This window comes from Saccharopolyspora gloriosae (genome assembly GCF_014203325.1).
In the GTDB taxonomy this organism is placed as follows: Bacteria; Actinomycetota; Actinomycetes; order Mycobacteriales; family Pseudonocardiaceae; genus Saccharopolyspora_C; species Saccharopolyspora_C gloriosae.
Genome location: NZ_JACHIV010000001.1, coordinates 3,033,793 through 3,089,882 on the forward strand (window position 1 = coordinate 3,033,793; position 56,090 = coordinate 3,089,882).

Consider the following 56,090-nt stretch of genomic DNA (forward strand, 5'->3'; position numbering starts at 1 on the left):
TCAGCAGCGAGATCGCTTCGGCTCGCGGGTCGAGGGTGTCGACTTCGGCGCCCAGCAGCACTTCGCGGCGGAACCGCTCCAGGTCGTTCTCGCAGCGTGTCGCCAGCGGCGTGAGCAGTTCCAGCGCGTGGTGCACGTCGGGTTGGACGTCGTCGGGGACGGTGAACACGACGCTCGTCGCGGCGGCGCGCAGCTTGTCGAGGACGCTGCCGGAACGGTCGGCGACGTGGCCGAGTTCGGTGATCAGCAGGTCCACCCCGGGCCGCGCCGACAGCGGGTCGTGGGAGCGTTTCTGCACCGGCAAGCCCGCGCGGGCGAATTCGTCGAGCAGCAGCCGGGATTGCGCGTCGGTGCGGTAGAGCACGGCGATGTCGTTGAAGCCGATGCCGCCGGGTCCGTCGCCGTCGACGCGTCCGCTGTCGAGGGAGTGGAACGACGAGCCGCCGAGCAGCCGGTCGATCTCGCGGGCGACGAAGGCGGCTTCGGCTCGTTCGTCGGCGGCTTCGTGGCGGATCACGCGGTGCGGGTCGCGGTCGGAGGCGGCGTGCAGGGCGCGGCCGGGCACGAGGGTGCTGGGGGCGACGGCGCGCACGGCGGTGTCGATGATGTGGCGTCCGCTGCGGTAGTTGCGGGTCAGCGCGTGCACGGGCGCGCTCGGGTAGTCCTGTTCGAAGCGCAGGAAGAATCCGACGTCGGCGCCGCGGAACGAGTAGATCGCCTGGTCGGGGTCGCCGATGGCTGTCAGGTTCGCCTCCGGTGGTGCTAGGGCGCGCAGCAGCCGGTACTGGGTGGCGTCGACGTCCTGGTACTCGTCGACGGTGATCCACCGGTAGCGATCCCGGTAGTTCTCGGCGAGGGCGGGGTCGTTCTCCAGCAGCCGCACCGGTTCGGTGAGCAGGTCGTCGAAGTCGACGAGGTCCAATTCCCGCAGCCGCCGCCGGTACCGGTCGGCCGCCTCGGGGTCGGCGTCGGCGAGTTTCGGCAGCAGCCGGCGGGCGGCCTTGTCGTCACCGGTGATCTCGGTGAGCACGGCGAGCCTGCGCGCGGTGTCGGCGACGGTGAACTCGGCGCTGAGCCCGAGGGCGTCGTGGTGTTCGCGCAGCAGTTGCAGCCCGAAGGAGTGGAAGGTGCCGACGGTGATGCCGGCGGCGGCCGGGCCGATGAGCGCGTGGAGGCGTTCGGTGAGTTCTTCGGCGGCGCGGCGGGTGAAGGTGATCGCGAGGCAGTCGGCGGCGGGCACGTCGCGTTCGAGCACCAGGTGCGCGAGCCGGTGGGTGACGGTGCGGGTCTTGCCGGTGCCGGGCCCGGCGACGATGAGCAGCGGCCCACCGGGCACTTCGGCGGCGGCGCGCTGATCGGGATCGAGTCCGGCGAGCACGCCGTGCGCCGGTGTTTCCGGTGCTGCGGCGGGGGTTTCGGCCGGTTCCGCGAGGGGTTCCGGTTCGGAGACCGCCAGCCGGGGTGCTTCGGCGGCCGGGGCGAACAGGGCGTCGTCGAACAGGCTGTAGGAGTCGCCGTTGCGCAGCCGCGCGAGTTCGGCGGGCTGGAACACGCGGATGGTGCCGTACTCCCCGTCGAAGCCCGCGTCGCGCACGACCTCACCGGCGCGCAACCGCCCGATGGCTTCGGCGACGCGCGGGTCGCTGCGCCCCAGCTCGTCGAGCGGCACGTCCTCGAGGATGCCCAGTTCCGGCCCGTGGGCGGCCACGAGATCGGACACGGCGCCGAAGACCTTCTTGCTCTTGGGCCCGACGCCGTGGATCTCCCCGACGATCTCCGGCAGCGGGATGAGGTTGCGGAACCCGGCGGCCCCCTCCGGCCGGACGCCGCCGGTCCGGTCGGCGAGGTCGTCGACGCGGTGCTGCACGCCGACGGTCAGCGGTTTCGCGCATTCAGGGCAGCGCCCGCCGCGTGCTTTGGTGTCGGCGGGTTCCAGCCGCACGCCGCACTTGCGGTGCCCGTCGAGGTGGTACTTGCCCTCTTCGGGGAAGAACTCGACGGTGCCGGCGAATCCGTCGCGGGTTTCCAGCGCGCGCTTCATCGCGTGGTAGTCGAGGTCGGTGTCGAACACCGTCGCCTCGCGCCCGAGCATCGGCGGGGAGTGCGCGTCGGAGTGGCTGACCAGGGTGTAGCGGTCGAGCCCGGACACGCGCCAGTTCATCTCCGGGTCGCTGGACAGGCCCGTTTCCAGCGCGAAGACGTGGTCGGCGAGGTCCCGGTAGGCGTCGTCGATGGAGTTGAACCCGGCTTTCGAGCCGAGCACCGCGAACCACGGCGTCCACACGTGCGCGGGCACCAGGTACCCGCCGCACTCCAAGGTGATCTCCAGCAGGTCGCGGGAGTCCAGGCCGAGGATGGGCCGCCCGTCGGAGGCGAGGTTGCCGATCTTTCCTAGGCGCCGGGAGAACTCTTCGGCGGAGGCGAAGTCCGGCATGTAGCACAGGTGGTGGATCTTGCGCGTGTAGTCGCCGCGCTTGTAGATGGTCGAGATCTCCGAGGACAGCATGAACCGCACGTCGCCGCCGCAGTTGGCGGGCATCGCCGCGGTGATCTCCCGGTCCCGCTCGGGCCGCAGCCGCAGCAGCCCCGGCTCGGCCGGTTCCAGCACTTCTGCGAGGTGCGCGAACCACGCGGGGTGGGTGAGGTCCCCGGTGCCCACCACGGAGATGCCCTTGCGCCGAGCCCACCAGGTGAGGTGCTCGATGTCGCAGTCCTTGCTGCACGCGCGGGAGTACTTCGAGTGGATGTGCAGATCGGCGTAAAAGCGCACCGGGTGATCTTGCCAGTCCGGTGGCGCCGCGCGGAGATGGGGCGCGGATTTCCGGAGTGCGCGGCGGGTTCCGGCGATGCGCCCCGCGCCACCGCCCGCGCCGAGTAGCCTCGGCGGCGCTCGCCGGATCACTGGGGCGGCGAGCGCTCGAACCCCGACGCGCCGCCGCAGGGAGTCCTGCACGGCTCCGGCGCACCCACCCCGAATCGGTGCTCGCGGCGGGCGTCGGCGCACCCGATCACTGGGAGGCCCTTCCGTGCTGCTGCTGACCGCCGAGACCGTCCTGACCGGACCTGACGGCGACCGTATCCCCGGCGGCGCCGTGCTCGTCGACGGGACCACGATCGTCGCCACCGGCCCGCGCGCCGAAATCGACCGGCACCCGGGCGCCGCCGGGGCCGAGCACCGCGACTTCCCCGGCGCGACGATCCTGCCCGGCCTGATCAACGGTCACGCGCACCTGGTGTGGGACGCGAGCTTCGCGATGCTGCAGCACTACTTCGACGCCGACGACACCGAACTGCTGCTCGGCGTCGTCGGCCGCTCCCAGCAGGCGTTGCGCGCCGGTGTCACGACGCTGCGCGACCTGGGAGATCGCCGCGGCCTGGTGCTGCGGGTGCGGGACGCGATCAACCGAGGCGAGCTCACCGGCCCCCGCCTGCTCGGTTCCGCCGCGCCCCTGACCCCGCCGAAGGGGCACTGCTGGTTCTTCGGCGGCGAAGTCGACGGCATCGACGCGATCCGCGCGCAGGTGCGGCACAACGCCGACCTCGGCGCCGACGTCATCAAGGTCATGGCCTCCGGCGGGGAGACGACCCCGGACTCCCCTCCGACGTGGGCGCAGCAGTTCAGCGCCGAGGAACTGTGCGTCGTGGTCGCCGAAGCCACCGCCGCCGGCCTGCCCGTCGCCGCGCACGCCCACGGCGCCCAGTCCATCGCCGACGCCGTCGCGGCCGGGGTCTCCACCATCGAGCACTGCTCGTGGCTGGGCGCCGAGAACTCCGGCCCGGACCTGCGCGAGGACGTCGCGCGCGAGATCGGAGCCCGCGGCATCGCCGTCTGCCACGCCTACCCGCCGGACTGGCGCGGCTTCGCCGAATTCGTCGGCGAGCAGCGGTTCCAGGCCGCGCTGGACCGGGTCCGCTGGATGGACCAGCACGGCGTGACGTTCCTGCCCGGCACCGACGGCGGCCTGCCCACGTCCGTGTTCGACAACTACGCCGGAGCCCTGTCGTACTACGTGGAGGCCGTGGGCTGGACGCCCGGCCGGGTCGTGGAGATGGCCACCACCGGCGCGGCGGCAGCCCTCGGACTCGACCACGTCGGCCGCGTCGCGGAGGGCTTCGACGCTGACCTCCTCGTCGTCGACGGCGACCCGAGCGCGGACATCCACGCCCTGCACCGGCAGCGGTTGGTGGTCGCCCGGGGTGAGCCGGTCACTCCCGAAACGAACTGACGCGCCCAGGTCACGAGCAGGGGCGGTCCCTGCTCGCTCCGCGAGGCAGCAGCTCCGCTTCCTGCTCGGTGAACTCACGATCGGAAATTCGGCACAGTTCGCGGAACCACGCATTCGGGTCGAGCGGGATCGCCTGACGACGGCCAGGTTCCCGCACGACCAGCTCACCATCGACGAGCCTGGGTTCGGCCGAGGTGATGAGGGGAATTGAGCCGATCTGGCGGCGGGTGCGCCAATCCCACATCTCGATACCCCTGCCTCCGCCATCGCCTTCAGCGAACAGGTACTGCTCGGAGAGCGCGACGAGCTTGGTGAAGTTCCCGGTGACCCGCGGCTGGATCGAACCCGAGCGCAGGTCGATCAGCACGGCGGCTGAGTCCTGGTCGGCGACCGCAACTAGCGAACCGTCCGGGGACACCACTGGCAGCGCCGGGCTGAGATCGGCGGACTCCACCGGGAAGTGCTGCACGCGCGTACCGCTGCGCAGGTCCCACAGCGCCACCGCGTCGCGGGTGCGCACCAGGATTTGATCGGGATGTTCAGGCCGCACCGCGATGGCGGGCCCGGAGGGTATCGGCTGGGTCGGGTGCCCAGGATCGTCGATCAGCAACGGTGGTCCCGTCTGCCGCGCGGCATCCATGTCCCATGTCGAGACCATCCCGAATTCGCCGGCCAGCACGTGCCCGTTTGGTGCGGTGATCAGGTGCGGGGCCCTGCTCGCCGTGGCGTCTGCTTCAACGCGTCCTGCGGGTAGCGGCAGCGGGAGACCGGGTTCGGGCACGAGTCCCTCGGTCCGCCACGCACGCAGGGTCGCCCCGACGATCGCGACGACGCGATCTCCTGAACCGGTGAACACTAGCTCGGTGGTGCCCGGCGTCAACGGAGCTCGGGCCAGCGGTGCCCCGTGCTCGTCGGACAGGACGAGTTCGCCGCCCGCGGTGTTCCCATCCTGCGACGGGGCGAAGGTGATCCAGCGCCGACCGTCGGGGCTTCGCGCGTGCAGCTGCGTCGACTCCGTCCATTGCGCGGGTGCGGGACCGGTCGCCGCGGTCGCGGTGAGCACGGATTCGTTCTTCAGGCGCACGACTCGTCCCGTGCCGTCAGGGGCAGTGGTGATCACCGATCCGGGGCCGTCCCAACGATCACCGTCGAGCTCGGGCCAGTGCAGGATCCGGCCGGTTCGCCAGTGCACGGCAGTGGGTTCGCCCAGCGAGACGACGTGCTCGCCGGTCTGGTCGACCCCGAGCGTGCACCTCGGCAGCGGAACCCGTCGTTGCGGGGTACCGGTGGCGAAATCCAGCACGGTCAGTTCACCCGCAGTGCAGGTTCCGAGGTGCGTGCCGTTGCCGAGCAGCGCGCTCTCGTTGCCGGATACGGGTGGGAACGTGGTGACATCGGCGCCGGTCTGGCGGTTCCGCACGACCGGGGTGACGCGGAAGTCGCCGTCTGCTCCCCGGTGCTCGAAGGTCACCAGCTCCTTCCCGTCGGACGACGGGTATGCCTCCGTGATCGAGTGCAGGCCGTCGGTACCGCCGGTGAACACGACACCGCTGCGCAGCTCGCGCGAGGCGATGAGGTCCCAGACCGGCACCGGCGTGTTGACCGGAACCCCGCGGAAGAGGGGCAGCGCGGTCAGGAAGCGACCGTTCGCGCTGAACGCGGGCGGCCGGTACTCGGTTCCGGGGTCGAGCAGGACCGGCCGGAAATCAGGGGGTGGCGAGGTCCCATACCCGCAAGCCCGCTTCCTCGCCCACCGCCGCGAGCCATTTGCCGTCCGGGCTGATCGTGATCGCTCCCGCCACGTCCTCGTCGATCGTTCGGCTCGTCGGGTGGGGTGTGAGCAGTCCCCACCACACCACGACGCCCTTGCCCGGTTTGATGAGTGCGAGGACGTTCCCGTCGGCGCTGGCCACGATGCCGTCGACTTCATCGACCAGTTGCGGTGGCAGCACGCGCTCGGCGCCGCGCCAGGTGGCCAGCTGGGTCAGCAGCGCTCCGCGCGCGTCCGAACTGCCGGGGTCCTCCCGCCACGAGGCGAGCGCCAATTGGAGCGCGGTACCCGCGTCGGCGTCGGTGGCGAGGTTCGCTTGCTGCGCGATCAGAGCGGAGTTCGTGGCCCGCAGCGTTCGGTCGAGTTCGGCGGAGTTGCTGATCGCCACGGCCGTCAGCGCCGCCGACACCAGCGCGAGCGTGGTCGAGATCGCGGTGATGGTGATCCACCGGCGTCGACTCCGGCTCTCTGCGGTGAGGCTGCGCCGGATGAAGGACGCCGATCGCTGCGAGAGGTCCTGTTCGCGCCGGCCGAGCCATCGGGTCGCTTCGTCGAGAGCCGCGCCGCGCAGCAGCACACCGGAACGTTCCAGATCGTCGACTTTCGCCTGCCACACCAGGAAATCGGCATCTTCGGCCAGCCAGGCGCGCAGTTGCGGCCAATGGTCGATGAGAGCTTGGTGGGCGAGGTTGACGCGTGTGTCCTCGATGACCAGCAGCCGCTCCGCCGCCAGCTCACGCGCGATCTCCTGCAGGTCCTCGCCCAGTTCCGCGAGCTGCCCGCTGCGGCGGGCGTGGCCGCCTTCGCCGTCGGGGCGGGTGAGGCCGACGAGCAGGTGCCGGATCTTGGTGCGGCGTTGCCGCTTGTGCTCGGCTTGGCGTGGGGTGTCGTGCTCGTCGGGTTCGGGCAGGGCGCTGTCGGCGTGGCGGCTGAGTGCACCGGGGACGCGGCCGAGGTGTTCGTAGGCGTCGTGGGTGAGCCAGGCTCCGTGGCGGTGCTCCCACAGCTGTTCCAGCACGAGCGACACCAGCGGCAGGGTGCCGTCACCGGCGTCGTCGAGGATGCGCTGCACGAGTCCGGCTTCGAAGGCGAGTCCGCCGATGGCGGCGGCGGGTTCTTCGACGGCGGCGGCCAGCTGGTCCCGCGACATCGGTTCGAGGAACCACACCGCGCGGTTGAGGTCGTCGGCGGTGTCGTTGCTGATCAGCTCGTCGAGCGATCGGGAGCGCAGGGTCAGCACGGCTCGCAGCGACGGGCGACGTCGCAGTGCCGCCGCGAGGTCGGCGAGGCGCTGCCGGGCGGCGGCCGGGTCGGCGACGACGGCTTCTTCGAACTGGTCGAGGACCAGCAGCCCGTCGGTGCCGGGGAGGTCGTCGTGCGGGCCGAGTTCGACGACGGGCGTTCCCGCTTGCTTGAACTTCGGTACCAGCCCGGCTCGCACGAGGGAGGATTTGCCGCTGCCGGAGGGCCCGGCGACCGCGACGAGCCGCCGTTCGGCCACCAGCCCTGCCAACCGCTCGATGTCGTCGTCGCGCCCGCGGAACAGCTCGGCGTCTTCCTGCCGGAACGACCGCAGCCCCCGGTACGGGTTGCGGCTCGGCGTGGTCCACGCGTCGCCGAGCGCCGTGGTGGGCACGAGGTGCGCGGTGGCGGCGTTGCGGGCGGTGGTCGTCACGACCATGCCGACGACTCCGGCGAGCTCGTCGTCCCACACCGGCGCTCCGCTGAAGCCGGGTTCGATGTGCCAATGTCCGGTGTCCTGCGCCATCTGGATGCGTCCGGCGCCTTGAGCGCCGACGAGCCGTCCGGTGACCCACATGCCGTCGTCGTGCCCGGTGGGGAAGCCGATGGTGCGGAACCGGTGGTCGCGGACCTCGCCGCTGACCCGCGCCGGCACGGGCAGCGCCCCGGCCGGTGGGGCTGTGACTCGCAGGATCGCCACGTCGCGTTCGTCGTCGCGTTCCAGCACTTCGACGCCGTGCCCGTCGCTCCCCAGCAACGGGAAGTCCGCGGTCGGCGCCGCGTCACCGATCACGTGCGCGCAGGTCGCGGCGATGCCGGGGGCGATGAGGAACCCCGCGCCGAGCACGCGCCGCCCGTCGCGCAGCCGTACGAGCGCGGAGTCCAGCGGATCGACCGCCAACCCGTTCATCTCGCGAACCCCCGAACTCGCGCCTGCCGGTGTGATCAAAGCTAGCCCGAACTCCGCGGCACCGGGGTGAGTTCCGGACTTTTCGCCGGGGCAACGCCGGTCAGGACCGCGCTCGGAGCCATCGGGAGTGAACGGACCGTTCGTCCAAACCCATTGGGCAGACGGTCCGTTCACTCCCGTCGCGTCCTCCGCCAACGACGAGTCAGCGGCGCGGGAGGCGCACGCGGGTGGAGTGAACGGACCGTTCGTCCAAGGAGATTGGGTGAACGGTCCGTTCACCTCTTCACGTCGTCGAGAACGATCGTCAGCTGCGATCTCCGCGTTGCGCGGCGTACGCGGGCACCGGGCCGTTGTTGCGCAGGGGGCACGGTGTCGGTCTTTGGTGTGGTTGAGCCGGAAACGCCGTCGCTGATGCTGGATCGCGGCGAGTGCGGACGTCGATCATGGCCGCTTCCCCAACGAGGAGGTGCGCCCGTGTCGGCGAACGCTCTCACCGTCCGAGGCCAGGAGCTCGGTGAGCAACTGCGCGTGCTGCGCGCGGAATCCGGGTTCAACCTGCAATCCGCGGCCCGCCGCATCGACATGTCCCCGAGCCAGCTCAGCCGCTTGGAGAACGGCCAGCGCAGAGCACCGGCGGAAGTCGTCACGGCCCTGCTGGCGACCTACGGCGTCACCGGGCAGCGGCGCAGGACCGCGCTCGCGCTCGCTCGCGAGTCCGACGAACACGGCTGGTGGCAACGTGATCGACCGGATTTCCCCGAACGCCAGCGGACGTTGATGTCCTTGGAGTCGAAAGCTGAGCGCATCATCAACTACGCGGGCTTACTCGTTCCTGGGCTGTTGCAGACGAGCGAATACATGCGCGCGACGTTGGAAGAGACATCGATGTTCTCGGCGGACGCCGTCGAGCAGCGGATGGCGACCAGGATGCGGCGTCACGCTGCCGTGTTCGGGAGTCGTGACTGCTCACTGATCGCGCTCATCGACGAGCTGGTTCTGCACCGCAGGGTCGCCACGCCGGGTGTACTGGTTCGGCAGCTGGAGCAGCTGGTCTACTGGTCGACGCGTGATCACATCTCGATCCGGGTTCTCCGCAACGATCGACTCCACTCCGGCACGACAGGCCCGTTCCAGCTGATTCGGCAGCGCTGCGGCCACACCGTCGTCTTCCTCGAACACCTGGGGTCGAGCTTGTTCGTCGAAGACAAGCAGGACGTCGCGACCTATGGCGAAGCGGTGCGCAAGATGCTGGACCTTGCATTGCCTCAGCAGGATTCGGTTCACTTGATCGAGGACATCGCCCGGAACATCCACTCGGAGGCGGGAAATGATGACAGCCGACGATCTCGGACCGCTCACCTGGCGCAAGAGCCGTCATAGCTCGGTAGAGGAATGCGTCGAAGTCGCGGGTTTGCCCGCGCACGTCGCGATGCGGGACTCGAAAGATCCGCACGGCCCGGCGCTCGTCGTTTCCCGCGCCGCGTTCCGGCGTTTCGTCTCCGGCCTCGGCTGAGCCCCAGTGCCCCACCGGAGTCCGGCGGGGCACTGGGAATGAGCGGGCGTCAGCCGAGCAGCGCGGGTTCCGCGAGGTCGCGCAACGCCTTCTTGTCGACCTTCCCGATCCGGGTCGTCGGCAGGGAGTGCAGCAGCACCGTGTCCTTCGGCGCGTAGTTCGGCCCGAGTTCCGCGGTGACCACGTCGGCGACCGCGTCGGTGTTGATGCCCTCTCCGACGAGAAAGATCCGCACTCGTTCGCCCACGGCTTCGTCCGGGATGCCGACGGCCGCCGCGTGCCGCACTCCGGGCAGCGTGTGCAGCAGGTCTTCCAGCACCTTGCTGTAGACGTTGCCGCTGGCTTCGCCGGTGACGATGACGTCCTTGGCGCGGTCGACGAGGTACAGGTAGCCGTCGGCGTCGAGGTAGCCGATGTCGCCGGTGCGCAGCCATCCGTCGGGGTCGACCGCTTCGGCGGTGCGCTCCGGGTCCTGCCAGTAGCCCAGCATCCGCGCGGGGCTGTGCACGCAGACCTCGCCGGTCTCCCCTTGCGGTACCGGTTCGCCGTCCTGGTCCCGGATCTCCAGCCGGGTGCCGGGGAACGGGCGTCCGCAGCTGCGCCACAGCGGGGAGTCGAGGTCACCGGCTTCGGGCAGTTCTTGCGCGGGCAGGAAGGTGATGCCCGCGCACTCGGTCTGCCCGTAGCCCTGGGAGACGATCGGCCCGAACGTGGCGACGGCTTGGCGCAGCCGGTCCGGTGCGATCGGCGCCGCGCCGAGGCTGATCTGCCGCAGCGCGGGCAGCGCGCCCGGCTCGCAGTCCGGGTGGTCGAGCAGCTGGTAGAGCATCGGCGGCACCGTGAACGTGGTGGTGATCTCCTCGTCGCGCAGCGCGGTGAACGCGGCGTCGGCGTCCCACTCGGGCAGCACCACCAGCAACGAGCCCGTCATGAGGGCGGCGAGCATGGCGAGGTGGCCGCTGGTGTGGGTCAGCAGGGTCACCACGAGGGCCCGGTCGCCGCCTGCCGGTTGCAGCGCGCTGCCCGCGTCGGTCACGGCGGCGACCACGTCGTAGGGCAGTCGACCGTGGGCGGCGAGCTTCGGCCGGCCCAGGGTGCCCCCGGTGTAGAAGACGGTGACCACGTCGTCCGGGCCGGGTTCCGGGGCGGGTTCGGGGCGCTTCGTCGAGCAGTGCTCCGCGAGCGCGAGCACGTCCGCGTCGGCGAACGCGGTCTCGGCTGCGCCTAGGCTCAGCAGCCGCGGGGCGCGGGTGCAGCGCTCGGCGGCGCGCAGGGTCTGCTGGGCATGGGTGGGGTCGGCGACGACGAGGCGCGCACCGGACTGGTCGATGAGCGCGGCGAGCTCACCCGGCCCGGGTTCCGGCGGCAGCATGACCGCCCGGCAGCCGATCATGTGCACGGCCAGCACCAGCAGCGCCGATTCGACGCGGTTGGTCAGCAGCAGCCCGACGCCCTCGCCCGGTTCGAGTCCTTGCTCGCGCAGCGCGTGCCCGAGCTGGAACAGCCGCCGCCGGGCCTGCTCGCGCGTGAGCCGCACCGGCCCGCACACCAGCGCGTCCCGCTCCTCGTCCTGCTCCCACCGGGACAGGATCCGCTCGATATACATACCTGGGGCCGTCGTGGCATCAGAAATCACCGGAGCATGCAATCACGAGCCCCGGCCGCCCGTTCTCCAGCCCAGCTCAGGGACCGTTTTGTCATGTCTCGTCCCGATTTCGCCGCTCGGGGCGGGCGGCTCACCGGTGTTGCGGGCCGAGGTTTCGGTGCGGTTGAGCGGTAATGCGTTGGCGATGTGCTCCGGCGGCTCCGCGTCGCGACGTCGTTCACGGGCGTGCCGGTCTCGTGGCGGATCGCGGTGCGCAACGGCGGCGGTGGCCGAACGCGGCGATCCCTGAGGCCCGCGTGCCGCGCAGCCGGTGCGAACCCGATGCGCGGCACGTTCCCGATGCTCTACCGGATGCCGAAGTCGTGGCCGAGGTCCACGCCGCCGTTGCCCAGCGAGCCCCCGATGGCCCACGGCGTGGTGTGGACGTGGCCGGCGCCGTCGAGCTGCAGCGAGTACTTGCCCTTCGCGGTGATGCCGGTGATCCGGTAGTGCCCGTCGTCGTCGGTGACGACCGTCGCGGCGTCGTCGGGGAAGCTGACCGGCGAGAAGCTCACCTCGAACCCGGCGGCACCGGCCTCGTCCGCCTGGCGCACGCCGTCCCCGTTGACGTCGAAGAAGACGGACCCGGACAGGGTGCTGGTCGGCTCCGCAGCGTGGGCGGGAACTCCGGTGACGGCGAGCAGCAGCGGCGCCGCGATGGCAGCGGCCAGAACACTTCGCACAACATCCTCCTGAACACGCGACGGCGATACCCGCCGTCATTCCAGCGGCCGCCGCGCTGCGGCCGGTTACGTCTCCAAGACGCTCCTGACGCGCAGCGGTTGCCCGGATTCGCCGCGGCACACCGGGGAAGTGCCGGATTCCCGCCGGAGTTGAGCTGTTCAGCGGCGACCGGATTCGTCGAAATGCTCGCCTCCCCCTGCGCCTGGCCGTGGTTTTGCGGCGTTGGCACGGCGTCCGGCTTTGGTGTGGTTGAGCGGAAAACGCCGCAGGATGTGCGGACCTGACGGCCCCGGCCCGTTGATCATGGCCGCTTTCCGGACTTGAGGAGGCGGCGGCAATGGCATCGCAGGAGATCACCGTGCGGGGACAGGAACTGGGCACCTGGTTGCGGGAGTTCCGCGTCGAAGCGGGCCTGGCACTCGCCGATGCGGCCACTCGCATCGACCTGTCGGCCGGTCAGCTCAGCAGGGTCGAGCACGGGCGCCGTCGCCCCCGGCTGGAGCTGGTCACCGCACTTTTGGCGATCTACGGGATCACCGGTGCGCGCCGCAGGAGCACGGTGGCGTTGGCTCGGGAAGAGAGCGGGGACGGGTGGTGGCACCGGGATCGGCCGGATTTCCCGGAACGCCAGCGCACGCTGATCTCCTTGGAGTCGCGGGCCACGAGCATCGTGGGTTTCGAGGGCGTGCTCGTTCCGGGCCTGTTGCAGACCGGCGAGTACACCCGCGCGTTGATGTCGGAATCGAGCTTGGTCGCGCCCGACGAGGTGGAGCGGCGGATGGTGACGCGGCTGCACCGGCACCGGGTGCTGCGCCGCGACGATGCGCCCGCGCTGACCGCGATCATCGACGAGTTGGCGCTGCGGCGGGTGATCGGCGGGGTCGAGGTGCAGCGCCGCCAGCTCGAACACCTGCTGGAGTTGGCGCAGTGGCCGCGCATCCGGATCCACGTCGTCGCGAACTCGGGCGCGCACGCGGGGGTGAACGGTTCGTTCTCGTTGCTGCGGCAGCCGGAAGGGCCGGACGTGGTGTTCCTGGAGAACTTGACGTGCAGCTTGTTCATCGAGGATGCGGTGGAGATCGCGACGTACGAGACGGCCGTCCGGGAACTGTTGACCCAGGCCCTCACTCAGACACAATCGAGTGAGGTGATTGCCAGCCTGGCAACAGCGATGGACGCGGAGGCCGACAGCACGTGGAGCCCACCGATTTAACGCACCTGACCTGGCACAAGAGCAGCCACAGCGGGACGCAGGAGAACTGCGTCGAAGTGGCCCGCACACCGAGCTTTGCGGCGGTGCGCGACTCGAAGGACCCCACCGGAACGGTGTTGCGGTTCGCCCCGCACGCGTTCGCGGTGTTCCTCCAAGACCTCCGGATCCGCGACGAGGACACCCGCACCTGATCACCGGGAGCGGCGTGCACGCCGCTCCCGATCACGGGCATCGGATGAAGTGAACGGACCGTTCGTCCAGTCTCGTTGGGCGAACGGTCCGTTGACTCGCTCCGGCGGCGCTCGGGTGGTGCTGTCGTGTCCGGTTCGGTCGAGCAGCGCTGCGATCAACGCAGGCAGGGCGTGTCGCGGGGAATCCTCACGTCGTTCGGCCGCCGTCGGCTCACTTGGCTGGATCAGTGCTCGGCTTGTGCTGGAGGCGCAGGGCGAGCAGGCCGCCGATGGCGGGGAGGAAGGCGGCGAGCTTCGCTCGGGTGGGGGCTCCGGCGGCGAAGGTGGCGGCGATGGTGATCAGGTAGGCGCAGCCGTGGAGGGGGCCGGTCGCCGAGGTCACGGCGGGCCAGTGCGCGGTGGCGAGGTTGGCCAGCAGCACCAGCAGGGACGCGGCTTCGACGTAGGCGGCGGTGCGCAGCAGGCGGAGGTCTCCGCGCATGGTGGTCACGCTCCCGTCGTCGAACCGGGTCGGATGATCATGAGTACGGTCACGGTGGCCCACAGCAGGTTGAAGATTCCGGTGCTCATGCCCAGTTTCGCGGGCAGCCGGGAGGTGCCCAGCTGGTCCGGGTCGCTGGTGAGGTCGAGGGCGCGGCGTTGCGCGGGCAGGATCGAGGCGGCGAGCACGGCTGCAGCGGCGGCGGTCAGCGCGATGGAGGTGATCAGCCACGCGTCGCCGAGCGCGCCGAGTTGCAGCGCGGTCGCCAGGCCGAACACGGGCACGGCGATGCCCAGCAGCGCGTAGGCGCGGCACAGCCGGTGCAGGGCGCGCAGCACGGTGATCGCGCCGGGGTCGGTGGTGGCTTGGCGCAGGTAGCGGGGGAACACGCTGCCGGCGACGGCGACGGGGCCGACGGCGAGGATCGCGGCGATCACGTGCACGCTGAGCAGGAACTTCGTCACGGGGGCTCTTTCTTCCGGTGGGGACGGGAAGAAACCTAGCCAGCGCTGTGCCCGCGCGGCAGTGGCGTGATCGCCAGGAACCACCGGATTCCGGCCAGGGGCGGTTCGCCGCGGTGCCCGTGCCGGCCGGGCACGGGGTGCGCGGCCGACACGGTGCCGTCTCAGGGCAGGCGGCGGACCTTCACGGTGCTGTCGATGCGGGTGGTGTCGGTGCCGTCGGGGCCGGTTTGGGTGCGTTCGTGTTCGGCGCACACCTGCACGTCCCACTCGCCGTCGGGCAGTCCCAGGGAGTCGAGGACTTCTTGCGGGGTGGGGAAGTGCACGTCGGGGTGCGGGTCGGTCTCCCATGCGGGCACGCCGCAGTGGCTTTCGACGAGCAGCGTTCCGCCGGGGGCGACGGCGTCGGCGGCTTTGCGCAGGACTTCCTCGCGGGGCAGGTCGCCCCAGGAGTGCAGGAACTGCGCGGAGACGAGGTCGTACTCGCCGTCGGGGAAGTCGGTGGCGAGGTCGAGTTCGCGCCACTGGATGCGGTCGTCGAGGCCTGCTTCGGCGCTGCGGGTCCGGGCGCGTCCGAGGGCGACGGCGGAGAGGTCGACGGCGGTGACCTGCCAGCCGTGGGCGGCGAACCAGAGGGCGTCGCCGCCTTCGCCGCTGCCGAGGTCGAGCACTCGGCCCGGGGGCAGGTCGGCGGTTTCGCTGACGAGGGCGGTGTTGGCCTGCCCGCTCCAGCGGTGCTCGTCGCCCGCGTACATCTCGTTCCAGCGCTGCACTTCGGCGGTGCGGTCGTTCATGGTCGTCTCCAGTTCGGGGGTCAGAGGCCGTGGCGGCGGTCGGCGAGGACGAGGCGGCTGACGTCGCGTTCCTGGGCGGCGCCGAAGGGTTCGGTGGTGAGGGCGGTTCGGGTGTCGGCCTCGACGAGGTCGGCGTTGATGGCCATGGCGGCGCGCACTCCGGCGGCGGCGGAGCCGATGACGGTGTCCATGGGGTCGGTGACGTTGCCCGCCGCCCACACGCCGGGCGCGCGGGTGGCGCCGGTGTGGTCGGTGGGGATGCGGTCGCCGAGCACGACGCCGTCGCGTTCGACGGGTTCGGTGCTCAGTCCGAGGGCGGTGAACGGGTCGGCTCGGACGGTGAAGCGGGGGGCGGTGACCACCGCGTCGCAGGCCAGGGTCTCGCCGTCGACGACGATGCCGCTGAGGTGGTCGTCGGTGGTCACGACGCGCTCGGCCGTTCCGGGGCGGACCGTGATGCCGCGGGCGGTGAGGCGGGCGTGGTCGTCGGCGGTGAGTTCGGTGGTGTGCAGCAGCGTGATCCGGGTGCTCCACTGCCGCCACAGCAGGGCTTGGTGGGTGGCGAGCGGTCCGGTGCCGAGCACGATGATGCGCTGGTCGCGGGCTTCCCAGCCGTGGCAGTACGGGCAGTGCAGCGCGTCGCGGCCCCACCGCGCGGCGAGTCCGTCGAAGTCGGGCAGGTCGTCGACGAGGCCGGTGGTGATCAGCAGCCGTGCCGTGGTGATGGTGGTGGTGTCGTCGAGGGTGACCTGAATGGTCCCGTCGGCGCTGCGGGTGGTGCTGGTGGCGGTGGCGTCGGTGAATTCGGCGCCGTAGCCGGTGGCTTCGGCGCGGCCGTCGGCGACGAGTTCGCGGGGCGGGGTGCCTTCGCGTCCGAGGTAGTTGTGGACGTGCCCGGCGGGGGCGTTGCGGGGTGCGCCGGAGTCGATGACGAGCACTCGGCGGCGTGCTCGCGCGAGGGTGAGGGCCGCGCCGGTGCCGGCGGCGCCACCTCCGATGATCACCGCGTCGTAGCGGCCGGGGCTGGTTGTCTGCTCGCTCATGTGTGGTTCCTCCTCTGTCGCCGAATACTCCGCGCACCACAACACAGTGACAAGTTTTCTTGCCGGAACGGCAAGTTCTGGGTCGTCGCGGCGGGCGGGTCAGGAGGCGGTGAGGGCGGGCACGAACGTGGTCTCGACGAAGGTCTCCAGAGACGTGGGGGTGGTGGTGTCCGGGTTGCGCGGCTGGATCGTGCGCAGGTGACCGGTGTTCACGGCGTGCGGGACCTCCGCCATCATCGCGGCGACACCGGCCGCCACGCCCGCTTCCCGCAGGCGGTCGTGGAACGCCTCCACGGTGCAGCGTTCGTAGGTGACGGGTTGCTCGATGGCCGTCGCGATCACCGATGCGACCTCGTTCATGGTGACGTCTCGTGGGCCGTGCAGTTCCCGGATCCGGGTGCCGCTTCGCGGCCGGGTCAGTTCCTCGGCCGCGGCGATGCCGACATCGGAGGTGGTGATCAGCGGCAACGGCGCGTCGGGATCGAACGGCGCGACGATCCGGCGGTCGGTGCGCACGGAATCGAGGTGGTCGAGGAGGTTCTCCATGTAGTACCCGGCGCGCAGCCACGTGACGTCCACTCCGGCCACGGCCGAGAGCCGGTTCTCGAAGCGGTGCAGGCCCGCGACGGGGCCGGTTCCGGCGGGATGCTGCGCGCCCCAGCTGCTCAGCGCCACGACGCGGGGCACTCCGGATCGTGCGACGGCGTCGGTGAGCGCGGCCGCCGCCCGGTCCTGGAAGGCGGCGAAGTCGGGGTGGTCGGGAATGTAGTTGGGTTGGATGACCAAGTAGGCGGCATCGGCGCCGCGAAGGGCGGTGGTCATCGCGGCCGGGTCGCCTTGGTCGGCCTGGTGGACCTGGGCGCCGCGTTCAGCGAGGGGCGCGAGCCTGCGCGAATCGCGGCCGACCGCGCGCACGGGGTGGCCGTGGTCGAGCAGGTGCGATGCGGCGGCGCGGCTCGTGCGGCCGGTGGCGCCGGTGATGACGTGCATGGTTCGTCCTGTGTCCGTGGTGGTGTCCGGTTGCGGTGATCTCCGTCGTCAGCGGTGGTCTGCGGTGCGAGGGGTGGGTTCGGTGAGGGTGGCCAGCGATCCGAGTCGCAGCAGCGCGGCGTCGGTGGCGGCGTCGGCGGGGTGGTAGGCCCAGATCCGGTGGCCGTCGCTGTCGGGTAGTTCCAGCACGTGCTGGTCGAACACCAGCGTTCCGGCCAGCGGATGCCGGAACCGCTTGCGGTCGAGGGCCTTCTCGTACACGTCGTGGTCCGCCCAGGCGGTGCTGAAGACGTCGCTGGCCACTGCGAGCTCGCCGACCAGGCGCGTCGATCGGCCCGAGTTCGCCTCGGAGGGGGCGCCGGCTCGCAACGTCGCCACCAAGCAGCGGGCCAGATCGGGCCAGTCGACGAAGAACTCCGTCGCACCCGGTGACAGGAACACCATCCGCGCGTAGTTGTCCCGATGCTCCAGCCCTTCGTGGAGCACGTCGCCCAGCGCGTTGGCGGCGATCACGTCGAGCCGGCGGTCCACCAGGATCGCGGGGACGGTCAGCGCGGCGAGCAACGGCCGCACCGCCGCCAACCTGTCCGGATCGGCACCGTTGTCCGCGTCGGTGCCGTCGTCCGCGGCGAGTTCGCGCAGGTATCGGGACGCGGCGCGGTCGAGCAGCAGGGCCGTCGACAGCCCGTCCAGGACGGCGCGCGACGGGTGCCGCTCGCGGCCCTGCTCCAGGCGCACGTAGTAGTCCGTGCTGATCGCGGCCAGCATCGCGACCTCGTCCCGCCGCAGCCCCGCCACTTGCCGAGGCCCGCCGGGCACCAGGTCCTGCTGGTGCGGGTGCACTTGCCGTCGCCGCGCCCGCAGGAACCCGCCCAGCGGGCCTTCCAGCGCTTTCGTCTCCTGTGAGCCCATGAATCCACCGTAGGGCGCTGTTCGGACTCCGGAGTAGGAGCGGCGCACCCACGCGCGGCAGGGGTCGCGGGCGGGTTGTGAGGTGATCGGAACCGGTGGCGCCGCCGTCGCGTCGTAGTGGCGTAGCGAGCAGGACATCCGTCATGGGGAGACGTCATGAGGTCCGCAGTCCGCACCACCGTGTCCACCGTCATCGGCAGCGCTCTCGCACTCAGCGGCACCGCCCTCGTCCCGGCGTGGGCCGCCGCCGCGCCCGCCGCGATCACCTGCGACAGCAGCGGAGGCGGTGATTCCGGGTTCTACGACGGGGATTCCGCGGGCAAGGTCTACAACGGCAAGTTCAGCCGAGGCCCCGACATTCCCGGCCTCGGCTCGTACGTGCCGCAAGGGCTCACCACTTGGAACGACTGGGACAGCGACAAAGACCTGTTGTTGATCACCGAGTACGGCCCGGACGGGAAGCACGCGCGGATCTACGGTGTTGATCCCGCCACCGGTGAGCGGGTCGGTGCGGTGAACATCGCCGAATCGCACGTGGGCGGGATCGCGGTGGCGCGGGGCTGGGTGTTCGTGTCGGGGCGTCAGACCGGCGACGGCGGGCACACCATCCGCAAGTACAAGGCCGCCGAGGTCGCGCGGGCGATGAAGGCCGATGACGGGAAGGTCCTCGCCCAGACCGGCGAGGCCCGCGAGGTCTACGGCGCGTCGTTCCTCGCCGCCGACGGCAACACCCTGTATTCCGGGAAGTTCAACGACTCCGGTCGCGACAGCATGTACGCCTACGCGGTGGCCGCCGACGGGACGCTCACGACCGGTGCGAAGTACGAGGTGCCGACCAAGACGCAGGGGCTGTCGGTCGCGGGCGGGCACTTCTTCTACAGCACCTCCTACGGGCGCGACAAGCGCAGCAACGTCTACGTCGTCGACGAGGGCGCCACCGACATCGACAAGGCGTCGACGAAGTGCTTCCGGGCGCCGAGCCTCGCCGAAGGCATCACCGACCACGACGGCACCACGTACCTGCTGTTCGAGTCCGGTGCCGACGAGTACGCCGACACCGCGTGCAGCGGCGGCGCCCCCGACCCGTGCACCCGCAACGTCATCGCGAACCTGCACACGGCGAAGACCTCGGCGCTGCCGGAGTTCTGAGCCGCCGGCGGGGTGATCACAGGACGTGGATGAGCTTGCCGCCGGGCCTGCGGGATCGGCTGAGTTCGGCCGCTTGCTGGATCTGGTCGAGCGCGTAGGTGCGGGCGACGGGGACGACCAGGATGCCGTCACCGGCGAGCCGGGCGAACTCGTCCATCCGGTCGTAGCGGATGTCGGTGGTGATCCGGACGCCCAGTTCGGCTGCGGCGGCGAAGTCCGAGACGGTGAGGACGCGGTCGGGGTCGCCGGTCAGTTCGATCAGGGTCGGTAGTGAGCCGCCTGCGGGGCTGGGCTGGTCGGCGCGGTCGATCCGGCCCCCGGTGGGCGCGGTGTCCAGGGCGCGGTCCACGGGTCCTGGGGTCAGTGCGCTGACGCGTTCGGCCATGCCCTCGCCGTAGGCGGTGACCTGGGCGCCGATCTCTTCCAGGGCGGCGGCCCGGGTCGGTCCGGCGGTGGCGATCACCCGGACTCCCCGGTGCAGCGCGAAGCGCACCGCCGCCTCGCCCACGGTGGTACCCGCGCCGTGGACGAGCAGCAGCTCGCCCGGTTGGACGCCGAGGTCGTCGAGCGCGCGCCACGCCGTTTCGGCCGCCATCGGCAGCGCGGCGGCCTGCTCGGCGGTGACGTTCTCGGGGATGCGTGCCCAGGCCGGCATCAGCGCGTACTCGGCGGCGCCGGCCGTCGGGCCGTCGAAGGTGGCCGGGCCGAACACGCGGTCGCCGATCCGGACGCCGGTGACGTCGTCGCCGAGCGCCTCGACGGTGCCCGCGACCTCGAGGCCGAGTCCGCGCGGCAGCGGCGGCAGATGGTCGGCGAGGAGACCGTCGACGACGTGCCAGTCGGCCGGTGTCAGCCCGCACGCCCGCACGGCGATCCGGATCTGGCCGGGTCCGGGCTCCGGCTGCGGGACGTCGCGGAGCACGATCACGTCCGGGGAACCGAAACGGTCGAACTGCAGAGCCTTCACGACGCTCTCCTCTGATGACAGCCTCTGTTGTCATCGACCGTAGCAGCTGACGACAGCTTCTGTTGTCGTACTCTGGTGGGCATGCCGCGATGGGAATCCGACGCACAGGGCCGGCTCGAACGCGCGGCGCTGGAGCTGTTCGAGACGCAGGGGTTCGACCGCACCTCGGTCGCGCAGATCGCAGGCGCCGCCGGGCTGAAGGAGCGTTCCTTCTACCGCTACTTCCCCGACAAGCGGGAAGTTCTCTTCGCCGGTGACGAACTCGAGGCTCACCTCGTCGCCCAGGTCGAGGCGGCCGACCCGGGGCTCACTGCGATCGAGGCGCTGCTGACCGCGCTGGGAACCGCCGAGGGGATCTTCCGGCCGCGCGAGTTCCTGCTGCGCCGGGGAAGGGTGATCGCCGCCAATCCGGCGCTGGCCGAGCGCGATCTGATCAAGCTCGCCGACATCGCCGACGCGCTGGCACCGGCGCTCGAGCGCCGCGGCGTCGAACCCGGTAGAGCACGCTTCATCATCGACGTGGCGCTGGCGATCCACCGGCGTGCCCTGCCGCGCTGGCTGGCCGAGCCGGACACCACCCTCGCTCAGCTCATGGACGAGGCGGCCGCCGAGCTGCGCGAAGCGGTCGCACAGCCGGTTCCGCCAGGCCGCTGAGTCGGCTTTTGCCTGCGGGGCTGGTTCTTCGCGCCCGGGTGATGTTTCAGGCGGCCGGCACCTAGGCGAATGTGATCATGACCGCGGGCCGGGTGGTGCGCCGTTCCAGTACGGGGGCGGGCACGGCCTTGCAACGACGGCAGGGGCCCTACCGGAATCCCCGGTAAGGCCCCTGCCGTGTGCGACTGCTCAGACGAGGCCGAGGCCGCGCACCGCGTCGCGCTCTTCGACGAGCTCGTTGACGGAAGCGTCGATGCGCTGCCGGGAGAACTCGTCGATGTCGAGGCCCTGGACGATCTCGAAGCGGCCGTCCTTGGCGGTGACCGGGAACGAGGAGATGATGCCCTCGGGCACGCCGTAGGAGCCGTCGGAGACGACACCGGCGGAGGTCCAGTCCCCTTCGGGGGTGCCGTTGACCCAGGTGTGGACGTGGTCGATGGCGGCGTTGGCGGCCGAGGCCGCCGACGAGGCGCCGCGGGCCTCGATGATCGCCGCGCCGCGCTTGGCGACGGTGGGGATGAACTCGTCGGCCAGCCAGGACCGCTCGACCTGCTCGGCGGCGATCTTGCCGTCGACCTCGGCGTGGAAGAGGTCGGGGTACTGGGTGGCGGAGTGGTTGCCCCAGATCGTGAGCTTCTTGATCTCGGTGACCGTGGTGCCCAGCTTCTGCGCCAGCTGCGTCAGCGCCCGGTTGTGGTCCAGGCGGGTCATCGCGGTGAACCGCTCCGCGGGAACGTCGGGGGCGTGGGACTGGGCGATCAGCGCGTTGGTGTTCGCCGGGTTCCCGACGACCAGCACCTTCACGTCGTCGGCCGCACCGGCGTTGATCGCTTCGCCCTGGGGCTTGAAGATGCCGCCGTTGGCCTCGAGCAGGTCGCCGCGCTCCATGCCCTTCGTGCGCGGCCGCGCACCGACCAGCAGCGCCACGTTGGTGCCGTCGAACGCGGCGCGCGCGTCGTCGAACACGTCAACACTGCTCAGCAGGGGGAACGCGCAGTCGTCGAGCTCCATCGCGGTGCCCTGCGCGGCCTTGACGGCCTGCGGGATCTCCAGCAAGCGGAGCTTGATCGGGGTGTCGGCCCCGATGAGCTGTCCGGAAGCGATCCGGAACAGCAGCGCGTAGCCGATCTGGCCAGCGCCACCGGTGACGGTGACGGTGACGGGCGCTTTGGTCATAGGAGTGTCTTTCCTGCTCGCCGGACGGTTACCGACCGCGATGCTATCCCGCAGCGGCGCGCCCGCACGCGCGCCCGCAACGGATCACAACGCGTGCGAGCCCGAACCGATTCAGCCCACCGGGTGAATGCGGCTCAGGTGAGCACGAAGTCGCTGGGGCGCGTCGCCGGGACCTGCAGGAGGGCGTCGAACGCGGCGGACACGGGTGTCGCCACGAACGTCTCGGCGTGGCGGATCAGGTTCGGGCCGCCGGTGGTCGCGCGCAGGTCGACTCCGATGGGTGCGGTGTCGGCGAGCGCCGCTTCGATGCTGCCGTCGGCGGCCGGGGGCAGTGGCGCTTCGTGCAGGCGCATGCCGCCGGGGGCGTCGGCGTCGATGGTCATGCCGGTGGTGGTGCCCGCGGTGCCGGTGATCGCGATCGGCCGGTAGTGCTCGCCGAGTTCGGCGGCCAGGTGCGCGCCCATCGGCACCAGGGGGTGGGTCATGCCGTCGAAGGTGACGGGGGTGCGTTGGATGTGGCCGTTGTGGGCGAGCACGACGATCCGCGCGCGGGGGCCGTGGTGGGTCTGCAGCCACCGCACCGTGTCGGCCATGTGCGCGTCGCGGGAGGCGAGTCGTCCGTGGCCGGCGGCGACGGCGAGCAGTTCGCGCATGAACGCGTCGAGCCGCCAGGCGCCGCGCACGGCGTGGGCGGCCACCGCGTACCGGTAGCGGGCGGCGGCGGGCACGATCGGGGCGAGGTCGTCGATTCGGGTGAGCAGTTCGGTGACGGCGGCGGTGGCCGCGTCGCGTTCGGGGCGTTCGAGGACGGCGTAGCGGCCCATGGCCAGGCCGCTGTGCACGGCGGTGTAACGCGCCGTGGTTCGGCGCGCGTCGTCGAGCAGCGGCAGTGCGTCCGGGTCGAGTTCCCGCAGGGCGTCTTCGGCCAGTGCCCAGGCATGGTCGGCGTTGCCCGCGGATCCGGGGACGTCGAGCCCGGCGAAGGTGACGTCGCCGCGGGAACGCAGCCAGCTCAGCAGGTCTTGGACTTCGCGGGCCTCGCCGAAGCGGTAGCCGAGGCCGCGGGTGGCGACGTCGGCGACGGCGCCGGGCCCGCCGTGCACCCACGTGTCGAGTGCGCGGGCGTCGGCGAATCCGGATTCGATCGCGACCACGTCGAATCCGGCGCGTTCCACCAGCAGCCGGGCCACGCGGTGGCGCAGCAGGCCGAACTCGCGCACGTCGTGGTTGCTCTCGCCGACGGCGACGACGCGCGCGTCGCCGACGATGTCCAGCAGCGGTGCGAGGTCGTCGAGCGGCGCCGCCGGATCCAGCGACTCCCACGCGAACCGATCACCCGTCGAACTCATCCCCACCAGCTTCCCGCCACCGCGCACGGCGACCTGACCACGAACACCCCTGGACCAGCCCGTTCAAACCTTGCTCACCCGCATGCGATTTCGCGAGGAATTGCAGCGCCCGCACCGCCGTGCCGCGTCACATCAGTGCAGGTGAACTGGCGCGCGGGTTGAGGGCGGGCGGGGGCGCGTTCGATTCCTCGCGAAATCGCGGAGACCTCCGCAGGCGGTGCGGGCCGGCTTTCCGGCAGGGACCGGGGCGGAGGGTGGAGATCGGTTCAGGTCGTCATGGGGTGGTACTCAAGCGTGCCGGGCGGCGCGGGTGCAACTCATTTGTCGCGGCCCGCCAGGTAGGCGGCGCCGCGTTCGGAGAGCCAGTAGGCCTGTCCGTCGCGCACCAGCAGGTCCAGTTCCGCCAGCGACCACGCCTGCGATTTCAACCGGGACACCGGGCGGTCGAGCTCCGCGGCCAGTTCGGCGGCCCGCACGCCGGGGCGGTCGCGCACCGATTCGAGGAACCACCGGGTCCACGGGCCGCGCGCCGAGGACACGTCCCAGCCGGCCAGTCGCCGGTCGATCGCCATCCGCTCGCGCGGACCCAACATCACCACACCACCACGCTAACGAGTGCGCGCACGGCGGGTTACGCGGCGGGGTGGTGGAACTTCGACGCCCGGTGCCGGTCGCTGGTCAGCGTCCGAGCCGTCGAGGGGACAGCGATCGGCAACGCTGCTCATCTGGAACGACAAGATCAAAGACGAGTTCCGCGGTCGCACCCGTGCTCGCCGCTGCCGGGCCGTGGTCTCCGGTTCGGTGGGGGCCGGTTGCTTCGGGAACTGATCACGACATGCCACCAGCACGGCAACGACCCAGCGCACCGAATACCCCACCCCGCCGAAACCCGACACAATCGGCGCATGCTGCAGGCCTGCCTCAACGGCGCCCGATCTCCGCGCGAGCACCACCACCTGCCCGTGCACCCCGAACAGCTCGCCGCCGCGGCGGCGTCCTGCGTCGCGGCCGGGGCCACCGAGCTGCACCTGCACCCGAAGCATCCCGACGGCACCGACAGCGTCGATCCGCACGTGCTGGCCGCGGCCTTGCTCGCGGTGCGCGCGGCCGCGCCGGGCGTGGCCGTAGGGGTCACCACCGGCGCGTGGACGGCCCCGGATCCCCGCGATCGGGTCGCGGCGATCCGCGGGTGGACGGTGCTGCCCGACCGCGCTTCGGTGAACTGGCACGAGCCGGGCGCCGACGACATCGCCCGCGCACTGCTGGAACGCGGTATCGCGGTGGAGGCGGGTCTGCGTTCGGGCACCGACGGTCCCGCGCACTTCCGGGACTCCCCGGCGCGCGGGGAGGTGCTGCGGATCCTCGCCGAGGTCACCGACCCCACCGCGCGCGGCGCCGCGACCTCCGCGCGGGCGCACCTCGACCAGATCGGCCCCACCAGCACACCGGTGCTGCTCCACGGCGAAGCCGCCGGAGCGTGGCCGGTGCTGGCGTTGGCCGTGCGGGAGGGCCACGAAGTGCGCATCGGCCTGCAGGACACGCTGCAGCTGCCCGACGGTGACATCACCCCGGACAACGCGGCACTGGTCACGGCGGCACTGGCGCTGATCGCGCAGCGCTGAACCCCGGCCGGCTCACGGCTCGGCTCGCGGCGAGACCGGAACCTCCAACCCGGCCAGCACCCGCTCGTGCAGCAGCGCGTACTGCTCGTGCATCCGCGACAGCGGTCCCCGCACGATCACCACGCCCGCGCCGACGATCTCGTCGGCGGCGAACTGCTCGCGGGTCAGGTCCACTTCGACGCCGCCGCCGAGCAGGTTCCACCAGTGGTAGTCGACCTGTTCGCCGCCCACCCGCACTTCGCCGCGCAGCAGGTCACCGCCGAGCAGGTCGTGCAGTACCAGCGCGGTCACCCCGCACTGGCCGCGGGCGGGGTTGCGCGTCGACCACTTCGGCAGGTCCTCCGGTGCGCAGGTGTCCGCGCCCCAGCCCGCCCGCACCGCCCGTTCGACATCGCTCAAGGTCCACACCATGCGACCGTCCTAGCAGCGCACCCCGACACCGCGCGGCTCACCGCGGGGGTCGTGCCACGCCCGCGGTGAAGTTCCCGCACACCGGCCGCACCCGAGCCGACCAGCCCCAGCCGGTGAGCAGGCCGGTGAGGGCGTCAGCGTCGTGGAACACCTTCACCACGCGGTGCTCACCGCCGTCGGCCAGCCGCCGCCGCACCATGGGCACGTCCCCGTCGAGGACGTCCTCGGACGCGGCCTCCGCGGGCCCGTCATCGACGAAGATCGCCGCGCCGCCGGGCGCGAGCATCGACGCGACCCGCTCCCACCAGCCAGCCAGCCGCGCCGGCGGCACGTGGGAGAGCCAGAACCCGAAGAAGACCACGTCGTAGCGCCGCGGCGGCGACCACTCGAACAGGTCGGCCTGCACGAACCGCACGTTCGGCGAAGCGCAGCGGGCGCGCGCCACAGCCAGCGGTTCGGGTGCCGCGTCGAGGGCGGTCACCGACCGCGCCCGCGCCGCCAGCCGCCCGGTCCACTGGCCCGTTCCGCACGCCGCTTCGAGCACGTCACCGGTGACCGGGAGGTCGTCGAGCACGTCCAGCAGCGCGCGCAGGTCCCCGCGTTCGCGGTAGGGGCGGTCGTATTCGGCGGCTGCGGCCCGGTAGTAGGCGAGCTGCTCGGCCAGCAGAGCGTCGTCGTCGCTGCCCATCGCAGGATCGTAGGGCCCGTGCCACGCCGCGCGTTGCGCCGATCGGCGCCTGCCGGGAGCACCCGGATGCCCGCGGGCGCGAAAGTCCGGGGAAACACCTCTGGTTCCGCGGCGGTGTTGCGCCTACCGTGCCCCGTCATGCGCATCGTCTCGCCGCGCCGGTGGGACCCGGCGAACCGGCTGCCCGCCGCTCACGCGCCGCCACCGGCCCGCACCTGATCGCCACCACGTCCCACGCCCACCAGGGCGTTCCCGGCAGGAGCCCGCATGTCCCACGACACCTCGCCCGCCACCGGTGGTGCGCTCACCACCGGCCTCAAGGGCCGCCAGATCACGATGCTCTCGATCGGAGGTGTGATCGGTGCGGGCCTGTTCGTCGGCTCCTCGGCGGCGATCGCCGAAGCCGGCCCGGGAGTGCTGGTGTCCTTCCTCATCGCCGCGACCCTGGTGGTGCTGGTGATGAAGATGCTGGGGGAGATGGCGATCGCCAACCCCGACACCGGTTCGTTCTCCACCTACGCCGACCGCGCGCTGGGCCGGTGGGCGGGGTTCTCCATCGGCTGGTTGTACTGGTGGTTCTACGTGCTGGTGATCCCGATCGAGGCGATCGCGGCCGGCGACATCATCGGGGCGTCGCTGGCGATCCCGACGTGGATCCCGGCGTTCGTCGTGATCGCCGTGCTGGCGGGCACGAACCTGATGTCGGTGCGCAACTACGGCGAGATCGAGTACTGGTTCGCGCTGCTGAAGGTGCTGGCGATCGTCGGGTTCATCGTGCTGGGCCTGACCGCGATCTTCGGGTTGCTGCCGAGCTCGGAGGTCTCCGGCCCGGCGAACCTGTGGGCCAACGGCGGGTTCCTGCCCAACGGGGGCATCGCGGTGCTCGCGGGCCTGCTCACAGCGATGTTCGCGTTCCAGGGCAGTGAAATCGTCACCATCGCCGCCGCCGAATCCGCCGAACCCGAGCGCAACATCCGCAAGGCCATCAACGCCGTGGTGTGGCGGCTGGCGCTGTTCTACATCGGCTCGGTGTTCGTGGTGGTGCTGCTGGTGCCGTGGAACGCGCCCGGCTTGGAAGCGGGCGGCTCCTACCAGGCCGCGCTGGAGACGATGAACATCCCCGGCGCGGCGCTGATCATGGACGTGGTCGTGCTCGTGGCCGTGTGCAGCTGCCTGAACTCGGCGGTCTACACCGGTTCCCGCATGCTGTTCTCCCTCGCCCGGCGCGGCGACGCGCCGCGGTTCGCGGGCACCACCGGACCCAACGGCACCCCGCGCGCGGCGGTGCTGGCCTCCACGGTGATCGGCGCGGTCGCGGTCGTCGTCAACTACGCGGTGCCGGAACTGTTCGGCTACCTGCTGGCCTCCAGCGGCGCCATCGTGCTGATGATGTACCTCGTCATCGCCGTCACCCAGTTCGCGACACGACGGGCGATGCGGGCGCGGGGCATCGAGTCGCGCCTCGAATCGCCGATGTGGGCGTTCCCGTACCTGACGGTGCTCACCATCGCCGGGATCTCGGGAATCCTGCTGGCGATGGCGATCCTGCCCGGCAAGCGCCTGGAGCTGTGGTTGTCGATCGGCCTGGCGGTCGTGCTGGTCGTGTGGGGCGTGGTGCTGCAGCGCCGCGGGCAGCGCCCCACCCCGCAACCGGCCGCCATCACAGCGGACCGCACCGCCTGACCCGGAACCCGGGACCGTGCCGCGCTGCCGACCCGGCGACGTTCGGACCGGCCACGTCCTCGGCGGGACTCACCGGTCGCCGTCACCGCGCAGGATCATGCGCTCGGCGAGGCGGGCCAACTCCCGCGTCGCGGGCGAGAGCGCCGTGGACTGCCTGCGCACCAGGGCGATCGTGTCGTGCACCGGCTCCCGGAACCCCACGGTGTGCAGGTTCGGCGGGCACGCCGCGCTCTGCGCGACCGCCCGCGCCACCACGGTGTCCCCGACACCGCGCTGCGCCAGCGACAACGCCGACTCGACGTGCTCGACCTCGATCCACGGCTCCAACTTGAGCCCGGCGAGCTGCGCGCGGTCGGCGAACTGGCGCCGCGTCGGATCAGACCAGCCGTAGTGCGCGTCGTAGAGGATCAACCGGCTCGCCGCGAGATCCGCGATGCCCAACGGCTCCCGGGCACGGGCCGCATCGGCGGTGGCGAAGTACACCTCGTCGCGCAGCAGCGGAGTGACCTCCAGCCCCTCGTCGTCGATGGGCAGCACCACCAGCCCCGCCTCCACCGTGCCCGCCGCGACCGCCGCGGCGACCTCCACCGAGTTCAACCCGATCAACCGGATCCGCACGTCCGGGTAGCGGTCGTGGAACCGCTGCGCCAGATCCGACAGCAGGTAGTACCCGGCGTTGCGCAGCAACCCGAACGTCGCGACACCCCCGTGCAGCGACCGCACCGACCGCAGCGCCTGCGCACCCTCGTCGGCGGCGGCCACGGCCTGCTCCGCGTGCCCCAGCAGAGCCTCACCCGCCGCGGTCAGCACCAGCCGCCGCGCACCCCGGGTGAACAACCGGGTCGCGTGCTCGTCCTCGAGCTTGCGGATCAACTCCGACACCGACGCCTGCGCGATGCCCATGGCGGCCGCGGCCGTGGTGAACGACCCGGTCCGCGCGGCGAGCACGAACGCCCGCAACTGCTTCAACGTCACAGGAAAACCCTATGGCACGTGCAGGAACTTCTCATCTTGTCCTGTGCCAGGGTGGTTCGTAGTGTTCGCGCCATGCGCTTCGCCCCCTCCCTGCTCAGCGAACTCGGCGGCTCCCACCGCATCCTCAAAGCACCCGCCCACGACGGCCCCGCCGCCCAACGCGAACCGGCCGTGGTGCAACGGGTCTCCGACATGCTCACCACCATCGAACGCGACGGCATGGACGCAGTGCTGCGCTACGCCCGCGAACTCGACGGCTGGACCGACCCCACCGTCGAACTCGACGCCGCCACCATCCGCCACAGCGGCGACCGCCTCACCCCGGCCCACCGCGAAGCGCTCGAACTCGGCGCCCAACGCACCAGCGCCTTCGCCCGCGCCCAACGCGCCCACCTGCAGGACTTCGAAACCGAACTCGCCCCCGGCCTGATCACCGGCCACCGCTACGTGCCCGTGCAACGCGTCGGCGCCTACCTGCCCGCCGGACGATTCCCCCTGACCGCCGGCGCGTTCATGACCGTCGGCGTGCCCAAGGTCGCCGGAGTCGACACCGTCCTGGCCTGCCTGCCACCCGGCCGCGACGGCACCCCCGACCCCGCCGTGCTCTACTCCGCGCACCTCGCCGGCGCCGACCACGTCTACGTCCTCGGCGGCGTGCAAGCACTCGCGGCGATGGCGTTCGGGCTCCTCGGCGAACGCCCCGTCGACGTCCTCGTCGGCGCCGGCAACGCGTTCGTCGCCGAAGCCAAGCGCCAACTGTTCGGCACCGTCGGCATCGACCTGCTCGCCGGGCCCTCCGAAGTGGCCGTGCTCGCCGACGACACCGCCGACCCGGAACTCGTCGCCGCCGACCTGCTCGGCCAGGCCGAACACGGCGTGAACTCCCCGGCAGCGCTGATCACCACCTCCGAAACCCTCGGCAACGCCGTGATCACCGAAGTCGAACGCCAACTCGAAACACTGTCCACCGCCGAGATCGCCGGGCCCGCCTGGCGCGACCACGGCTCGGTCACCTGGGCCGCCGACACCGACACCGCCATCGCCCTGATGGACGACCTCGCCCCCGAACACCTCGAAGTCATCACCGCCGACGACGAGCACTACCACCGGGCGCTGCGCAACTACGGCTCCATCTTCCTCGGCCCCTGGTCCACCGTCGCCTACTCCGACAAGGGCATGGCAGGCACCAACCACGTCCTGCCCACCGCGGGCGGCGCCAAGCACAGCGCAGGCCTGTCGGTGTCGCGGTTCCTCAAACCGCTGACCTACCAGCGCGTCGCCGAACACGCCACACCCCGGCTCGCCGACGCCGTCGAGGTCATCTCCGACTACGAGCAGATGGCCGCCCACCGCGCCACCGCCACGATCCGCACCGCACGCCACCAGAAGGGAAAAGCCCAGAAATGAGCGGCAAGTCCGACGAGCACACCACCGACACCGCCGCCCAGGTGGCCGCCGCGCCCCGCGCCACCGGCCGCGGCGCACCCGAAGGCACCATGCACGCGCCCGCGCGCACCATGCCCACCGACCACGCCATCCGCGTCGACTCCGGCCACGGCGCCGACGAACCGGCACGCGTGGCGGGGGAGCGCAGGCAACCCATGCGCGGCTTCGAAGACACCTACACCGACATCGTCGACTACATCGTGCGGATCACCCACCGCATCTGGGAAGACCAGGACGTCGGCTACATCTACGACACCTACAGCCCCGGCTGCCGCCTGCACGGCGACAACGGCTACTCCTACGGCGTCGAGCAACTCGTCGACGGCACCATGCAGTCCATCAACGCCTTCCCCGACTGCCGCCACTACGCCGACGACGTCATCTGGGCCGGCGACCAGGACCAGGGGTTCGTCACCTCTCACCGCGCCATCAACATCGGCCACCACACCGGCCCCTGGCGCTGGGGACCCCCCACCGGCCGCAAGCTCGACACCTGGGTCATGGCCAATTGCGTCGTGCGCGACAACGAGATCTACGAGGAGTGGGTCCTCTACAACACCGCCGCCAAGCTCCAGCAGCTCGGCGTCAACGTCGTCGACGCCGCCCGCACCTACGGCAACGAAGGCGGCATCGCCCCGCTGACCGCCCGCCAGTTCAGCGAACCACTGCGCCTCACCGGCGGCCGCAAACCCGAAACGATGCCGCTGCCCACCGGCGCGTTCGACGTGGAGCAGACCGTGCGCGCCCTGTTCCACAACGTCTACAACCGCCGCGACCTGAGCATGTTCGACCGCGTCTACGCCGACGCGGTGCGCTGGCACGGCACCACCAACCGCACCGGCCGCAACCGCTCCGACGTGCGCGGGATGGCCCGCTCCCTGCTCGCCACCTTCCCCGACCTCGGCGTCGCCGTCGACGAGGTGTACTGGATGGGCAACGACACCGACGGCTACAGCGTCTCGGTGCGCTGGTCGGGCACCGGCACCCACCGCGGCTACGGCCTCTACGGCACCCCCACCGGGCGCCGCGCCCACCTGTGGGGCATGTCCCAGCTGTACTTCTCCGGCGGACGCATCGTCGAAGAATGGTCGCTGTTCAACGAATTCGACGTCCTCGCCCAACTGCTCGCCGACGAACCCCCGGCGCAACTCGGATGAACCCACGACACCCGGAGCGACCATGACCCGGGTGCACTGCGCCCAACTGGCCCCGCGCGTGGCCGACCTGCCGCACAACCGCGAGTTGTCGGCAACGGCCGTGCGCGGGGCCGCCGCGCGCGGCGCCGACGTCATCGTCCTGCCCGAACTCGTCACCTCCGGCTACCGGCTCAACTCGACCGCCGAAGCCCGCTCGGTCGCCATCGACCCCGACGACCCACTGCTGACCGAATGGGGCCGCGCCGCCCCGCACTCCGTGGTCGTCGGCGGATTCTGCGAACGCGGACCCGACGGACACCTCTACAACAGCGCCGCCGTCCTCGACCACGGCGAACTCATCGCCGTCTACCGCAAAACCCACCTGTGGGACGAGGAAAAACTCCTGTTCACCCCAGGCGACACCCCACCACCCGTGCTGAAGACCTCACACGGCCGCATCGGCGTGCTCATCTGCTACGACCTCGAATTCCCCGAACTCACCCGGAAACTCGCCCTCCACGGCGCCGACCTGCTCGCCGTACCCACCAACTGGCCACTGCTGCCACGACCCGCCGGCGAACGCGCCCCCGAAGTCGTCATCGCCATGGCCGCCGCCCGCGTCAACCACCTCGCCATCGCCTGCTGCGACCGCACCGGAACCGAACGCGGCACCCACTGGACCGAAGGCACCGCCATCATCGACCAGCAAGGCCGCGTCAGCGCCGAAACCGACACCACCGACACCGCCTGCACCGACCTCGACCTGCACGCCTCCCGCGACAAACGCCTCACCCCCCACGCCGACCTGTTCGCCGACAGACGGCCCGAGCTCTACTGACCCGCACACAACGAAAAACGGCCCACCGGAACGCTCCCCGCGATCCGATGGGCCGTTTCCCATGCCACCTCAACCCGGCTCAGAACCCGCCCGCAACGACCGGAACACGTCCAACAAGATGTGCGCCACGTTGTAGACCACAAAATCCGCGTCCTCAACCGCACCCGCCCGCGCGCTCGACACGATGCTCATCACCGCCGCACCCGCCTCCCGCGCCCGCGAGTGCACCTGCTCCTTCGCCCGAGACACCGCCGCATCACCCGGCGGCACCCCCAGCGACACCGCGAGATCGGCCGGACCGACCCACACCGCATCCACCCCGTCCACCGCCACGATCTCCGCCGCGTTCTCCACACCCGCCGCGGTCTCCACCATCGCGATCACCAGCACGTCCCGCGCCGCATCCAAGTGCTCCGCCGCCGACACCGCCCCGAAACGACCGGCCCTGCTGTAAGTCGCGAAACCCCGCTCACCACGCGGCGGATAGTGCGCCGAACGCACCACCTCCCGCGCCTCCGACGCCGACTCCACGTGCGGCACCACGACGCCCTCCGCACCCAGATCCAGCACCCGCAGCACCTGATTGGCATCCCCGCGCCCCACCCGCACCAGCACCGGCACACCATGCGCCTGCGCCAACGCGATGTGCTGCTGCAACACCACCAGATCAGCCGGACCGTGCTCGCAATCCACCAGCACGTAATCCAGCTCCGCGACCCCGGACAACTCCACCAGCATCTCCGCTGGCAACCGCAGGATCCCCCCGCGCAACCGGGCACCCGAACGCAACTTCGCCTTCAACCTCATCGCGCCACCATCCCCGCCGACAGATCCACATCCGCCGCGCACAACCCCGGCATCCGCAACATCGCCACCAACGCCGCACCCACCTCGTCCTCGGTGACCATCCGGCCCAACGCCGCACGCGACACGAACGCCGCCTCCGCATCCGCCACCGACGTCCCCGTCCGCTCCGCCTCCAACCGGAAATTCCGCTCCATCCGCGGCCCCTCCACCGGACCCGGCGACAACGAATTCACCGCAACCCCCAACGGCCCCACCTCCGCCGCCAACGTCGTGGTCAACCCCAGCACCGCCATCTTCGACGCGCAGTACGGAGTGCGACGCGCCAACGGCCGCTTACCCGACACCGACGCCACGTTCACCACATCACCCGCACCACGCGCCGTCATCGCAGGCAGAAAAGCCCGGCACATCAGGAAAGTGCCGCGCACGTTCGCCGCGAACACCGCATCCCACTCCGCGGGCTCCACCTCCGTCAACGGAGCCACCGGCCCGGCGACACCGGCGTTGTTCACCAACACCGACACCTCCTCACCGGCCAACCGCCCCGCCAACTCCGCCACCGAATCCGGATCAGCGACATCACAGGTCACCGCCAACCCCGCACCAGGCAACCCCGCGACCGTCTCCTCCAACGACCCGCGCGTACGCCCCACCGCGATCACCCGCACACCCTCGGCCGACAACGCCCGGCACATCGCCCGACCGAGCCCGTTACCGCCCCCGGTCACCAACGCCGTGCGCCCCGCCAGCTCAGCCGCGGACATGATCGGCCCACTCCAACGCCGCGTCACCGAACTTCGCCGCCCGCACATCACCGGACCGCGCATGCCCCTCGAACAACTCCACCCGAGCCGCCCGACCGCACACCGCACCGAGCTGTGCGCTCGCCACCGGATCCGTCACCTCCTGGTACGTCACCGTCTTCAAGTACTTCCCGACCCACAACCCGCCGGTGTAGCGCGCCGCGCCCTTCGTCGGCAGCACGTGATTCGTCCCGATCACCTTGTCCCCGTAGGACACGCACGTGCCCTCACCCAAGAACAACGCCCCGTAGTCGCGCATCCGCTCCAACGCCAACCGCGGCTGCTCGGTCAGCACCTGCACGTGCTCACTCGCGTACGAATCGGCCACCTCGAACGCCTCGTCGACCGACTCCACCAGCACCACCTCACCGTGATCACGCCACGCCGGACCCGCGAAGTCCACCGTCGGCATCCCCGGCAGCAACTTCTCCACGTGCTCGATCACCGCCTCCGCCACCGACCGCGACGTCGTCACCAGCACCGCAGGGGAGTCCGGCCCGTGCTCGGCCTGCGACAGCAGATCCACCGCCACCACGAACGGATCCGCGTGCTCATCGGCGATCACCAAGATCTCCGTCGGACCCGCGAACAAGTCGATCCCGACCTCACCGAACAACTGCCGCTTCGCCTCCGCGACATACGCGTTGCCCGGCCCCGCCAGCAGATCCACCGAACCCACCGACTCCGTGCCCACCGCCATCGCCGCGACCGCCTGCACACCACCGAGCAGGTGGATCTCATCCGCCCCCGCCAAGTGCATCGCCGCCACCGTCGCCGCCGGCACCTCACCGCGGATCGGCGGCGTCGCCGCCACCACCCGCGGCACACCCGCGACCTTCGCCGTCACGATCGTCATGTGCGCCGACGCCGTCAGCGGATACCGCCCACCCGGCACGTACGCACCCACCGCACCGACCGGAACGTGCCGATGCCCCAACCGCACCCCCGGCAACGTCTCCACCTCGACATCGCGCAACGACTCCCGCTGGTGCGCGGCGAAACCCCGCACCTGCTCCTGCACGAACCGGATGTCGTCGAGCACCTGCTGCGGCACCGTCGCCACGATCCGCTCGACCTCCTCCGCCGAGAGCCGGAACGACTCCGGGCTCCACCCGTCGAACCGCTCCGAGTACTCCCGCACCGCCACGTCACCGCGGTCCCGGATGTCATCGATGATCCCGCGAACCCGATCGCGCAACGCGGAATCCTCCGTCGCGGTCGGCTTCGCCACCGCACCCTTGATCACTTCGGACAACGTCGTCCTCCTCAATTCGCGGCCGAACCCCGAGCCGCCGCAGGGGGAGCGCACCGGCGCACCCACCCGGCCAGCAACCCGGCGATGACCTCAGGAACTTCCAACGGCAGCAGGTGCCCCGCACCCGCCACCAACTCCAGCTCGCAACCGGGCAACCGCGCCGCGATGTCGCGGTGGAACTCCGGCGGGCACAACGCGTCCTCGACACCGCCCACCACCAACGACGGCACCCGGACCGACCCCAGCGCCCCGCGCGCGTCGACCCGAGTGCCCTGCGCGGCCAGCTGGTCCAGGAACCGCCGCGGACCGATCCGCTCGGCCATCCCGCGGAACTCCCGCGCCGCCGCCTCCGACGGCCGCGAGTACATGCTCGGCAGGACCTCCTCGACGACACCGGCGAAATCACCCGCCCGCGTCCGCCGAGCCATCCGCGACCACCCCTGGTGCTGCGCCGGCAGGGGAGCGGCGGCGTTGGTGGCCAACGCCGCGAAACCCGCCACCCGATGCGGAGCCAGCCGCGCGACCTCGAACCCGACGATCGCGCCCAAGCTCAACCCGGCCACCAGCAGCGGACCGTCCACGGCCGCCAGCACCTGCTCGGCCATGCCGGTGATGCTCGGCGCGTCGATCCGCGCGTGCACCACCGGCAACCCCAGCGCGCCCTCGACCGGCGCCCACAGCGCCGCGTCGCAGAGCATGCCGGGCACCAGCACCACCGTCGGATCAGCCACGAGCGCGCGGCACCAGCGCGTACGGCGCCACGTAACCGTTGTGATCGATCGAGTACCCGGCGTCCGCGGCGGCCTTGACGACCTCCTCGTCCCAGTCGACGCGCACCCGCCCGTCCCCGGAGTTGATCACCACGAGCTTGCCGGTGCCCTCACCGACGTTGCGGATGCTGCGCCACGCGCCCGGCGGCACCGAGAGCATGTCCCACTCGCCGAGCTCCACCGTGACCGGCTCGTGGTCGTTGAGCGTGACCTCCCAGCGCCCGTCCTTGACCATGAGCACCTGCGTCTGCTCCACGCGGTGCCCGAGCATCCCCGCGCCCGGCTCGGCGCGCAGCCACGCGATGTTGTGCCCGTGCGGGTTGAAGATCCGCGGCTCCTGGTCGAGGTCCTCGGTCATGCCGAACCCGACGACCAGCGCCAGCTCCGCGCCGCCCCCGGTGACCACCGAGTCCAGGAACGGCTGCGAGCACCACTCCAGGTCGTCCTGGGTCACCACGCGCCGCCGCATCTTCTCCGCGGAGAACGACCGCAACCGCGCCAGGTCCGGCTCCGCCATCGGGCGCACCAGCTCCACGTCCTCCGGCGGCTCGTCCCCGGCGACCGTGTCGATGAGCCGCCCGTCCTCGGTCAGGTGCAGCCCGTACCCGGCGGCGTCGCGCAGCACCGTGGGGCCCCAGATGATGCCGCCGGTGTCGTCGTGGCCGAGCGAGGTGAACAGCCACCCGTCGTCCGGGCCGATGTTGGTGAACCCGCGGAAGATCCACGTCGGGATCGAGGCGATGTCGCCCTCCCGCAGCACCAGTTCGCCCTCGTTGCCGTCTGAACCCCACCGCAGCAGGAACTCGCCGCGGAAGCACAGGAACACCTCGGCGGTGAAGTGCAGGTGCAGGTTGTTCACCACACCGTTGGGCATCGCGGCCGCGCCGATGTTGTAGCCGTGCGGCTCGCGGAGGTTGATGACCTGCTTGGAGTTCTGCGACACCCCCGGCCCGATCATCGCGTAGTTCTCCTTGCGCTCCGAGCCCGGCGTGCGGCAGTCGATGAACGCCTGGTCGCAGGACACGAAATCGCTGCGCCGGATCGTCCTGCGCGCGATCTCGTCCTCGTTGACCCGTACCGGTCCCTGCTGCATCCGTGCACCTCCGCATTTGATGACTACGTATGCATTACAGCATCGGGCCCGTTGCCGGTCAATGAGCCCCGCAGGTGAAAGCACTCCCCGAACCGTCCAGATCATCCCGCGCGCACCCGACTAGAATCCGTATACCGGGAGGTCGAATGTCGATCACGAGTCATGATGTCGCCAGGTTCGCCGGGGTATCGCAAGCCACGGTCTCGCGCGCCCTGCGCGGAGACCCGCGAGTGTCCGAGGCGACGCAACAACGCGTCCGCAACGCCGCCGACGCGCTCAACTACGTGCCCAGCGAAGCAGGCCGCAGCCTCTCCACCCGCTCCACGCGCCGAATCGGCGTGCTGGTCAGCGACCTGGCCAACCCGTTCTACCCCTACCTCGTCGGCCCGCTGCACGACGAACTCGAACAACGCGGCTACCGCATGATGCTGCTGACCGAACGCTCCGACGACGCCCTCGCCACCGAACGGCTGCTCGACCACTCCATCGACGGCGCAGTGCTCACCACCGCCACCACCGGCTCCGCACTGCCCGACGCCCTGCGGCGCAAACAAGTCCCCTTCGTGTTCCTCAACCGCATCGACGGACGCGACGGCGCCGACTCCGCCGTCGTCGACAACGAACGCGGCGGCCGCATCGTCGCCGCCGAACTCGCCGAACTGGGACACCGCACCGTCGCCCTGCTAGGCGGCTCCACCGACACCAGCTCCGGACGCGACCGCGAACACGGCTTCGTCAGCGGACTCGCCGACGCCGGCATCACCCTGCCCGCCGCCCGCATCCGCCGCGGACCCTACGACTTCGACACCGGCTACCGAGGACTCACCGAACTCCTCGACGCCGACCCCGACCTCACCGCCGTGTTCTGCGGCAACGACGTCGTCGCCATCGGCGCCTACAACGCCGCGCTGCGCGAAGGACTCCGCATCCCCGACGACCTCACCTTGATCGGCTTCGACGACCTGCCGATGGCCTCCTGGGAAGCGTTCTCGCTCACCACGATCCGCTACGACCTCCCCGAAATGGCCAGAGCCGCCGCCCGCCTGCTCGTCGAGCGGCTCACCGGCGAGACCGACCGATCCGCCCGCCAAGTCGCCTTCACCCCGGAACTCGTGCGCCGCGGCACCCACGCACCACCCACCCTGCGCCGAGCCTGGCGGGTCTGACCGCACCACCCACCCCGGACAGCACTCGGCGGCCCCCTCGCCAGGGCCCTCCCGCCTGCGGCACAGCCACAACCAAGCACGACCCCGCGGCGAGGAAGCCGCCGAACGCACACCCGGCCTACCGGCCGGACCCGACCAGCTCCTCCTTGGCGAACTTGTCCGCACCGAGATCGCTGCGGTAGGTCTCCTTCATGAACACCGTGATCACCACCAGCGCCAGCACCGCCGCCACCGCCAAGTACGCCCACACCGCGTAGATCGTGCCGAACGTGCTCACCAGCAACGCCGCGACGAACGGCGTCACCCCCATGAACACCGAGAAAGAACTGTTGTACGCGATGGCGCTCGCGCTGAACCGCGTCCGCGTCGCGAACAGCTCCGCCGAACACGTCGTCACGATCCCGGTCAGGAAGAACTCCGGAATGATGTAGACCAGCTGACTCCACACCGCCGACGCGAAACTGCCCTGCTCACCGATCGCGAACGCCACCGGCACCAGCACGATGCACGCGAGGGCACCGGTGATCAGCATCGGCTTGCGCCCGATCCGGTCCGAGAGCCTGCCCGCCAACGGCAGCAGCGGCATCAGCACCGCCACCGAGATCAAGTTCGACAGCAACGCCTGCGACCTCGTCAGTCCGAGCTCGCTGACCAGGTACTCCGGGTAGTACGTCACCCAGGTGTAGGACAAGATCGCCAACATGATCGACGCACCGCAGAACACCAGGATCGGCCGCCACTGCTCCCGCAGCGCCTCCCGCACCGGCGCCTTCACGATCTTCGTGCCGCCCTCGGTCTCCCGCATGAACTCCGGGGTCTCCTCGATCCGGCTGCGCAGCCACAACCCGACCGCCGACAGCGGCAGCACCGCCAAGAACGGAATCCGCCAACCCCACGACTCCAACTGCGCCGGGTCGAACACCGCACTCGTCAACGCCGCCACACCCGCACCGCACAAGATGCCCAGGAAGCAGCTGTTCGACGCGTACGACGTGTAGTAAGCGCGCTGGTTCGGCCGCGCCCACTCCACGATGAACGCGACCGCACCCACGTACTCGCCACCCGAGATCATCCCCTGGAACGTCCGGATCACCACGAGCAGCAGCGGAGCCAAGAACCCGACCTGCTGGTACGTCGGCAGCGCACCGATCAGGGCCGTCGACACGCCCATCATGATGATGGTCCACAGCAAGGCCTTCTTGCGCCCCACCCGGTCACCCCACCGCCCGACGAGCGTGCCTCCCAACGGGCGGAACACGCACGCCACGGCCAGCACCGCATACGTGCTCATCACCGCCGCCGCGCTGTTGCCGCCCGGGAAGAACGACGAAGCCAGCATCGGCGCCATGTAGCCGTAGAGGCCGTAGTCGAACTGCTCGACGAAGTTCCCGACACCGCCGGCGTAGACCGCCCGGCGGATCTTCTTCTTCGTCGTCTGCTCCGGTTCCGCCGCAGCGGCAGGAGCGGGTGATCCCGGTACTCCGATGGACATGGGCATCTCCAGTGGTCGCGGCCCCAGTGCACGCTTATGCATACGTATGAAGGTTGTCGGAGGCTAGCTTCCGCCACCAAGGGCGTCAAGAAGCACCGACCACCGACCGACCCACCACGCCACGACACCGAGCACGCGGAAAAGCGCAGCCTGCGTCCACCGTGCGCACCAGCGCAAGGCCCGAAACCCACCAAGCCGTGGGCGACCCGCGACACGGGCCGCCCACGCACCGCTCAGCCCTGCAAGTCCAAGATCGCGTAACCGAACCCCGGCACCGTGATCACCTCACCCTCCACCCGCACACCGCTGTCCTCGACCGGACGAGCCCCGGCCAACCGCTCATCGGCCACCGTCACCGCCGCCTCCTCCCGCCGCGGATTCGCGGTGACCAGGAAACGACCACCGCGCAGGTACGTCAGCGGATAACCGTCGGAGAACACCTCCACACCGGCCTGCGTGCCGAGCTCCGGATGCTGCTTGCGCAACGCCAGCAGCCGCCGCACGAAGTGCAGCAACGAACCAGGATCGTCCCGCTGCGCCTGCACGTTCGGCCGATCCTCGGACGGATCGATCGGGATGTAGAGGTCCTCGGCCGCAGCGCTGGAGAACCCGGCGTTCGGACCGTCGTTCCACTGCATCGGCGTGCGGTTGCGCTGACGACCCGCACTGCCCTCGACCTCCGGGAGGTCCTCGATCATCCGCATCCCGATCTCCTCGCCGTAGTACAGCGAAGGCACCGTCGGCCAGGTCAGCAGGAACGCGAACGCGACGGGCAGCTCCTCCGGCGTGCGCACCCCGTCGTTGAGCCGGTTCGCGCTGTCGTGGTTGGCCGTCGGCAGCATGATGCGCCCCGGCCCGATCTTCTCCGTCGCCGTCGTGAAGGCGTCCACGAAGATCTTCGCCGTCCCGGTGCCCTCAGCACCGAAGAACGGGTTCTCGTGCCACAACGACTTCCACGGCGCCCCATCACCAGGACCGTTGACCGGCAGGTAGAAGTCCGCGTCGAAACCGGCCGGCACCGACGTCTCCGGGTCGCCCCACTCGGAGATGAGCACCGCCTCCGGGTGGCTCTGCGCGACCCGCTCGCGCAGCTCGCCCCACAACCTGCTCGTCTCCACCCAGCCCGGGTCGTCCTTGACCAGCGTGGCCGCCAGATCGCACCGGAACCCCGAGATGCCCAGCCGCAGCCAGTGGTCCATCACCTGGAAGATCGCCTCGCGGTTGCGCCGCGGCCCCTCGTCGTCGACGCCCTGGCGCCACGGCTCCGCCGGATCCATCCGCGCGTAGCCGTAGTTGATCGCCGGCTGGGTGTCGTAGTAGTTCTTGCGGAACGCGCCCTGGCGCGGACCGGGGGAGGCCACGAACTCCTCCGGCAGCGAACCGTCCTCCGGCAGCTGCTCCGGCGTCGCCCAGATGTAGTTGTGGTCCTGGTCGTTCTGCAACGAATCCAAGAACCACGGGTGCTGGTCGGAGGTGTGGCCCGCGACCAGGTCGAACAGCACCCGCATGCCGCGCCGGCCCGCCTGCTCCACCAGCTCCGCCACGTCCTGCTCGTCGCCGTAGCGCGGGTGCACGCCCGTGTAGTCGGAGATGTCGTAGCCCGCATCGGTCAGCGGCGACGGGAACACCGGGTTCACCCAGATCGCGCCGACACCCAGCCACTGCAGGTGGTCCAGGTGCTCGATGATGCCGCGCAGGTCGCCGATGCCGTTGCCGTCGGTGTCGGCGAAGCTCTGCGGGTAGAGCTGGTAGAGCACCGAGTCGGCCAGCCACGAGGGCGTGCCCCCGGCCGCGGACGCTCCCGGCGCGCCGAGCACGGAGGGCGCGAACGCCACCCCCGTCAGCGCCGCACCCGTCCCGAGCATGAACGATCGCCTGGACACCACCATGTGACCCACTCCCGCCGATCAGCAGTTGACTACGTATGCAGAGTGGATCAATGTACGCATTCCGCGGCCGGAGCGGAACACGCGGCGCGAAGTCCGTCCCACCGATCCGCACCGGCTCCGCCGCGCGGAGCAACGCCGCTGGGGGAGCAGGACCATGCTTCCCCACGCGGACCACCCCGGAAGGGGCTTGTCCGGAACTCGAAACGGCCCGGCTCAGTCCTGGGCGAGAACGGCGGCCAGCAGCCCGGGGAAGCGCTGCTCGAACTCCGGGCGCAGCGAATGCCAGCAGCGGGTGCCTTCCGGCCGGATGAAAACCACGCCGGCGCCGCGCAGCGTCGTGAAGTGGTGGCTCAACGTCGACTGCGAGACCTGCACCTCGAACTGCGCTCCCTGGTGCTCCTCGCCGTCGCTGAGCCCGCGCACGATCGCGAGCCGGACGGGATCGCCCAGCGCGGACAGGGCCTTGGCCAGCGGGACGTCGTCGAGTTTCGGGTGGTCGAGTCGGCGCACGCCGAGAAGTGTAGCGTTCATCTATGTTCGACGTTCATCGATGAAAGTAGGCCGTTGATGCTCTTGCTCACGGGAGCCACCGGAACCATCGGCGGAGCCCTCGCCCGCCTGCTCGCCGACCACGACGTGCCGTTCCGCGCCCTGGTGCGCCGCGAAGGCGTCACCATCCCCGGAGCCGACGTCGTCCTCGGCGACCTCGACGACCCCGCGACCCTGCCCGCGGCGTTCGACGGCGTCGACCAGCTCTTCCTCAACACCGCCGGGCCCTACCCGGAGGAGGAGCCGGTCATCGCCCAGCAGCGCGCCGCGATCGACGCCGCCGCGGCCGCCGGGGTCGAACACGTCGTGAAGATCTCCGCGGTGGGCACGCGGACCGGCGGCCCCATGCCGTTCGGCACCCACGCCACGATCGAAGCCCACCTCGCGAACTCCGGGCTCGCCGCGACAGTGCTGCGGCCCAACACCGTCATGCAGAACCTCGTGCGCGGGATCTCGAGCGTCACCCCCGAAGGCCGGTTCTTCGAACCCTTCGGCGGGAAGATCGCTCACGTCGACGCCCGCGACGTCGCCGACAGCGCCTTCGCGGTGCTCACCGGCGCGGCGCCCAGGGGAGGGGCGCACGACCTCACCGGCCCTGAGGCGCTGACCGCGCCGGAACTGGCCGCCGTGCTCTCGACGACCCTGGACCGCGAGATCGAGCTCGTGCAGCCCGGACTCGACGAGCTCGCGCCGATCATGATCGGCCGGAGTCGTACGTGCGGCACTTCGTCGAGCTCGCGGGACTCGTGACCGAGGGCGCGCTCGCTCAGGTCACCACCTCGGTCGCCGACCTCACCGGGAAACCGCCGCGGTCGATCGAGGCGTTCCTCGCCGAGCACCGCGAGCAGCTGCTGGCCCCGGTGAAGTCGTACTTCGAGGTGTAGGCGCGGGGAGGGGAAGCGCGGCCTGATCTCCATTACTTGACATAATGTAGATTATCGGCACTTCGTCGACCTGGGGTCATCGGGGCGAGAGGGGCTGAAATCCGCCTGTCGGCCGCACCGGACGACCGTTCCGACGACGGCCGTCCGGCAGGGCTCGGGCGACCGTCGAGGCGCCGGCGCCGGCTCGGCTGCGGCGTGCCGTTCGTCCGCGACGGCGGGCGCCGCGGCGGACGTCGTGCGAGCCGGACCGCCATGGCGCCGGACTGTGAGCGTCGCCGTGAGCGCCCAAGTGCGCCGTCGTGCCGCTCCGGCCCGGATACCCCACTTGACCTGCGCGTCCCCTTGCCCTTCCTATTTCCGTCACAGTGACGTTTCTCTACGTTCGCAGGGGCTGTGGAGCACTGGCGGGCAAGGCGTTCCGGCGCCGCTGAAGATCCACAAGGACGTCGTGGATCAAGGACCGGCGGCGCCGACGAGCCGTCCAAGTGAGCAATCCGGCACCACGGCGTGATCGCGATGCCGAGGCGCGAACGTCGAAGCGCGAAACAGGTGCCGTGGCGATGGAGTACCGGCAGCGGCGAACAGGTCCCCCGGGCGGGAGCCCCTCATCCCCTTCTCCATTTGATGGATAATCAACGTTATCCACCAATCCACATTGATCAACTTTGAGAGGTGTCCGCGCTCGCCGCCCAGGTCGACCACGCCGGGCTCCCCGATCTCCGGCAGCCGGCGAGGCCGCCATCGCCAGCACTCCTCGCCCGCCCAGACCGCCTTTCCCAGCCCCGACGGTCGCCCTGACAGCTCTTCGCCGCCTCCGCTCCCCTCTCCCCGACCTCCGCCCGGCTCTCGCCGGTGTCCCCTGTTCGGGGGTTGGCGTTCCTCGCGCAGGGGGTGTAGCGATCTCGTGGCTCCGGGTACTCCCTCACCAGTCCACTGCAGGGAGGTCGAGGGATGCTGCCCAGGCACGAACGTCGCCGTATCGCGGAGATCGAGAAGGGCCTGAGCTTGCAGGACCCTGATTTCGCCCATCGCCTGCGGGAAGCGGAGCTGCCGGAGAGGTCCCGGCCGGGCGTGCGGGTGGTGCTGGGCATCGTGGCGGTGGTGGTCGCGGTGCTGTGCATGCTGCTCGGCGAGGTCGCCGGGTTCCTGCTCACGGGCCTGCTGGCGACGCTGCTGCTGGCGGGCGGCGGCTGGCGGTTGTTGACCGCCTGACCCCGCGCCGTTCAGGGGCGCCAGCGCGCGCGGTAGCCGGGCCGGTCGGAGTAGGGCAGGCCGAGCAGGGCGCGGGTGGTGCAGCCGCGCTCGTCCTCCGGCGGGTAGGTCTGGCCGAGCTCGTCGCAGGGGCCGTTGCCTGCGCCGCAGTGCTGGTGCAGCCGCAGCAGGCGGGTCTTGAGCTCGCATTCGCGGAACCCGCGGAACACGCTGCCGCCGCAGCGGGCGGTGGTGCCCGCCTCCATGTCCTCGCGTGCCCAGCGCAGCAGTTCCAGGTCGATGTCGATCTGGCGCCGCAGGAACTCGGCGAAGCGGTTCATCACTGTCCCCCACCGCTGGTGCGCGGCGTCGCCCGCCGTGCGGGGCCGGGTATCGGCCCGCTCCGAGGGGGACGCGGTGGGCGGTGCGGCGTGACGTGAGGCGGGGCGTTCATGTTGCGGTGTGGGCCCATCCGAGCAGTCGGCGGGCTTTGGCGCAGTCGTAGAAGCCGCGGTTGCCGGGGAGGTCGCCGCGCAGTTCGACGTCGGGCCAGTGGTGCCGGGCGAGGTCGAGCGACGGCTGGTCGCTGATGGTGTCGGGGGCGACGATGTTGATCGCCTCGTGTCCCTGCCAGGTGGCGTGCAGGACGGCTTCGAAGGCGCGGCCGACCTCGTCGGCGCGCACGTATCCCCACAGGTGGTTGATGGCCATGGTGGAGTCGGCGGGGCCGAGCCGGGTGCGGGCGGTGTCGCGGGATTCGGTGACGCCGTGCAGGCGCAGGCTGGCGATGGTCATGCGGGGGTGGCGGCGGGCGACGCTGTCGGCTTGGGCTTCGGCGATCCACTTCGAGAGGCTGTAGGGGTCTTCGTTGTAGGTGGGGTGCTGTTCGTCGACGGGGAATCGGTCGTAGCGGGCTCGTCGGCTGAAGGCTCCGCCGAGGGCGTTGATGCTGGATGCGAGCGCGACGGTGGTGATGCCGCATTCGACGGCGGCGTGCAGCGCGTTGTAGCCGGCGACGACGTTGGTGTTGTGCACGGTGGGTGCGTCGGCGGCGTGCGGGTTGGGGATGCCCGCGAGGTGGATGAGGGCGTCGGTGCCGTCGAGGGCGTCGCGTAGTCGCGGGTAGTCGCAGGCGTCGGCGATGACCACGTCGGGGTCGGTCGTGGCGATGCGGTCGATGGGGCGGGTCCGGTGCCCGGCGTGGGCCAGGGCTGCGACGACCGCGCGTCCGACGACGCCTTGCGCGCCGGTGACTGCCACGAACACGGGTTACCTCCGCGGGTTCTGGGGTGACCGTCCGACGGTACCCATCGGCGGGTGTGAAGATCACCCCACAACATCACGGTGGGTGAGCAACGGTTGATGGCGGGTTTTAGCCAGGAATTCACATCGTGTGGGTGCTGCGGGCACGCTGCGGTTCTTAGGTTCACCAGCACGATCGAGAACCGCACTGGGAGGAATTCATGTCGCGTCATCCTGAACTGGCCCGCCGCGCGCTGTTGAGCGCCGGGCTCGCCGTGACCGCTGCGGGGGCGCTGGGGGCGCCCGCGGTCGCGGCGGGTTCGCGTTCCGCGCGCGGGTTCGCGGCGCCGTCGATCTCGGGTACGGGGGCGTGGGACGCCCGCAGTGCCAACGGGAGCATCGATGTTCTCGATTCGAAGCCCAGCAAGATCATCGTGCATCACACGGCGACGGGGAACAGTTCCGACACGTCGCAGTCGCACGCGTTCGCGTTGTCCCGGCAGATCCAGGACTTCCACATGGACTCCAACGGCTGGATCGACACGGGGCAGAACTTCACCAACAGCCGGGGCGGGCATCTGACCGAGGGCAGGCACAAGAGCCTCGCGGCGTTGCAGGGCGGTTCGCAGCACGTGCTGGGTGCGCATGCGGGTGAGCAGAACGACGTGGCGCTGGGGATCGAGAACGAGGGCACCTACACGGATGCGTCGGTTCCGGGCGCGTTGTGGGAGTCGTTGGTGGAGTTGTGCTCGTACATGGTGTCGCAGTACGGCATCGAGGCGGGCGCGATCTACGGGCATCGGGATTTCATGTCGACGGCGTGCCCTGGTGATGTGCTCTACGCGCGGTTGCCGGATCTGCGGTCGGCGGTGGGTTCGGCGACGGGCGGTGCGGTGGTGCAGCCCGTGGTGTGGCCGTTGCTGCGTCCGGGGGCGGCGGGTCCGGTGGTGTCGGCGTTGCAGTTGTTGCTGCGTGCGCGGGGTGCGGGTGAGGTGGTGGTCAACGGGGTGTTCGATGCGGTGACCGGGGATGCGGTGGCGCGGTTCCGGCGTGAGCGGGGTGTCGCGGGGCCGTCGTGCTATGCGTCGCGGGTGGCTGAGCCGGATGTGTTCGGCGGGTCGGATTGGGCGCGGTTGGTGCCGGTGCTGGGGGTGGATGCGTCGGGTGATGCGGTGCGGGCGGTGCAGGTGTTGTTGACGGCGCGGGGTGCGCATTCCGGTGAGCGGGATCGGTTCGGGTTGCGCACTGCGGGGTCGGTGCGGGAGTTCCAGGCGTCTCGGGGGTTGCGGGTGAGCGGGGTGTGCGATCGCGAGACGTGGTTGCGGTTGTTGGGGTGATGTGGGGCGGGGATCGTCCGAGCCGATGTGGCGGCTCGGACGATCCCCGTTTTTTCTTTCGCGCCGTCGGTGCGGGACCGGCGGCACCGGTGCGCTGGTGTCGGCCCGCCGGGGCGGGTCGGGTGCGCACCGGCAATCATGCGCACTTCGGTGTTGCGGGGCGCGGCGGCGATCAGAGGAGCGGGCGGTGTTTCACCCGGCTGTGCCGGGTTGTGCCGTGGGGTGTTACCGGGCCGGGGGACGTGGTGTCGTGTCCTGGTCCGGTGGGTGGCGGGTGTCTCCGGTGCTGGGGAATCTTTCATCGCGGGGTCGGTTTCGGCAATGGTCCGTTCGGTCGAGGAATGGTGTGGTTGGTCTTTTCCGGGTGGCGTTCGGTTGATTTCGCTGGTTCGGGGCAACCGTCGGCCGGGTCGGGTGCGGGTGGTGGAAATGCGGGAGTCCGCATTCGCGTGGTGCGGCGAATGCGGACGCCTCTTTTTCGGGTCAGGTTCGGGTGAAGCGGATGGTGACGATTTCGAAGGGGCGCAGTCGCAGTGGCCGGGGTTCGTGCCAGGTCTCCCCCGTCGGCCGTTCGAGCAGGTCGGTGCGGGTTGCGGCGGTGGTGTCGAAGTGGGGGGTGAGGGTGGTGGTGGCTCGTCCGCCGCGGGATTCGTAGAGGCGGACGATGACGTCGCCGGAGCGGTCTTCGGCGAGTTTGACGGATTCGATGATCACGGCGTCGGAGTCGAGGGTGACCAGGGGTGTGATGTGGGCGGAGCCGGGGATTTCGCGTGGGGGCAGGTTGATGCGGTAGCCCTCGCGGACGGCGTCGCCGATGTCGGCGCCGACGACCAGGGCGTAGCGCAGGTGGTGGCGGCCGTGGTCGGTGTCGGGGTCGGGGAATCGGGGTGCGCGCAGCAGGGAGAGGCGGACGGTGGTGGTGGTTGCTCCGTCGGGGCGGGTGTCGCGGGTGACGTCGTGGCCGTAGGTGGAGTCGTTGACGAGGGCGTGGCCGTAGCCGTGTTCGCCGACGTGCAGCCAGCGGTGGGCGCAGATCTCGAACTTGGCGGCGTCCCAGGAGGTGTTGGTGTGGGTGGCGCGGTGGACGTGGCCGAATTGGGTTTCGGCGGCGGAGCGGTCGGCGTGGACGTCGAGGGGGAAGGCGACTTTGAGGATTTTTTCGGTTTCGTGCCAGTCGATGTCGGCGTGGAATTCGATGTTGCGGCCGTGGAGGGTGATGCGTTGTTCGATGGTGGAGTCGCCGAAGGTGCGGTGGATGACGGCGGTGGTGCCGTCGAGGGTGAGGTGGTCGGTGGTGGTGAGGTCGTGGCTGTGGTGGCGGTAGAACTCGTCGAGGTCCCAGGCGTCCCAGGCGTTGGGGTGGTCTGGGTGCAGTTGCAGGAGGTTGGCGGGGTGGCCGGGTGGGAGTGCTTCGCGGCCGGTGGTGAGGTCGGTGATGGTGGTGAGCAGTCCGCGGTGGTCGAGGGTGGCGCGGATGAGTCCGTTGTCGAGTACGAGGGTGTCGTCGGGGTTTTCGGTGGCGGTGGTGGCTGCTGCGGGGGTGGGGGTGCCGGCGCCGAGGGCGGGGATGTCGTCGCGGGTGTGGGGTGTGGCGTTGAAGGTGATGGGGTCGGTGCCGGGTCCGGCTAGGGCGCGTTGGGCTTGGTCGATGAGTTCGTGGAGTTCGGCGGCGACGCGTTGGTAGGTCTGTTCGGCTTCGCGGTGGACCCAGGCGATGGAGGATCCGGGCAGGATGTCGTGGAATTGGTGGAGCAGGACGGTTTTCCAGAGCGCGTCGAGTTGTTCGTGGGGGTAGTCGCGGCCGAGGGCGACGGTGGCGGTGGTGCTCCAGAGTTCGGCTTCGCGCAGGAGGTGTTCGCTGCGGCGGTTGCCTTGTTTGGTGCGGGCTTGGGAGGTGTAGGTGCCGCGGTGGAATTCGAGGTAGAGCTCGCCGGACCAGACGGCGGGGTCGCGGTGGTCGGTTTCGGCGGCGGCGAAGAATTCGGCGGGTGAGTCGAGCTGGACGGTGGGTGATCCTTCGAGGTCGGCGAGGCGCCGGGCGCGGGCGAGCATGTCGCGGGTGGGTCCGCCGCCGCCGTCGCCGTACCCGAAGGGGACGAGGGATCGGGTGGCGTGGCCGTGTTCGGCGAAGTTGCGGGAGGCGTGGGCGAGTTCGGCTCCGGACAGTTCGGAGTTGTAGGTGTCGATGGGTGGGAAGTGGGTGAACACGCGGGTGCCGTCGATGCCTTCCCATTGGAAGGTGTGGTGCGGGAATTTGTTGGTCTGGTTCCAGGAGATCTTCTGGGTGAGGAACCAGCGGGATCCGGAGAGCCGGACGAGTTGTGGGAGTGCGCCGCTGTAGCCGAAGGAGTCGGGTAGCCACACTTCTGGGGTGTCGATGCCGAATTCGTCGAGGTAGAAGCGTTTTCCGTGGAGGAATTGGCGGGCCATGGCTTCGGCGCCGGGCATGTTGGTGTCGGATTCGACCCACATGCCGCCGACGGGGATGAATTGGCCGGTGCGGACGTGGTGGCGGACTCGGTCGAACAGTTCTGGTTGGTGTTCTTTGAGCCAGGCGAGTTGTTGGGCTTGTGACATGGCGAACCTGAAGTCGGGGTGTTCGTCCATGAGTGCGGTGACGTTGGCGACGGTGCGGGCGACTTTGCGGATGGTTTCTCGCAGTGGCCACAGCCAGGCGGAGTCGATGTGGGCGTGGCCGACGGCGCTGAGGCGGTGGGCGCTGGTGTGGGCGGGTGCGGCGAGGGCGGTGGTGAGTTCGGCGCGGGCGGCGGGTGCGGTGGTGTGCACGTCGTGGAGGTCGAGTCGGTCGAGCATGCGTTCGAGGGCGCGGAGGATGTCGTGGCGGCGTGGTGAGTCGGTGGGTAGTTCGCGCATGAGTTGGGCGAGGACTTCGGTGTCGTGGACGAGGTTCCAGGTGTGGAGGTCGCGCAGGGCGAGGTCGGCGCGGGTGAGCTGGTAGAGGGGTTGTCCGGTGGTGGGGCGTCCGTCGAGCCATGGGGGTGGGTCGCCGAGTGCGGTGGGCCGGTAGCCGTCGTCGCCGAGGATCAGGGGGTTGGCGGCGGCTTCGACGTACCAGAGGAGTTGTTGTCCTGGTTCGGCGTCGACGGGGATGTGGGTGTTGCGGGGGTTGAGGCCTTTGAGGGGGGTGCCGTCGGCGGTGTGGACGAGGCCTTCGCAGTGGAATCCGGGGCGGTCGAGGTCGAAGCCGAGGTCGATGACGGCTTCGAGGGGGTGTCCTGCCCAGTCGTGGGGGATGGTGCCGGAGATGCGGAACCAGGTGGTGCCCCAGGGTGGTCCCCAGGGTTGGCCGGGTTGGACCGGGTTGTAGGTGGCGTGGAGGGCGTGGGTGGCGGGGACGGGTTCTCCGGGGACGTGCCATGCGGCGATGTCGAGGGGGTGGGTCCGTGCGTGCACGGCGGGGTGCAGGCGTTCGGTGAGGACTCGGTCGAGTCGTTTTTCCACTACGGCGCGATCGTCGTGCATGTGTTCTCCCCTGGAAGCCGACCGGTTGGTGCAGACCACTTCGGAAGCGTCGATCATCGTGGCACAGCGGTGTGGCGGCGGGCAGCCCCCAACCGAGCAGGGCGGGGTATCGCTGCAGGTCATGGGTGGCTGGTGCGGTTGCCGGGGGGTGCGGGTCGCCGCATGCTGGGGCCTTCGTTGAAAGTCATTTCCCCTGTGTGTGCGGAGGCGTGTCATGGCGACCTGTGAAGTGTGCGGCAACGAGTACTGGATGAGTTTCGAGGTGCACACGACCGGCGGGAACGTGCACACCTTCGATTCGTTCGAGTGCGCGGCGCAGCGGTTGGCTCCGCAGTGCGAGCACTGCGGGTGTCGCATCTTGGGTCATGGTGTGGAGGTCAGTGGCCGGTTCTTCTGTTGTGCGCATTGCGCGCGGGAGTCGGGGATGTCGATGGTCTCGGAGATCCGCGATGCGGTGGGCAGTCACCCGGTGTGATCGTGTGGGTGCTGCGCGCGGTTGGTGAAACGTTTCATCCGGTCTTCGGGCGGGTAAACCCACCTTCCGGATCGGTCGTTATGCGTTCGTGACCTCATGGGTGAAACACGGCGCTCACCAGTGACGACTACGGGGATGGCACCGCACGTTCACCCGGGGGCACACCAGTCCGCGAACCCTGAACGGGCGGTGGCGGCTGGACCACTACGTGTGAAGGGACGCCGAAATGGCAGGTCTGGTTCGTTGGCTGGGTGACATGGCACGAGAGATGGGCCGGGCTCGCACCGTGATGCGACACCCCCACTCGCATGCCTTGAGCTCAGCCGCCCGTCGCGGTCAGAGCTGAGTCGTCGCTCTGTTCGTCAGCCCTAGGGACAACGGCTGAACGTGGCGCCCACACCGGGTCGCGGACCGGGTCACCACCGCTTCGGCGGTGTCTCACCGGCGAGCACGGTCAACGCCACATCAAGTGAGACCTGGCGACCCATGCAGGCTTGCTGAACGGTGCCGTGGTCCCACTCCTCACGAGGGGTGGGACCACGGCACTTCGCTATTTCCGGGCTTTCCGGGCTCCTCGGGCTGGGTCTCCCCTCCCCTGCCGGGTCAGCCGCTGAGGGCGTCGCGGTGGCGGGCGGCGTTGGCGACGTAGGTTTGCGCGGAGATGCGCAGCGCGGCCTGCTCGTCGTCGGTCAGTTCGCGGCGGACCTTGCCGGGGGTGCCGGCGACCATGGATCCCGGTGGGACCTCGGTGCCTTCGAGCACGACGGCGCCCGCGGCGACCAGGGAGCCCGCTCCGATCACGGCGCCGTTGAGCACGACCGCGCCCATGCCGATCAGGCTGTCGTCGCCGACGGTGCAGCCGTGCAGCACCGCCCGGTGCCCGACGGTGACCCCTGCCCCGACGGTCGCGGGGAATCCGGGGTCGGCGTGGATGACGCAGCCGTCCTGGACGTTGCTGCCGCGCCCGACGGTGATGTGCTCGGTGTCGCCGCGCAGCACCGACCCGTACCAGACGTTCGCGTCGGCCTGCAGGTGCACTCTGCCGATCAGCGTGGCGCCCGGGGCGGCCCATGCTCCCTCGTCCAGGTTCGGCCGGTGGTCGTCGATGACGACGGTGCGGACCTCACCTGCGGTGTTGTGTGGGGCGTTCACTGATCCTCCCGATTCGCGCGTTCCCGGCGCAGCCATTGCACCGCCTCCTCGGAATGGCCGCCGACGGTCGATTCGAGGCCGTCGAACATGCTCGGATCGGTGCAGCGGGCCAGTTCCGCGAGCACCGTATCCGCATCGCCGCTTTCGATCACCGCCACCAGGCGTCGTTGCCTGCTGAGGTCGGTTTCCAGCAGTGCCCGGTCGGGTGCGCGGTGGTTGAGGGTCATCGCCAACATCAGCTGCAGTCCCAGGGAGCGGCAGCCGTCTTCGAGGCGCCGGTTTCCGGCGAGTCCGACCACGGCCAGGCGCAGCCGCAGGGTGCGTTCGGCGAACAGGGCGGCATCGCCGTCTTCGGCGGCTTCGGTCAGCAGTGCGAGTGCCGTGCGGCAGCGCTGCAGCCGCGCCGGGTCGCGGACCGGCATTCCCAGGCGCACGGCGAGGCGTTCCAGTTCGCGGCGCAGCGTGACGATCTCGTAGACGTCGTGCAGCGTCAGCGGGGTGACGATGACGCCTTTGCGGGGCAGTTGGCGCACCAGGCCTTCGCGTTCCAGCACGCGCAGCGCTTCGCGCAGCGGTGGGCGGCTGATGCCGAGTTCTTGGGTGAGGCGGTTTTCGATGATCCGTTCCCCGCAGCGCAGGCCACCGCTGACGATCATGCGGCGCACGGTGCTGGCCGCGAGCTCCACCAGGCTCGGCGGGTCGGTGATGCTGGGGGCTCGGGACGCGACGGGCCGCTGTTCCACTGATCCGGTCACGGGGTCAGTCTGCCCTGCGCAGGCGCTCGGCGGTGCGGGTTCGATCGTCATGCCGACGAAGGCCACACCGCGGCGGCGAATTCGGTTGCCGTGGTTCTCGCGCGTCGGGAAGGCTGCGTGCTCGTGCGGATCCGGGATGCCCGTGGTGGTGAGGTGGCGTTGCTGCCCGAGGTCGAGCGCGCCTCGGGGGTGTGGTTCCGCGAGGTGGGGATGGATCACGTCGCCGACGATCCGCCGCTGCCGGTGCCGGTGTTGCACGGTTACCGCGACGCCGGGGGCTTGTGGGTGGCGGTGGAGGCGGTGGGCCCGGTGGCGTTCGCGGCCGCCGAGGATCTCGACGGTGCGGTGCACGTGGCGCAGTTGAGCGTGCATCCGGGGTGGGCGCGGCGCCGCATCGGGGCGGCGCTGCTGGAGCACGCCGCGGGGTGCGCGGCGGGGCGCGGGGCGGGTGCGTTGACGTTGACGACGTTTCGCGACGTGGCGTGGAACGCCCCGTACTACGCGCGGCTGGGTTTCCGCGCACTCGGGGCCGCTGAGCTCACGCCGGGGCTCGTGGCCTGTCTGGAGGCGGAGGCCGAGGTGGTGGCGGGTGCGGCGCGGGTGGCGATGCGCCGCGACCTGTAGCGCCGGGGTGTCTCAGCCGTGGTGGTGGCGGATGGCGGCGACGGCTTCGGTGGCGGTGTCGCGGCTGGTGAAGCGGTCGGTGAGTCCGGTGAGCCGGATCAACCGGTGCACCGCTCCGGTGCCGAACACGACGTAGAGGGGTGTGCGGCGGCCTTCGGCGCGGCGTTGGGCGTGCAGGAGCAGTTCGAGCCCGGCGGAGCCGAAGAAGGTCACTTCGGAGAGGTCGAGCACGACGGCGCGCAGCGTGGCGGCGGTGAGGCGTTGCCGTACGAGTTCGGCCAGGCGGGGCGCGGAGGACAGGTCGATTTCGCCGCCGACGCGGACCACGACGACGCCCGGGTCGGGGCGTTGCACCGACAGGCGCAGCGACCTGGTGTGGGCGGGGGTGCCGGTGATGGGTTCTCCCGCGTCGCGTGGCGGTGCGATCGTGCGGTGCCGTGGCGGGCCGGCCGGGTGGCGCCGGTGTTGCGCCGTGCGGTCGCTGTTGCCGGTGTTCGCGAGAATCACACTGCCTCCCCCTGATCGACTGGTGCTCGCGGTCGCGGGCCGTGGCCGGTCGCCGTCGGTGCGCGGCGCGCGTCGGGAGGCGTCGGCGATCACGCCGAGTGACACCGGGTGGTGCGGGGTCTCCCGCGACGCCGCGGATCGAGGGCGGCCGGTGTTGTCGTGGCCTGGTGCTCAACCGCGTTTTCCCACCGTAGGAGCGCTAGTCCAACCGAAACAAGGGTCGCCACCATCGTGTGAAGACTTACGGGGAGGCCGCCAACAGCGGGATGAGTCCGCCCGCGAGGACCGCCTGCACTTGTCGCTCGGACAGGTGGTGAGTGGCGGTGAAGGTGTCACTTTGCGTGGTGTTGCGGACGGTGATGTCGCCGCCTCCGGTGATGGCGTCGCGGGCGTCGTCGATGCGCAGCACGTCGCCGGTGGTGATGCGGTCGTGATCGGCGGGGTCGGTGAAGCGCAGCGGCAGGATGCCGAAGTTGACCAGGTTCTGCCAGTGGATGCGGGCGAACGACTTCGCCAGCACCACCTGCACGCCGAGGTAGCGGGGTGTGATCGCGGCGTGTTCCCGCGACGAGCCCTGCCCGTAGTTGTCGCCGCCGACGATGAGGTGCGCACCGGTGCGTTCGGCGCGGTCGGGGTAGTCGGGGTCGAGGCGGGTGAAGGTGAACCGGGCCAGTTCGGGGATGTTCGAGCGCAGCGGCAGCGCGTGGGCGCCCGCCGGGGAGATCTCGTCGGTGGACACGTCGTCGCCGGTGATCAGCAGCACCGGTGCTTCGATGTTCTCGGGCAGCGCGGTGAACTCCGGTAGCGCGGAGATGTTGGGGCCTTTCACCGGCCGGACCTGCACGGCTTCGTCTGGGGGTGGTGGGGCCACGAGCATGCCGGTGTTGACCGAGGCCCGTTCGGGCAGCGCGACCTCGTGGGTCAGGCCGAGCCGGTCGGCGAGGTCGCGGGGGTCGGTGATGCGGCCGGTCAACGCGGCGGCGGTGGCGGTCTCCGGGGAGCACAGCCACACCGAGTCCTGCGGGGTGCCGGAGCGCCCTGGGAAGTTGCGGGGGAAGGTCCGCAGCGAGTTCTGCCCGGTGGCGGGTGCTTGGCCCATGCCGATGCAGCCCAGGCAGCCCGCTTGGTGCAGGCGGGCACCTGCGGTGATCAGGTCGCCGACGGCGCCGATGCGGGCGAGGTCGGTGAGGATCTCCCGCGAGGTGGGGTTGACGTCGAAGCTGACCTGGGCGGCGGTGCGGTGGCCGCGGACCATGGCCGCGGCGATCGCGAAGTCCCGCAGTCCGGGGTTCGCCGAGGAGCCGATGACGACTTGGCCGACGTCGGTGCCGGCGACCTCGCGCACCGCGACCACGTCGCCCGGTGAGCAGGGGCGGGCGATCAGCGGTTCGAGGCGGGACAGGTCGAGGTCGTCGGTGAGGTCGTAGGTGGCGTCGTCGTCGGCGGCCCACTCGGTGAAGTCGGTGTCGCGGTCTTCGGCGCGCAGGAAGTCCCGCACGGCGTCGTCTGCGGGGAACACGCTGGTCGTCGCACCCAGTTCGGCGCCCATGTTCGCGATGACGTGGCGGTCCATCGCCGACAGCGACGCCAGGCCCGGCCCGTGGTATTCGATGATGCGGCCCGTCGCGCCGGACACGCCGTGGCGGCGCAGCATCTCCAGGACGACGTCCTTGGCCGACACCCACGGTGGTGGTGCGCCGGTGAGCCGCACGCCCCAGATCCGCGGCATCCGCAGCCGCAGCGGCTGCCCGGTGATGGCCAGTGCCACTTCCAGGCCGCCGACGCCGATCGCGAGCATCCCGAGGGATCCGGCGGCGCAGGTGTGGGAGTCGGATCCGGCGAGGGTCTTGCCGGGGGCGCCGAAGCGCTGCATGTGGGTCGGGTGGGACACGCCGTTGCCGGGGCGGGAGTACCACAGGCCGTAGCGGGCGCAGGCGGTGCGCAGGTAGGTGTGGTCTTCGGCGTTCTTCTCGTCGGCCTGCAGCAGGTTGTGGTCGACGTACTGGGCGCTGAGCTCGGTGCGGGCCCGGTCCAGGCCGAACGCTTCCAGTTCCTGCATGACCAGGGTGCCGGTGGCGTCCTGGGTGAGGGTCTGGTCGACGCGCAGCGCGATCTCCGCGCCGGGCGTGGCCTCGCCGTCGACGAGGTGCGCGTCGATGAGCTTGTGCGCCAGTGTCCGCGGCATCGGCCTCTCCCCTGCCCTGACCGTGGTCGATCACGGTCGGTCTGCGGACTACCCGCTCGGTGGCGCGGCGAAACGATCTACCGGGTTCGGCGGGTCTCAGGCGGGGGCGCCGGTGCGGCGGTGCGCGGGTGCGGCGTGGCGGCCTCCGGCGGCGCCGTGGCGGGCGGCGGAGACGTGCAGGGACAGTTCGCCGCCGAGGACTTCGACGAGGACTTCGCTGCCGTCGGTCAGGGACCCGTCGAGCAGCAGCGACGCCAGGCG

Annotated in this window: 53 protein-coding genes (2 of these 53 only partly in view); 19 read left to right on the plus strand and 34 right to left on the minus strand. The window is 70.6% G+C overall.

Going from position 1 to position 56,090, the window contains the following annotated elements; genetic code table 11:
* Positions 1–2,770, minus strand: partial view of a UvrD-helicase domain-containing protein gene (locus BJ969_RS13460; RefSeq protein ID WP_184479276.1) — the 5' portion only. The gene continues 314 nt to the left of window position 1, outside the view; the window shows 2,770 of its 3,084 coding nt (coding positions 1–2,770); it begins with the start codon at positions 2,768–2,770; its stop codon lies beyond the left edge, outside the window.
* A gap of 256 nt (positions 2,771–3,026) precedes the next feature.
* Here BJ969_RS13460 and BJ969_RS13465 point away from each other — a divergent pair, with 256 nt between their 5' ends.
* Complete coding sequence (locus tag BJ969_RS13465) at positions 3,027–4,226, plus strand: amidohydrolase family protein (protein WP_343071384.1); 1,200 nt, start codon at positions 3,027–3,029, stop codon at positions 4,224–4,226.
* Positions 4,227–4,236: 10 nt separating this feature from the next.
* Here the strand turns inward: BJ969_RS13465 and BJ969_RS13470 are convergent, their stop codons facing one another.
* Together BJ969_RS13470 and BJ969_RS13475 are read right to left on the minus strand one after the other, a co-directional pair.
* Positions 4,237–5,817, minus strand: a complete 1,581-nt coding sequence (locus tag BJ969_RS13470) for a hypothetical protein (RefSeq protein WP_184479278.1) — start codon at positions 5,815–5,817, stop codon at positions 4,237–4,239.
* A 115-nt stretch (positions 5,818–5,932) separates the two neighbouring features.
* Complete coding sequence (locus BJ969_RS13475) at positions 5,933–8,149, minus strand: nSTAND1 domain-containing NTPase (protein ID WP_184479279.1); 2,217 nt, start codon at positions 8,147–8,149, stop codon at positions 5,933–5,935.
* Between the two features lie 474 nt (positions 8,150–8,623).
* On the opposite strand from BJ969_RS13475, the gene BJ969_RS13480 reads away from it, so the two are divergent.
* Together BJ969_RS13480 and BJ969_RS13485 are read left to right on the plus strand one after the other, a co-directional pair.
* Positions 8,624–9,529, plus strand: coding sequence for a helix-turn-helix domain-containing protein (locus BJ969_RS13480; RefSeq protein WP_343071385.1), 906 nt, complete (start codon positions 8,624–8,626; stop codon positions 9,527–9,529).
* The gene (locus BJ969_RS13485; protein WP_184485230.1) at positions 9,480–9,662 is read left to right on the plus strand and encodes a DUF397 domain-containing protein; all 183 of its coding nucleotides are present in this window, start codon (positions 9,480–9,482) and stop codon (positions 9,660–9,662) included. Before BJ969_RS13480 ends, BJ969_RS13485 begins: the two co-directional genes overlap by 50 nt.
* A 49-nt stretch (positions 9,663–9,711) precedes the next feature.
* Here BJ969_RS13485 and BJ969_RS13490 read toward each other — a convergent pair whose 3' ends face one another.
* Both BJ969_RS13490 and BJ969_RS13495 read right to left on the minus strand, forming a co-directional pair.
* Positions 9,712–11,268 carry a class I adenylate-forming enzyme family protein gene (locus BJ969_RS13490; protein ID WP_184479280.1) on the minus strand — a complete coding sequence of 519 codons (1,557 nt, stop codon included), beginning with the start codon at positions 11,266–11,268 and terminating at the stop codon, positions 9,712–9,714.
* 344 nt (positions 11,269–11,612) lie between these two features.
* Complete coding sequence (locus BJ969_RS13495) at positions 11,613–11,990, minus strand: SdrD B-like domain-containing protein (protein ID WP_184479281.1); 378 nt, start codon at positions 11,988–11,990, stop codon at positions 11,613–11,615.
* Positions 11,991–12,328: 338 nt separating this feature from the next.
* Between BJ969_RS13495 and BJ969_RS13500 the strand changes: the two genes are divergently transcribed.
* Complete coding sequence (locus BJ969_RS13500; protein ID WP_184479282.1) at positions 12,329–13,204, plus strand: helix-turn-helix domain-containing protein; 876 nt, start codon at positions 12,329–12,331, stop codon at positions 13,202–13,204.
* Positions 13,186–13,395 (plus strand): DUF397 domain-containing protein, encoded by a 210-nt coding sequence (locus BJ969_RS13505; protein WP_184479283.1) that lies wholly within the window; start codon positions 13,186–13,188, stop codon positions 13,393–13,395. Before BJ969_RS13500 ends, BJ969_RS13505 begins: the two co-directional genes overlap by 19 nt.
* Before the next feature lie 211 nt (positions 13,396–13,606).
* Here BJ969_RS13505 and BJ969_RS13510 read toward each other — a convergent pair whose 3' ends face one another.
* The 6 genes from BJ969_RS13510 to BJ969_RS13535 all read right to left on the minus strand — a co-directional run bounded on the left by BJ969_RS13510 (position 13,607) and on the right by BJ969_RS13535 (position 18,076).
* Positions 13,607–13,876 carry a DUF3817 domain-containing protein gene (locus BJ969_RS13510; protein ID WP_184485232.1) on the minus strand — a complete coding sequence of 90 codons (270 nt, stop codon included), beginning with the start codon at positions 13,874–13,876 and terminating at the stop codon, positions 13,607–13,609.
* A 5-nt stretch (positions 13,877–13,881) separates the two neighbouring features.
* The gene (locus BJ969_RS13515) at positions 13,882–14,340 is read right to left on the minus strand and encodes a hypothetical protein (RefSeq protein ID WP_184479284.1); all 459 of its coding nucleotides are present in this window, start codon (positions 14,338–14,340) and stop codon (positions 13,882–13,884) included.
* A gap of 161 nt (positions 14,341–14,501) precedes the next feature.
* Entirely contained in the window at positions 14,502–15,131 is a 630-nt protein-coding gene (locus BJ969_RS13520; RefSeq protein WP_184479285.1) for an SAM-dependent methyltransferase, read from the minus strand.
* Positions 15,132–15,151: 20 nt separating this feature from the next.
* Complete coding sequence (locus BJ969_RS13525; protein ID WP_184479286.1) at positions 15,152–16,174, minus strand: NAD(P)/FAD-dependent oxidoreductase; 1,023 nt, start codon at positions 16,172–16,174, stop codon at positions 15,152–15,154.
* Positions 16,175–16,273: 99 nt separating this feature from the next.
* Entirely contained in the window at positions 16,274–17,164 is an 891-nt protein-coding gene (locus tag BJ969_RS13530; RefSeq protein WP_184479287.1) for an NmrA family NAD(P)-binding protein, read from the minus strand.
* Between the two features lie 48 nt (positions 17,165–17,212).
* A complete protein-coding gene (locus BJ969_RS13535) occupies positions 17,213–18,076 on the minus strand; it encodes a helix-turn-helix domain-containing protein (protein ID WP_184479288.1) in 864 nt (287 codons plus the stop codon).
* Between the two features lie 156 nt (positions 18,077–18,232).
* Between BJ969_RS13535 and BJ969_RS13540 the strand changes: the two genes are divergently transcribed.
* On the plus strand, positions 18,233–19,225 hold the full coding sequence (locus BJ969_RS13540; protein WP_184479289.1) for a PQQ-binding-like beta-propeller repeat protein: 993 nt from the start codon (positions 18,233–18,235) through the stop codon (positions 19,223–19,225).
* Between the two features lie 16 nt (positions 19,226–19,241).
* Here the strand turns inward: BJ969_RS13540 and BJ969_RS13545 are convergent, their stop codons facing one another.
* Positions 19,242–20,192 (minus strand): alcohol dehydrogenase catalytic domain-containing protein, encoded by a 951-nt coding sequence (locus BJ969_RS13545; protein WP_184479290.1) that lies wholly within the window; start codon positions 20,190–20,192, stop codon positions 19,242–19,244.
* 81 nt (positions 20,193–20,273) lie between these two features.
* Between BJ969_RS13545 and BJ969_RS13550 the strand changes: the two genes are divergently transcribed.
* On the plus strand, positions 20,274–20,846 hold the full coding sequence (locus tag BJ969_RS13550; protein WP_184485234.1) for a TetR family transcriptional regulator: 573 nt from the start codon (positions 20,274–20,276) through the stop codon (positions 20,844–20,846).
* A gap of 189 nt (positions 20,847–21,035) precedes the next feature.
* On the opposite strand, the gene BJ969_RS13555 is transcribed toward BJ969_RS13550, so the two are convergent.
* From BJ969_RS13555 to BJ969_RS13565, 3 genes are all read right to left on the minus strand, one after another.
* Positions 21,036–22,022 (minus strand): malate dehydrogenase, encoded by a 987-nt coding sequence (locus tag BJ969_RS13555; RefSeq protein ID WP_184479291.1) that lies wholly within the window; start codon positions 22,020–22,022, stop codon positions 21,036–21,038.
* A 134-nt stretch (positions 22,023–22,156) separates the two neighbouring features.
* The gene (locus BJ969_RS13560) at positions 22,157–23,371 is read right to left on the minus strand and encodes an erythromycin esterase family protein (protein WP_184479292.1); all 1,215 of its coding nucleotides are present in this window, start codon (positions 23,369–23,371) and stop codon (positions 22,157–22,159) included.
* A 317-nt stretch (positions 23,372–23,688) separates the two neighbouring features.
* Positions 23,689–23,970 carry a hypothetical protein gene (locus BJ969_RS13565; RefSeq protein ID WP_184479293.1) on the minus strand — a complete coding sequence of 94 codons (282 nt, stop codon included), beginning with the start codon at positions 23,968–23,970 and terminating at the stop codon, positions 23,689–23,691.
* Positions 23,971–24,276: 306 nt separating this feature from the next.
* Here BJ969_RS13565 and BJ969_RS13570 point away from each other — a divergent pair, with 306 nt between their 5' ends.
* Positions 24,277–24,993 (plus strand): 3-keto-5-aminohexanoate cleavage protein, encoded by a 717-nt coding sequence (locus tag BJ969_RS13570; protein WP_184479294.1) that lies wholly within the window; start codon positions 24,277–24,279, stop codon positions 24,991–24,993.
* Positions 24,994–25,005: 12 nt separating this feature from the next.
* Here BJ969_RS13570 and BJ969_RS13575 read toward each other — a convergent pair whose 3' ends face one another.
* Both BJ969_RS13575 and BJ969_RS13580 read right to left on the minus strand, forming a co-directional pair.
* On the minus strand, positions 25,006–25,404 hold the full coding sequence (locus BJ969_RS13575) for a YunG family protein (RefSeq protein ID WP_184479295.1): 399 nt from the start codon (positions 25,402–25,404) through the stop codon (positions 25,006–25,008).
* A 37-nt stretch (positions 25,405–25,441) separates the two neighbouring features.
* Positions 25,442–26,092 (minus strand): class I SAM-dependent methyltransferase, encoded by a 651-nt coding sequence (locus BJ969_RS13580; RefSeq protein ID WP_184479296.1) that lies wholly within the window; start codon positions 26,090–26,092, stop codon positions 25,442–25,444.
* 267 nt (positions 26,093–26,359) lie between these two features.
* On the opposite strand from BJ969_RS13580, the gene BJ969_RS13585 reads away from it, so the two are divergent.
* On the plus strand, positions 26,360–27,775 hold the full coding sequence (locus tag BJ969_RS13585) for an amino acid permease (RefSeq protein ID WP_221315813.1): 1,416 nt from the start codon (positions 26,360–26,362) through the stop codon (positions 27,773–27,775).
* A gap of 69 nt (positions 27,776–27,844) precedes the next feature.
* Here the strand turns inward: BJ969_RS13585 and BJ969_RS13590 are convergent, their stop codons facing one another.
* Entirely contained in the window at positions 27,845–28,750 is a 906-nt protein-coding gene (locus tag BJ969_RS13590) for a LysR substrate-binding domain-containing protein (RefSeq protein WP_184479297.1), read from the minus strand.
* Between the two features lie 72 nt (positions 28,751–28,822).
* On the opposite strand from BJ969_RS13590, the gene hisD (BJ969_RS13595) reads away from it, so the two are divergent.
* Genes hisD (BJ969_RS13595) through BJ969_RS13605 form a run of 3 tightly spaced genes read left to right on the plus strand, consistent with a single transcriptional unit; the run spans position 28,823 to position 32,170 of the window.
* Positions 28,823–30,157 (plus strand): histidinol dehydrogenase, encoded by a 1,335-nt coding sequence (gene hisD, locus BJ969_RS13595; RefSeq protein ID WP_184479298.1) that lies wholly within the window; start codon positions 28,823–28,825, stop codon positions 30,155–30,157.
* The gene (locus tag BJ969_RS13600) at positions 30,154–31,353 is read left to right on the plus strand and encodes an ester cyclase (RefSeq protein WP_184479299.1); all 1,200 of its coding nucleotides are present in this window, start codon (positions 30,154–30,156) and stop codon (positions 31,351–31,353) included. The genes hisD (BJ969_RS13595) and BJ969_RS13600 overlap by 4 nt, the downstream gene beginning before the upstream one ends.
* Positions 31,354–31,375: 22 nt before the next feature.
* Positions 31,376–32,170 (plus strand): nitrilase-related carbon-nitrogen hydrolase, encoded by a 795-nt coding sequence (locus BJ969_RS13605; RefSeq protein ID WP_184479300.1) that lies wholly within the window; start codon positions 31,376–31,378, stop codon positions 32,168–32,170.
* Between the two features lie 69 nt (positions 32,171–32,239).
* Here BJ969_RS13605 and BJ969_RS13610 read toward each other — a convergent pair whose 3' ends face one another.
* Genes BJ969_RS13610 through BJ969_RS13630 form a run of 5 tightly spaced genes read right to left on the minus strand, consistent with a single transcriptional unit; the run spans position 32,240 to position 36,898 of the window.
* Positions 32,240–32,977, minus strand: a complete 738-nt coding sequence (locus tag BJ969_RS13610) for an HpcH/HpaI aldolase family protein (RefSeq protein ID WP_184479301.1) — start codon at positions 32,975–32,977, stop codon at positions 32,240–32,242.
* Positions 32,974–33,741, minus strand: a complete 768-nt coding sequence (locus BJ969_RS13615) for an SDR family NAD(P)-dependent oxidoreductase (protein WP_184479302.1) — start codon at positions 33,739–33,741, stop codon at positions 32,974–32,976. Before BJ969_RS13615 ends, BJ969_RS13610 begins: the two co-directional genes overlap by 4 nt.
* Complete coding sequence (hisD, locus tag BJ969_RS13620; RefSeq protein WP_343071707.1) at positions 33,728–35,026, minus strand: histidinol dehydrogenase; 1,299 nt, start codon at positions 35,024–35,026, stop codon at positions 33,728–33,730. The genes BJ969_RS13615 and hisD (BJ969_RS13620) overlap by 14 nt, the downstream gene beginning before the upstream one ends.
* Positions 35,027–35,046: 20 nt before the next feature.
* Positions 35,047–35,766 (minus strand): alpha/beta fold hydrolase, encoded by a 720-nt coding sequence (locus BJ969_RS13625; protein WP_184479304.1) that lies wholly within the window; start codon positions 35,764–35,766, stop codon positions 35,047–35,049.
* Positions 35,759–36,898 (minus strand): cupin domain-containing protein, encoded by a 1,140-nt coding sequence (locus BJ969_RS13630; RefSeq protein WP_184479305.1) that lies wholly within the window; start codon positions 36,896–36,898, stop codon positions 35,759–35,761. The genes BJ969_RS13625 and BJ969_RS13630 overlap by 8 nt, the downstream gene beginning before the upstream one ends.
* A gap of 146 nt (positions 36,899–37,044) precedes the next feature.
* On the opposite strand from BJ969_RS13630, the gene BJ969_RS13635 reads away from it, so the two are divergent.
* A complete protein-coding gene (locus BJ969_RS13635) occupies positions 37,045–38,064 on the plus strand; it encodes a LacI family DNA-binding transcriptional regulator (RefSeq protein ID WP_184479306.1) in 1,020 nt (339 codons plus the stop codon).
* A 118-nt stretch (positions 38,065–38,182) separates the two neighbouring features.
* On the opposite strand, the gene BJ969_RS13640 is transcribed toward BJ969_RS13635, so the two are convergent.
* From BJ969_RS13640 to BJ969_RS13650, 3 genes are all read right to left on the minus strand, one after another.
* The gene (locus BJ969_RS13640) at positions 38,183–39,556 is read right to left on the minus strand and encodes an MFS transporter (protein WP_184479307.1); all 1,374 of its coding nucleotides are present in this window, start codon (positions 39,554–39,556) and stop codon (positions 38,183–38,185) included.
* A gap of 233 nt (positions 39,557–39,789) precedes the next feature.
* On the minus strand, positions 39,790–41,445 hold the full coding sequence (locus BJ969_RS13645; protein ID WP_221315814.1) for an alpha-amylase family glycosyl hydrolase: 1,656 nt from the start codon (positions 41,443–41,445) through the stop codon (positions 39,790–39,792).
* 213 nt (positions 41,446–41,658) lie between these two features.
* Complete coding sequence (locus BJ969_RS13650; protein WP_343071386.1) at positions 41,659–41,955, minus strand: ArsR/SmtB family transcription factor; 297 nt, start codon at positions 41,953–41,955, stop codon at positions 41,659–41,661.
* Between the two features lie 57 nt (positions 41,956–42,012).
* Between BJ969_RS13650 and BJ969_RS13655 the strand changes: the two genes are divergently transcribed.
* The 3 genes from BJ969_RS13655 to BJ969_RS13665 all read left to right on the plus strand — a co-directional run bounded on the left by BJ969_RS13655 (position 42,013) and on the right by BJ969_RS13665 (position 44,090).
* Positions 42,013–42,744, plus strand: a complete 732-nt coding sequence (locus tag BJ969_RS13655) for an NmrA family NAD(P)-binding protein (RefSeq protein WP_184479309.1) — start codon at positions 42,013–42,015, stop codon at positions 42,742–42,744.
* Positions 42,711–42,878 (plus strand): hypothetical protein, encoded by a 168-nt coding sequence (locus tag BJ969_RS13660; RefSeq protein ID WP_184479310.1) that lies wholly within the window; start codon positions 42,711–42,713, stop codon positions 42,876–42,878. Before BJ969_RS13655 ends, BJ969_RS13660 begins: the two co-directional genes overlap by 34 nt.
* 951 nt (positions 42,879–43,829) lie before the next feature.
* A complete protein-coding gene (locus BJ969_RS13665) occupies positions 43,830–44,090 on the plus strand; it encodes a DUF3040 domain-containing protein (protein ID WP_184479311.1) in 261 nt (86 codons plus the stop codon).
* Positions 44,091–44,101: 11 nt separating this feature from the next.
* Here BJ969_RS13665 and BJ969_RS13670 read toward each other — a convergent pair whose 3' ends face one another.
* Positions 44,102–44,410, minus strand: coding sequence for a DUF6221 family protein (locus BJ969_RS13670; RefSeq protein WP_184479312.1), 309 nt, complete (start codon positions 44,408–44,410; stop codon positions 44,102–44,104).
* 109 nt (positions 44,411–44,519) lie between these two features.
* Positions 44,520–45,335 (minus strand): NAD-dependent epimerase/dehydratase family protein, encoded by an 816-nt coding sequence (locus BJ969_RS13675; RefSeq protein WP_184479313.1) that lies wholly within the window; start codon positions 45,333–45,335, stop codon positions 44,520–44,522.
* A gap of 197 nt (positions 45,336–45,532) precedes the next feature.
* On the opposite strand from BJ969_RS13675, the gene BJ969_RS13680 reads away from it, so the two are divergent.
* On the plus strand, positions 45,533–46,648 hold the full coding sequence (locus BJ969_RS13680) for a peptidoglycan recognition protein family protein (RefSeq protein WP_184479314.1): 1,116 nt from the start codon (positions 45,533–45,535) through the stop codon (positions 46,646–46,648).
* 483 nt (positions 46,649–47,131) lie between these two features.
* Here BJ969_RS13680 and BJ969_RS13685 read toward each other — a convergent pair whose 3' ends face one another.
* Positions 47,132–50,131 carry an alpha-mannosidase gene (locus tag BJ969_RS13685; protein ID WP_184479315.1) on the minus strand — a complete coding sequence of 1,000 codons (3,000 nt, stop codon included), beginning with the start codon at positions 50,129–50,131 and terminating at the stop codon, positions 47,132–47,134.
* 214 nt (positions 50,132–50,345) lie between these two features.
* Here BJ969_RS13685 and BJ969_RS30115 point away from each other — a divergent pair, with 214 nt between their 5' ends.
* On the plus strand, positions 50,346–50,606 hold the full coding sequence (locus tag BJ969_RS30115) for a Prokaryotic metallothionein (RefSeq protein WP_246456792.1): 261 nt from the start codon (positions 50,346–50,348) through the stop codon (positions 50,604–50,606).
* Positions 50,607–51,209: 603 nt separating this feature from the next.
* Here the strand turns inward: BJ969_RS30115 and BJ969_RS13690 are convergent.
* Together BJ969_RS13690 and BJ969_RS13695 are read right to left on the minus strand one after the other, a co-directional pair.
* The gene (locus BJ969_RS13690) at positions 51,210–51,758 is read right to left on the minus strand and encodes a gamma carbonic anhydrase family protein (RefSeq protein WP_343071387.1); all 549 of its coding nucleotides are present in this window, start codon (positions 51,756–51,758) and stop codon (positions 51,210–51,212) included.
* Positions 51,755–52,513: a GntR family transcriptional regulator gene (locus BJ969_RS13695; protein ID WP_343071388.1), complete on the minus strand. Its 759-nt coding sequence runs from the start codon at positions 52,511–52,513 to the stop codon at positions 51,755–51,757. Before BJ969_RS13695 ends, BJ969_RS13690 begins: the two co-directional genes overlap by 4 nt.
* 117 nt (positions 52,514–52,630) lie before the next feature.
* On the opposite strand from BJ969_RS13695, the gene BJ969_RS13700 reads away from it, so the two are divergent.
* Positions 52,631–53,137 carry a GNAT family N-acetyltransferase gene (locus BJ969_RS13700; protein WP_343071389.1) on the plus strand — a complete coding sequence of 169 codons (507 nt, stop codon included), beginning with the start codon at positions 52,631–52,633 and terminating at the stop codon, positions 53,135–53,137.
* 12 nt (positions 53,138–53,149) lie between these two features.
* On the opposite strand, the gene BJ969_RS13705 is transcribed toward BJ969_RS13700, so the two are convergent.
* The 3 genes from BJ969_RS13705 to BJ969_RS13715 all read right to left on the minus strand — a co-directional run.
* Positions 53,150–53,644: an STAS domain-containing protein gene (locus tag BJ969_RS13705; RefSeq protein WP_343071390.1), complete on the minus strand. Its 495-nt coding sequence runs from the start codon at positions 53,642–53,644 to the stop codon at positions 53,150–53,152.
* Between the two features lie 241 nt (positions 53,645–53,885).
* A complete protein-coding gene (locus BJ969_RS13710; RefSeq protein ID WP_184479318.1) occupies positions 53,886–55,829 on the minus strand; it encodes an aconitate hydratase in 1,944 nt (647 codons plus the stop codon).
* A gap of 96 nt (positions 55,830–55,925) precedes the next feature.
* On the minus strand, positions 55,926–56,090 hold the 3' portion of the coding sequence (locus tag BJ969_RS13715) for an AAA family ATPase (RefSeq protein WP_184479319.1). 2,217 nt of this gene lie beyond the right edge of the window; the window shows 165 of its 2,382 coding nt (coding positions 2,218–2,382); its start codon lies beyond the right edge, outside the window; the stop codon is at positions 55,926–55,928.

Coding starts and splice junctions, on each gene's coding strand:
- BJ969_RS13475 (WP_184479279.1), bottom strand. CDS start 8,149: ATGAACGGGTTGGCGGTCGATCCGCTGGACTCCGCGCTCGTACGGCTG.
- BJ969_RS13485 (WP_184485230.1), top strand. CDS start 9,480: ATGACAGCCGACGATCTCGGACCGCTCACCTGGCGCAAGAGCCGTCAT.
- BJ969_RS13490 (WP_184479280.1), bottom strand. CDS start 11,268: ATGTATATCGAGCGGATCCTGTCCCGGTGGGAGCAGGACGAGGAGCGG.
- BJ969_RS13500 (WP_184479282.1), top strand. CDS start 12,329: ATGGCATCGCAGGAGATCACCGTGCGGGGACAGGAACTGGGCACCTGG.
- BJ969_RS13510 (WP_184485232.1), bottom strand. CDS start 13,876: ATGCGCGGAGACCTCCGCCTGCTGCGCACCGCCGCCTACGTCGAAGCC.
- BJ969_RS13520 (WP_184479285.1), bottom strand. CDS start 15,131: ATGAACGACCGCACCGCCGAAGTGCAGCGCTGGAACGAGATGTACGCG.
- BJ969_RS13525 (WP_184479286.1), bottom strand. CDS start 16,174: ATGAGCGAGCAGACAACCAGCCCCGGCCGCTACGACGCGGTGATCATC.
- BJ969_RS13530 (WP_184479287.1), bottom strand. CDS start 17,164: ATGCACGTCATCACCGGCGCCACCGGCCGCACGAGCCGCGCCGCCGCA.
- BJ969_RS13535 (WP_184479288.1), bottom strand. CDS start 18,076: ATGGGCTCACAGGAGACGAAAGCGCTGGAAGGCCCGCTGGGCGGGTTC.
- BJ969_RS13540 (WP_184479289.1), top strand. CDS start 18,233: ATGAGGTCCGCAGTCCGCACCACCGTGTCCACCGTCATCGGCAGCGCT.
- BJ969_RS13550 (WP_184485234.1), top strand. CDS start 20,274: ATGCCGCGATGGGAATCCGACGCACAGGGCCGGCTCGAACGCGCGGCG.
- BJ969_RS13555 (WP_184479291.1), bottom strand. CDS start 22,022: ATGACCAAAGCGCCCGTCACCGTCACCGTCACCGGTGGCGCTGGCCAG.
- BJ969_RS13560 (WP_184479292.1), bottom strand. CDS start 23,371: ATGAGTTCGACGGGTGATCGGTTCGCGTGGGAGTCGCTGGATCCGGCG.
- BJ969_RS13570 (WP_184479294.1), top strand. CDS start 24,277: ATGCTGCAGGCCTGCCTCAACGGCGCCCGATCTCCGCGCGAGCACCAC.
- BJ969_RS13575 (WP_184479295.1), bottom strand. CDS start 25,404: ATGGTGTGGACCTTGAGCGATGTCGAACGGGCGGTGCGGGCGGGCTGG.
- BJ969_RS13580 (WP_184479296.1), bottom strand. CDS start 26,092: ATGGGCAGCGACGACGACGCTCTGCTGGCCGAGCAGCTCGCCTACTAC.
- BJ969_RS13585 (WP_221315813.1), top strand. CDS start 26,360: ATGTCCCACGACACCTCGCCCGCCACCGGTGGTGCGCTCACCACCGGC.
- hisD (WP_184479298.1), top strand. CDS start 28,823: ATGCGCTTCGCCCCCTCCCTGCTCAGCGAACTCGGCGGCTCCCACCGC.
- BJ969_RS13600 (WP_184479299.1), top strand. CDS start 30,154: ATGAGCGGCAAGTCCGACGAGCACACCACCGACACCGCCGCCCAGGTG.
- BJ969_RS13605 (WP_184479300.1), top strand. CDS start 31,376: ATGACCCGGGTGCACTGCGCCCAACTGGCCCCGCGCGTGGCCGACCTG.
- BJ969_RS13610 (WP_184479301.1), bottom strand. CDS start 32,977: ATGAGGTTGAAGGCGAAGTTGCGTTCGGGTGCCCGGTTGCGCGGGGGG.
- BJ969_RS13615 (WP_184479302.1), bottom strand. CDS start 33,741: ATGTCCGCGGCTGAGCTGGCGGGGCGCACGGCGTTGGTGACCGGGGGC.
- BJ969_RS13630 (WP_184479305.1), bottom strand. CDS start 36,898: ATGCAGCAGGGACCGGTACGGGTCAACGAGGACGAGATCGCGCGCAGG.
- BJ969_RS13635 (WP_184479306.1), top strand. CDS start 37,045: ATGTCGATCACGAGTCATGATGTCGCCAGGTTCGCCGGGGTATCGCAA.
- BJ969_RS13640 (WP_184479307.1), bottom strand. CDS start 39,556: ATGTCCATCGGAGTACCGGGATCACCCGCTCCTGCCGCTGCGGCGGAA.
- BJ969_RS13645 (WP_221315814.1), bottom strand. CDS start 41,445: ATGGTGGTGTCCAGGCGATCGTTCATGCTCGGGACGGGTGCGGCGCTG.
- BJ969_RS13655 (WP_184479309.1), top strand. CDS start 42,013: ATGCTCTTGCTCACGGGAGCCACCGGAACCATCGGCGGAGCCCTCGCC.
- BJ969_RS13665 (WP_184479311.1), top strand. CDS start 43,830: ATGCTGCCCAGGCACGAACGTCGCCGTATCGCGGAGATCGAGAAGGGC.
- BJ969_RS13670 (WP_184479312.1), bottom strand. CDS start 44,410: ATGAACCGCTTCGCCGAGTTCCTGCGGCGCCAGATCGACATCGACCTG.
- BJ969_RS13680 (WP_184479314.1), top strand. CDS start 45,533: ATGTCGCGTCATCCTGAACTGGCCCGCCGCGCGCTGTTGAGCGCCGGG.
- BJ969_RS13685 (WP_184479315.1), bottom strand. CDS start 50,131: ATGCACGACGATCGCGCCGTAGTGGAAAAACGACTCGACCGAGTCCTC.
- BJ969_RS30115 (WP_246456792.1), top strand. CDS start 50,346: ATGGCGACCTGTGAAGTGTGCGGCAACGAGTACTGGATGAGTTTCGAG.
- BJ969_RS13710 (WP_184479318.1), bottom strand. CDS start 55,829: ATGCCGCGGACACTGGCGCACAAGCTCATCGACGCGCACCTCGTCGAC.